This window comes from Shewanella phaeophyticola (genome assembly GCF_025398315.1).
Taxonomy (GTDB): Bacteria; Pseudomonadota; Gammaproteobacteria; order Enterobacterales; family Shewanellaceae; genus Shewanella; species Shewanella phaeophyticola.
In genome coordinates, this window is record NZ_JAODOQ010000001.1 from 3,517,954 (window position 1) to 3,575,624 (window position 57,671).

The 57,671-nt window shown below is 41.9% G+C and carries 47 protein-coding genes and 13 pseudogenes (1 of these 60 running past the window's edge); 26 read left to right on the plus strand and 34 right to left on the minus strand.

Annotated features, from left to right (window positions below; translation table 11 throughout):
* The 3 genes in view from cpdA to nudF are tightly spaced (at most 37 nt apart) and all read right to left on the minus strand, a layout consistent with a single transcriptional unit that may run on beyond the window.
* Positions 1 to 694, minus strand: partial view of a 3',5'-cyclic-AMP phosphodiesterase gene (cpdA, locus tag N4T56_RS16270; RefSeq protein ID WP_261733959.1) — the 5' portion only. The gene continues 146 nt to the left of window position 1, outside the view; only the first 694 of its 840 coding nucleotides appear in the window; its start codon is at positions 692 to 694; the stop codon falls past the left edge of the window.
* A 33-nt stretch (positions 695 to 727) separates the two neighbouring features.
* Positions 728 to 1,165, minus strand: a complete 438-nt coding sequence (locus N4T56_RS16275; RefSeq protein ID WP_261733960.1) for a DUF1249 domain-containing protein — start codon at positions 1,163 to 1,165, stop codon at positions 728 to 730.
* Between the two features lie 37 nt (positions 1,166 to 1,202).
* Positions 1,203 to 1,829 carry an ADP-ribose diphosphatase gene (gene nudF / locus N4T56_RS16280; RefSeq protein ID WP_261733961.1) on the minus strand — a complete coding sequence of 209 codons (627 nt, stop codon included), beginning with the start codon at positions 1,827 to 1,829 and terminating at the stop codon, positions 1,203 to 1,205.
* Between the two features lie 440 nt (positions 1,830 to 2,269).
* Here nudF and tolC point away from each other — a divergent pair, with 440 nt between their 5' ends.
* Positions 2,270 to 3,571, plus strand: coding sequence for an outer membrane channel protein TolC (gene tolC, locus N4T56_RS16285; protein WP_261733962.1), 1,302 nt, complete (start codon positions 2,270 to 2,272; stop codon positions 3,569 to 3,571).
* Between the two features lie 74 nt (positions 3,572 to 3,645).
* On the opposite strand, the pseudogene N4T56_RS16290 reads toward tolC, so the two are convergent.
* The 3 genes and pseudogenes from N4T56_RS16290 to N4T56_RS16300 form a co-directional block, all read right to left on the minus strand.
* Positions 3,646 to 4,381, minus strand: a pseudogene (locus N4T56_RS16290) (TIGR04219 family outer membrane beta-barrel protein).
* A gap of 2 nt (positions 4,382 to 4,383) precedes the next feature.
* Complete coding sequence (locus N4T56_RS16295) at positions 4,384 to 5,355, minus strand: DUF2333 family protein (RefSeq protein ID WP_261733963.1); 972 nt, start codon at positions 5,353 to 5,355, stop codon at positions 4,384 to 4,386.
* A gap of 12 nt (positions 5,356 to 5,367) precedes the next feature.
* A pseudogene (locus N4T56_RS16300) lies at positions 5,368 to 5,857 on the minus strand (copper chaperone PCu(A)C).
* A 34-nt stretch (positions 5,858 to 5,891) separates the two neighbouring features.
* Between N4T56_RS16300 and N4T56_RS16305 the strand changes: the two are divergent.
* Positions 5,892 to 6,629: an enoyl-CoA hydratase-related protein gene (locus N4T56_RS16305; protein ID WP_261733964.1), complete on the plus strand. Its 738-nt coding sequence runs from the start codon at positions 5,892 to 5,894 to the stop codon at positions 6,627 to 6,629.
* Positions 6,630 to 6,701: 72 nt separating this feature from the next.
* Here the strand turns inward: N4T56_RS16305 and N4T56_RS16310 are convergent, their stop codons facing one another.
* From N4T56_RS16310 to dusA, 3 genes are all read right to left on the minus strand, one after another.
* Positions 6,702 to 6,902 carry a PspC domain-containing protein gene (locus N4T56_RS16310; RefSeq protein WP_261733965.1) on the minus strand — a complete coding sequence of 67 codons (201 nt, stop codon included), beginning with the start codon at positions 6,900 to 6,902 and terminating at the stop codon, positions 6,702 to 6,704.
* 220 nt (positions 6,903 to 7,122) lie between these two features.
* A complete protein-coding gene (locus N4T56_RS16315) occupies positions 7,123 to 7,437 on the minus strand; it encodes a hypothetical protein (RefSeq protein ID WP_261733966.1) in 315 nt (104 codons plus the stop codon).
* 318 nt (positions 7,438 to 7,755) lie between these two features.
* A complete protein-coding gene (gene dusA / locus N4T56_RS16320; protein WP_261734855.1) occupies positions 7,756 to 8,796 on the minus strand; it encodes a tRNA dihydrouridine(20/20a) synthase DusA in 1,041 nt (346 codons plus the stop codon).
* 412 nt (positions 8,797 to 9,208) lie between these two features.
* Between dusA and N4T56_RS16325 the strand changes: the two genes are divergently transcribed.
* Entirely contained in the window at positions 9,209 to 9,679 is a 471-nt protein-coding gene (locus tag N4T56_RS16325; protein ID WP_261733967.1) for a chemotaxis protein CheX, read from the plus strand.
* A gap of 626 nt (positions 9,680 to 10,305) precedes the next feature.
* Here the strand turns inward: N4T56_RS16325 and alr are convergent.
* Together alr and dnaB are read right to left on the minus strand one after the other, a co-directional pair.
* Positions 10,306 to 11,424 carry an alanine racemase gene (gene alr / locus N4T56_RS16330; RefSeq protein WP_261733968.1) on the minus strand — a complete coding sequence of 373 codons (1,119 nt, stop codon included), beginning with the start codon at positions 11,422 to 11,424 and terminating at the stop codon, positions 10,306 to 10,308.
* 122 nt (positions 11,425 to 11,546) lie between these two features.
* Positions 11,547 to 12,953, minus strand: a complete 1,407-nt coding sequence (dnaB, locus tag N4T56_RS16335) for a replicative DNA helicase (RefSeq protein ID WP_261733969.1) — start codon at positions 12,951 to 12,953, stop codon at positions 11,547 to 11,549.
* A 130-nt stretch (positions 12,954 to 13,083) separates the two neighbouring features.
* Here dnaB and N4T56_RS16340 point away from each other — a divergent pair, with 130 nt between their 5' ends.
* Entirely contained in the window at positions 13,084 to 15,309 is a 2,226-nt protein-coding gene (locus N4T56_RS16340) for a S46 family peptidase (protein ID WP_261733970.1), read from the plus strand.
* Between the two features lie 139 nt (positions 15,310 to 15,448).
* Here N4T56_RS16340 and rplI read toward each other — a convergent pair whose 3' ends face one another.
* The 4 genes and pseudogenes from rplI to rpsF form a co-directional block, all read right to left on the minus strand.
* On the minus strand, positions 15,449 to 15,901 hold the full coding sequence (gene rplI / locus N4T56_RS16345) for a 50S ribosomal protein L9 (protein WP_188922425.1): 453 nt from the start codon (positions 15,899 to 15,901) through the stop codon (positions 15,449 to 15,451).
* 42 nt (positions 15,902 to 15,943) lie between these two features.
* Entirely contained in the window at positions 15,944 to 16,171 is a 228-nt protein-coding gene (gene rpsR / locus N4T56_RS16350; protein WP_006083042.1) for a 30S ribosomal protein S18, read from the minus strand.
* A 12-nt stretch (positions 16,172 to 16,183) separates the two neighbouring features.
* Positions 16,184 to 16,485 (minus strand): annotated as a pseudogene (priB, locus tag N4T56_RS16355) (primosomal replication protein N).
* A gap of 8 nt (positions 16,486 to 16,493) precedes the next feature.
* Positions 16,494 to 16,886, minus strand: a complete 393-nt coding sequence (gene rpsF / locus N4T56_RS16360) for a 30S ribosomal protein S6 (protein WP_261733971.1) — start codon at positions 16,884 to 16,886, stop codon at positions 16,494 to 16,496.
* Positions 16,887 to 17,101: 215 nt separating this feature from the next.
* Between rpsF and N4T56_RS16365 the strand changes: the two genes are divergently transcribed.
* The gene (locus N4T56_RS16365) at positions 17,102 to 17,854 is read left to right on the plus strand and encodes a DUF481 domain-containing protein (protein ID WP_261733972.1); all 753 of its coding nucleotides are present in this window, start codon (positions 17,102 to 17,104) and stop codon (positions 17,852 to 17,854) included.
* Positions 17,855 to 17,929: 75 nt separating this feature from the next.
* A pseudogene (locus N4T56_RS16370) lies at positions 17,930 to 19,360 on the plus strand (MFS transporter).
* Between the two features lie 98 nt (positions 19,361 to 19,458).
* On the opposite strand, the gene rlmB reads toward N4T56_RS16370, so the two are convergent.
* The 8 genes and pseudogenes from rlmB to zapE form a co-directional block, all read right to left on the minus strand.
* Positions 19,459 to 20,202, minus strand: a complete 744-nt coding sequence (rlmB, locus tag N4T56_RS16375; protein ID WP_188923537.1) for a 23S rRNA (guanosine(2251)-2'-O)-methyltransferase RlmB — start codon at positions 20,200 to 20,202, stop codon at positions 19,459 to 19,461.
* Positions 20,203 to 20,206: 4 nt separating this feature from the next.
* Positions 20,207 to 22,659, minus strand: a pseudogene (gene rnr, locus N4T56_RS16380) (ribonuclease R).
* Positions 22,660 to 23,313 (minus strand): tetratricopeptide repeat protein, encoded by a 654-nt coding sequence (locus N4T56_RS16385; RefSeq protein WP_261733973.1) that lies wholly within the window; start codon positions 23,311 to 23,313, stop codon positions 22,660 to 22,662. It lies immediately after the preceding pseudogene.
* A gap of 142 nt (positions 23,314 to 23,455) precedes the next feature.
* Positions 23,456 to 24,751 (minus strand): adenylosuccinate synthase, encoded by a 1,296-nt coding sequence (locus N4T56_RS16390; RefSeq protein ID WP_261733974.1) that lies wholly within the window; start codon positions 24,749 to 24,751, stop codon positions 23,456 to 23,458.
* 69 nt (positions 24,752 to 24,820) lie between these two features.
* Positions 24,821 to 24,943 carry a DUF2065 family protein gene (locus N4T56_RS16395; RefSeq protein WP_390904129.1) on the minus strand — a complete coding sequence of 41 codons (123 nt, stop codon included), beginning with the start codon at positions 24,941 to 24,943 and terminating at the stop codon, positions 24,821 to 24,823.
* A gap of 512 nt (positions 24,944 to 25,455) precedes the next feature.
* On the minus strand, positions 25,456 to 25,848 hold the full coding sequence (gene rpsI, locus N4T56_RS16400) for a 30S ribosomal protein S9 (protein WP_160052681.1): 393 nt from the start codon (positions 25,846 to 25,848) through the stop codon (positions 25,456 to 25,458).
* A gap of 14 nt (positions 25,849 to 25,862) precedes the next feature.
* Positions 25,863 to 26,296, minus strand: a pseudogene (gene rplM / locus N4T56_RS16405) (50S ribosomal protein L13).
* Between the two features lie 300 nt (positions 26,297 to 26,596).
* A pseudogene (zapE, locus tag N4T56_RS16410) lies at positions 26,597 to 27,711 on the minus strand (cell division protein ZapE).
* Between the two features lie 290 nt (positions 27,712 to 28,001).
* On the opposite strand from zapE, the gene degQ reads away from it, so the two are divergent.
* Together degQ and degS are read left to right on the plus strand one after the other, a co-directional pair.
* Positions 28,002 to 29,351: a Do family serine endopeptidase DegQ gene (degQ, locus tag N4T56_RS16415; protein WP_261733975.1), complete on the plus strand. Its 1,350-nt coding sequence runs from the start codon at positions 28,002 to 28,004 to the stop codon at positions 29,349 to 29,351.
* 165 nt (positions 29,352 to 29,516) lie between these two features.
* Positions 29,517 to 30,597: pseudogene (gene degS, locus N4T56_RS16420) on the plus strand (outer membrane-stress sensor serine endopeptidase DegS).
* Positions 30,598 to 30,695: 98 nt separating this feature from the next.
* Here degS and murA read toward each other — a convergent pair.
* From murA to N4T56_RS16455, 7 genes and pseudogenes are all read right to left on the minus strand, one after another.
* Positions 30,696 to 31,956, minus strand: a pseudogene (gene murA / locus N4T56_RS16425) (UDP-N-acetylglucosamine 1-carboxyvinyltransferase).
* Positions 31,957 to 31,971: 15 nt separating this feature from the next.
* A complete protein-coding gene (locus N4T56_RS16430) occupies positions 31,972 to 32,223 on the minus strand; it encodes a BolA family protein (protein WP_188922399.1) in 252 nt (83 codons plus the stop codon).
* Between the two features lie 91 nt (positions 32,224 to 32,314).
* On the minus strand, positions 32,315 to 32,614 hold the full coding sequence (locus tag N4T56_RS16435; protein WP_261733976.1) for an STAS domain-containing protein: 300 nt from the start codon (positions 32,612 to 32,614) through the stop codon (positions 32,315 to 32,317).
* A complete protein-coding gene (locus N4T56_RS16440; RefSeq protein WP_390904130.1) occupies positions 32,611 to 33,210 on the minus strand; it encodes an MlaC/ttg2D family ABC transporter substrate-binding protein in 600 nt (199 codons plus the stop codon). The genes N4T56_RS16435 and N4T56_RS16440 overlap by 4 nt, the downstream gene beginning before the upstream one ends.
* A gap of 79 nt (positions 33,211 to 33,289) precedes the next feature.
* Entirely contained in the window at positions 33,290 to 33,763 is a 474-nt protein-coding gene (gene mlaD, locus N4T56_RS16445; RefSeq protein WP_188922393.1) for an outer membrane lipid asymmetry maintenance protein MlaD, read from the minus strand.
* Between the two features lie 41 nt (positions 33,764 to 33,804).
* Positions 33,805 to 34,563 (minus strand): lipid asymmetry maintenance ABC transporter permease subunit MlaE, encoded by a 759-nt coding sequence (mlaE, locus tag N4T56_RS16450; protein ID WP_390904131.1) that lies wholly within the window; start codon positions 34,561 to 34,563, stop codon positions 33,805 to 33,807.
* 13 nt (positions 34,564 to 34,576) lie between these two features.
* A complete protein-coding gene (locus N4T56_RS16455) occupies positions 34,577 to 35,401 on the minus strand; it encodes an ATP-binding cassette domain-containing protein (protein ID WP_390904132.1) in 825 nt (274 codons plus the stop codon).
* Between the two features lie 188 nt (positions 35,402 to 35,589).
* On the opposite strand from N4T56_RS16455, the gene N4T56_RS16460 reads away from it, so the two are divergent.
* The 12 genes and pseudogenes from N4T56_RS16460 (at position 35,590) to N4T56_RS16515 (ending at position 44,329) form a co-directional block, all read left to right on the plus strand.
* On the plus strand, positions 35,590 to 36,552 hold the full coding sequence (locus tag N4T56_RS16460; protein WP_261733979.1) for a calcium/sodium antiporter: 963 nt from the start codon (positions 35,590 to 35,592) through the stop codon (positions 36,550 to 36,552).
* 44 nt (positions 36,553 to 36,596) lie between these two features.
* Positions 36,597 to 37,574 carry a KpsF/GutQ family sugar-phosphate isomerase gene (locus tag N4T56_RS16465; protein WP_261733980.1) on the plus strand — a complete coding sequence of 326 codons (978 nt, stop codon included), beginning with the start codon at positions 36,597 to 36,599 and terminating at the stop codon, positions 37,572 to 37,574.
* 2 nt (positions 37,575 to 37,576) lie between these two features.
* Positions 37,577 to 38,134, plus strand: coding sequence for a 3-deoxy-manno-octulosonate-8-phosphatase KdsC (gene kdsC / locus N4T56_RS16470; protein ID WP_261733981.1), 558 nt, complete (start codon positions 37,577 to 37,579; stop codon positions 38,132 to 38,134).
* A complete protein-coding gene (gene lptC / locus N4T56_RS16475) occupies positions 38,131 to 38,691 on the plus strand; it encodes an LPS export ABC transporter periplasmic protein LptC (protein ID WP_261733982.1) in 561 nt (186 codons plus the stop codon). The genes kdsC and lptC overlap by 4 nt, the downstream gene beginning before the upstream one ends.
* The gene (lptA, locus tag N4T56_RS16480; RefSeq protein ID WP_261733983.1) at positions 38,678 to 39,250 is read left to right on the plus strand and encodes a lipopolysaccharide transport periplasmic protein LptA; all 573 of its coding nucleotides are present in this window, start codon (positions 38,678 to 38,680) and stop codon (positions 39,248 to 39,250) included. The genes lptC and lptA overlap by 14 nt, the downstream gene beginning before the upstream one ends.
* Positions 39,247 to 39,977 (plus strand): annotated as a pseudogene (lptB, locus tag N4T56_RS16485) (LPS export ABC transporter ATP-binding protein). Before lptA ends, lptB begins: the two are co-directional and overlap by 4 nt.
* 127 nt (positions 39,978 to 40,104) lie before the next feature.
* On the plus strand, positions 40,105 to 41,589 hold the full coding sequence (locus N4T56_RS16490) for an RNA polymerase factor sigma-54 (protein ID WP_261733984.1): 1,485 nt from the start codon (positions 40,105 to 40,107) through the stop codon (positions 41,587 to 41,589).
* Between the two features lie 27 nt (positions 41,590 to 41,616).
* Entirely contained in the window at positions 41,617 to 41,904 is a 288-nt protein-coding gene (gene hpf, locus N4T56_RS16495; RefSeq protein ID WP_188922375.1) for a ribosome hibernation promoting factor, read from the plus strand.
* Between the two features lie 2 nt (positions 41,905 to 41,906).
* Positions 41,907 to 42,350: a PTS IIA-like nitrogen regulatory protein PtsN gene (gene ptsN / locus N4T56_RS16500; RefSeq protein ID WP_188922373.1), complete on the plus strand. Its 444-nt coding sequence runs from the start codon at positions 41,907 to 41,909 to the stop codon at positions 42,348 to 42,350.
* A complete protein-coding gene (rapZ, locus tag N4T56_RS16505; RefSeq protein WP_261733985.1) occupies positions 42,347 to 43,210 on the plus strand; it encodes an RNase adapter RapZ in 864 nt (287 codons plus the stop codon). Before ptsN ends, rapZ begins: the two co-directional genes overlap by 4 nt.
* A gap of 19 nt (positions 43,211 to 43,229) precedes the next feature.
* Positions 43,230 to 43,499, plus strand: a complete 270-nt coding sequence (locus N4T56_RS16510) for an HPr family phosphocarrier protein (RefSeq protein WP_261733986.1) — start codon at positions 43,230 to 43,232, stop codon at positions 43,497 to 43,499.
* A 578-nt stretch (positions 43,500 to 44,077) separates the two neighbouring features.
* Complete coding sequence (locus N4T56_RS16515) at positions 44,078 to 44,329, plus strand: transposase (RefSeq protein WP_188922367.1); 252 nt, start codon at positions 44,078 to 44,080, stop codon at positions 44,327 to 44,329.
* Between the two features lie 1,083 nt (positions 44,330 to 45,412).
* Here the strand turns inward: N4T56_RS16515 and N4T56_RS16520 are convergent.
* The 3 genes and pseudogenes from N4T56_RS16520 to N4T56_RS16530 form a co-directional block, all read right to left on the minus strand.
* On the minus strand, positions 45,413 to 45,733 hold the full coding sequence (locus N4T56_RS16520) for a hypothetical protein (protein WP_261733987.1): 321 nt from the start codon (positions 45,731 to 45,733) through the stop codon (positions 45,413 to 45,415).
* Positions 45,702 to 46,568 (minus strand): putative bifunctional diguanylate cyclase/phosphodiesterase, encoded by an 867-nt coding sequence (locus N4T56_RS16525; RefSeq protein ID WP_390904133.1) that lies wholly within the window; start codon positions 46,566 to 46,568, stop codon positions 45,702 to 45,704. The genes N4T56_RS16520 and N4T56_RS16525 overlap by 32 nt, the downstream gene beginning before the upstream one ends.
* Positions 46,569 to 48,163 (minus strand): annotated as a pseudogene (locus tag N4T56_RS16530) (diguanylate cyclase domain-containing protein); the annotation flags it as partial.
* Between the two features lie 386 nt (positions 48,164 to 48,549).
* Here N4T56_RS16530 and N4T56_RS16535 point away from each other — a divergent pair.
* The 3 genes from N4T56_RS16535 (at position 48,550) to N4T56_RS16545 (ending at position 53,969) form a co-directional block, all read left to right on the plus strand.
* A complete protein-coding gene (locus tag N4T56_RS16535; protein WP_261733989.1) occupies positions 48,550 to 51,450 on the plus strand; it encodes a CHASE domain-containing protein in 2,901 nt (966 codons plus the stop codon).
* Positions 51,451 to 51,633: 183 nt separating this feature from the next.
* Positions 51,634 to 52,638 carry an ABC transporter substrate-binding protein gene (locus tag N4T56_RS16540; protein WP_261733990.1) on the plus strand — a complete coding sequence of 335 codons (1,005 nt, stop codon included), beginning with the start codon at positions 51,634 to 51,636 and terminating at the stop codon, positions 52,636 to 52,638.
* Between the two features lie 2 nt (positions 52,639 to 52,640).
* Positions 52,641 to 53,969 (plus strand): diguanylate cyclase domain-containing protein, encoded by a 1,329-nt coding sequence (locus N4T56_RS16545; RefSeq protein WP_261733991.1) that lies wholly within the window; start codon positions 52,641 to 52,643, stop codon positions 53,967 to 53,969.
* Here the strand turns inward: N4T56_RS16545 and N4T56_RS16550 are convergent.
* Positions 53,939 to 54,493, minus strand: a complete 555-nt coding sequence (locus N4T56_RS16550) for a hypothetical protein (protein WP_261733992.1) — start codon at positions 54,491 to 54,493, stop codon at positions 53,939 to 53,941. The genes N4T56_RS16545 and N4T56_RS16550 overlap by 31 nt on opposite strands.
* A 141-nt stretch (positions 54,494 to 54,634) precedes the next feature.
* Between N4T56_RS16550 and ubiD the strand changes: the two are divergent.
* The 3 genes and pseudogenes from ubiD (at position 54,635) to N4T56_RS16565 (ending at position 57,585) form a co-directional block, all read left to right on the plus strand.
* Positions 54,635 to 56,117 (plus strand): annotated as a pseudogene (gene ubiD, locus N4T56_RS16555) (4-hydroxy-3-polyprenylbenzoate decarboxylase).
* Between the two features lie 79 nt (positions 56,118 to 56,196).
* Positions 56,197 to 56,894: pseudogene (gene fre / locus N4T56_RS16560) on the plus strand (NAD(P)H-flavin reductase).
* Positions 56,895 to 57,006: 112 nt separating this feature from the next.
* Positions 57,007 to 57,585 carry a nucleoside triphosphate pyrophosphohydrolase family protein gene (locus tag N4T56_RS16565; protein ID WP_261733993.1) on the plus strand — a complete coding sequence of 193 codons (579 nt, stop codon included), beginning with the start codon at positions 57,007 to 57,009 and terminating at the stop codon, positions 57,583 to 57,585.
* Positions 57,586 to 57,671 lie beyond the last annotated feature (86 nt).

Sequence of the window (57,671 nt, forward strand, 5' to 3'; positions counted from 1 at the left end):
TAAATTGAATACAGGTAGATGGAGTTGCCATTAATGGAATATCACCATGTGGCATCAGGATGCAATTTATCAACTTGCTGATGCACATGGCCCATAAAACCCCTTTCACTTGAGGATAGCGACTAGTACGGGCTAAAAAGTCTTCGCCATTGGCCATGCAATGCTGATCAAGCCAAGCGCATTGCATTAAAATAGGATTATGATGCATCACTAATAATACGTATTTATCAGGATACGCTTTTATCGCTGCATCAATTAAGTCAAATTGTTTTTCGCCTAAATATCCACCCGGCTTACCGCGTACCGTGGAGTCAAGCATCAAGATTAACCAAGATCCAATATCAATAATCTGTTGACCAAAGACATGATCGCCTTGCATGCGCACGGCCATTAGGCGAGGGTCGTCATGATTACCTGGTAAGTAATGGCACGGTAAATCAAGCACCTTAATCTTATCAACAAAATGCTGATAAGACTCAGGCGAATAATCTTGGCTGATGTCGCCAGTGGCCAATAAAATGTCGGCTGGGTATTGAGTTGCGCTGAACGTGTTAAGAACGGCTTGGAAGCTTTGTGTGGTATTCACACCGAGCAACTGACCTTCAGGATCGGCAAAAAGATGCGGATCAGTCACTTGGACTAATCGCACAGGTTCATTTTCAGCAACAGAATAATGCACTGTGTCTTTAAGCACTAATGATTCCTAACAGTATAAACAATAAATAGATTAAGATTGGCAAGGCACTTTCCTTGCACCAATTTTCAACAATTCTTCAAGAAATGCATTCACTTGGAATTTTTCATCGCTTTGATGCATATGTATATTAGGATAATCATACACTGGCTTTAATCGGTAAATCTGTTGGCTAGTTAACACTTCTGCCAATTGAGCGTCGTGATAAATGCGCACCACGGCTTTTGGAGATTTAAAAAAATGTCCACTTGCTATAGGGCGAGAAATTTCAATCAACTGAGTGTATTTGGTGTTTTCGATAAGATTAACCAGCAAGGTGCCAAACTCGCCTTTAACATGCCAAGGTTCATTAACAGTGAATTGGTCGGGCAACCATTTTAAAATATGTGCGTAATTTCGACCGCAAACAGCCAAAAAAGCACTGACATTCGGTTGATATTTTTGCTTTTTATTGTGGTTAAACTCTGTCACCCAAACTTTCCTATCTGAAACCTATATGCTTAATCTTTTAAAGTGTGTCGCGGATGGTTTGGTAGTTCAGCATTAACCACTGAATACCTAACACAGTTGAAGCATTGTCTATGCGCCCGCTATTAACCCAGTCGTAGGCTTGTTGACGGCTAACCACATGGACACGTATGTCTTCATTTTCATGGTCCAACCCATGAATACCGGACGCTTGTGTTGCGTCGACTTGCCCCCAAAACAGAAAAAAGCGCTCGGTAGTACCACCAGGGCTAACTAAATAACTGTTTATAGGCGTTAAACTTTGCAAGCTTAATCCGGCTTCTTCGGCTAATTCGCGCGTAGCAACTTGCTCTGGCGATTCGCCGGGCTCAATCATACCTGCCACTAGCTCAAGAAGCCAGATTGATTTAGTACTCGCTAATGCAGGAACACGTATTTGTTCGATTAATACGACTTCGTCACGAATAGGATCATAGGGTAATACCACAACGGCACTGCCACGCTCAAACACTTCACGGGTTACCTCACCGCTCCAGCCACCTTTGAACAATTTATGTTTGAAGGTGTATTCGTCTAATCGAAAAAAACCTTGGTACAACACTTTTTTAGATAACAGCTTAAAATCAGAATCGGCATCAAAAAACGATAAATTTGCAGAGTCAGACATATTTTTCCTTGTCGATAAAATCACGTACTGAAAGGGCATTTTATCAGGTTAATTAGGGATTATTGAACTTTGTTGGTTAAATTGTCTTCGAGATAAAAATCCCCATATAAGAACAATAACCCCGAGCCTAATTAATAACTCAACGACAGATGGCAAACGTCCACAAAATGCTTTAAAAAAATAAAATCTGTTACACTTCAAATTTGACTTGAAAATGTATAAATCAATACTATTTAATGTGCACGGTAGATATAAAAATAGTGCACAATGCTTATAAAGTATTGTGAAGTATTTTTAATATACAGCGCTATGGGCGCCAGCAGATTGCAACGTTAAGAGGATTTCACTTATCTACCCTGATCTTAACGATATTGCATGACCAAATTAATCAAATTTATAACACCTCTATACATATGAGGCATTGTCTATAAGGGCAGCAAATGAAATTCAAAATTGGTTCATTATACGCAGCATTAGCATTTGCTATAGCGGCACCAGCGGCACAAGCTGACAATTTATTAGAAATTTATCAGCAGGCGCTGACTAGCGACCCTATCGTTTTACAAGCTAAAGCTCAAAGAGATGCATTATTTGAAAGTATTGAAGAAAATCGCGCACCATTATTGCCTACTATCAGTGCTAGCGTTGGTTATGCTAAATATTGGTATGATCCAAGCAGTTCAAGTAACAGCGAAACAGTGACCAGTGGCATTAGCCTAAGCCAAGTAATATACGATCATAGTGCATGGGTGGGTTTATCATTGGCTGAAATGGCTGCATCGCAAGCTGATTCAATTTATGCATCAACATTACAATCGTTAATTACCCGCGTAACTACCGCCTATTTTGATGTGTTAGCAGCTAAAGATAACTACGAGTTCCAGGGTGCTGAAAAAGCAGCGATTGAACGTCAACTTGAGCAAACTAAGCAGCGCTTTGCCGTAGGCTTAACCGCGATTACCGACGTACATGAAGCTCAGGCACAGTATGACTTAGCTTCAGCGCTTGAAATTTTAGCCTTAAACACCCTAGACAACAGCTACGAAGCATTACGTGAAATTACCGGTGTTGATCACCAGTCAATTGACGTATTAGATACTAATCGCTTTTCTGCTGGCACTCCCACCCCAGCATCATCAACTGATTGGTTGAAAATGGCAGAAAATAGCAGCATTGACTTAATGACTCAGCGTATTGCAAAAGATATTGCCAACGAGACAATTAGCTTATACAAAGCAGGTCACATGCCATCATTAAGCTTAAGTGCTGGTTACGACAACACTGCGGTTCTTAATCCTGGCACTGATTACGACACCACCTCTGTTGGGGTAACACTAAGTGTGCCAATTTTTGAAGGTTTTGCAGTGACTTCACAAGTTAAGCAAGCACAATTTGCTTATGTTGAAGCCAGTGAAAAACTAGAACAAACACACCGTAGTGTAACTAAAAATGTCCGTAACAACTTCAACAACGTGACCGCATCGATTAGCTCTATCAGAGCATATGAGCAATCTGTTGTTTCATCAGAGAGCGCGCTAAAAGCCACTCAAGCGGGATTTGAAGTGGGTACTCGTACCATCGTTGATGTACTCGATAGCACAAGTACCTTATACGATTCAAAGCGTCAGTTGTCTGAAGCGCGTTATGGCTACATTAACTCAATCCTAGCGCTTAAACAGGCCGCTGGAACATTGAGCGAAGACGACATTATTTCGATTAATAATGGACTGATTACAGAGTAATCCTCGTGTAACGTCATAAATGCAACACATAAAAAAACCGCCAGCTGGCGGTTTTTTATTGTGGTCATTTCAACCTAAAAACGTAATTCAATACCAGCAAAAGCACCTTTAAACTGAGTGTTTTGCGACACACCTGAAAAGTGACTCACATCAAAATTAAAATCACGATAGCCGACACGAACTAGGGTATCAACAGCTAAGCTTTCAAACTGCCAACCTAAACCAACACTGTAGTCATACACGTTTGATTCATCAACACCTAACAGTACGTCAGCAAAGCCAAATAAACCTAAACCAACCATGCCGACTTGCGCGTTGGCATAACCCATGATGATCCCACTGTCGATATCAACTTCTTCAGGGTGACTTCGCATCAGACACGCGAATTGAGCCATCCATTTGCTTGTATGCCGCACCTAAATCAACTGACACCAGATCATTGTCTAAAATTTCATAATACAACACAAAGTCAGTATTATTGAGATTGTTTGTCACTGAGACATCGCCACTGAATGCATTATCATTGAAGGTAAAATCAACATTAGACAACCCAGCGCTCGATTCTAAACGGTTTTCACGAATTTTTAGATTAGGTAAAAACGGCAGCGGATGCTCAACCGCAATCCAAACACTGCCTTGTGAACTATCATCATCAAAATTGTGGCTCACACCTGAGTCATCATTAAATGAATTAGTTGTATCGGCTTGCCAATAATCAGCGCCTACTTTAAAACCCACAACAGTTGCCGCATGAGCTGATGACATGCTTAATAAACCCACTACAGCGGTGGCAAGAAGAGTCTTTTTCATCATTATCCTTGAGAAAGTAAGTTAGTTAAATCAATTACCGCAGCATTAGCACGCGATATATAATTAGCCATCACCAACGAGTGATTAGCCACTAAACCAAAACCGTTGCCGTTAAGCACGATGGGGCTCCAAACTGTTTGTTGAGTGGCCTCAAGCTCACGAATAATTTGACGCAAGCTCACTTCTGCATTTTTCTTTTCTAAAACATCAGCAAAATCAACTTCAATGGCATGCATAAAGTTCAATAATGCCCAAGCAGAACCGCGGCTTTCATAAAACACGTCATCAATTTTCCACCAGCTGGTTTTAATTTCACTACTTGATAAACCAGGTGTTGACTGACGCGCAGCAATGTCACCGGCTAAATCGGTGTTTAAACGCTCTTGGCCAACACTAGCAGATAAACGTTGTGACATACTACCTAAACGTTTTTGAACTTCTTTAAGCCACTCATTTAAGTTATCTGCACGGGCATAGAATTGCGCATTATTGTTGTTAGCGTCGCTAATTTTAGCACGATAAAGTTTCAATAATTTGACCGCTTCGCGATATTCGCCTTCTGCACTTGGCACTAACCAACTGGTGTTTTCAATATTTAACTTAGAATGCGCAGCAAGTAAGTCATTATCAGCAGTAGATTGCGACTGTGAGCGACTAAACTCTTTACGCATAATTAAGGCTAAATCGCGCACTTGCTCTAACGCGCCAAACTCAAAGGCAGGCATGTTATCCATCATTAATGAAGGTGGCATAACATCATTTGATAACCATCCACCGGGTTTATCGAGCAGGGTTTCCATGGTCAAAATTAATGAACTGGTGGTGCTGTAACCAATAACTTTTTGGGCATTATCAGTCTGCGCAGAAACAGGCTTTATTGGGTCTGGCTCAATACTCCACCACACACTAATAATATAAAGCACTAAAAAAAGTACCCCAACCACGCCTAAAATTTTATTCCTAGTAACTTGCATCAATATCACTCCTTAATGATGGTGATGATGGTCTGCTTGTTCGCCGTCTTGAGGGGCTGTCTGTTTTAAGACAGGCAACTCAATCATAAGTTGCTGACCATCTTCAAAAATTAACTCTAAAGGTACTTTATCATCAACCACTAATGGCGCGGTTAAAGACAATAACATGACATGGTCACCTGTCGGTTGTAGGGTCAATTTTCCGTGCGACGGAATTGAAAACCCTGCAACTTGACGCATTTTAACCATGCCGTTTTCTTCAATTATCGTGTGTAGCTGCGCTTCTTTCGCTACGGTAGTGTTAACCTCAACGAGTGTAACTGCATGAGCAGTATGGTTTTCTAACGTAAAATAAGCCGCAGTATTAGGCACACTCGCTGGCATAGCTCTAACATAACCGTCAACTAAAATAACGTTTGCCGTTGCCGCGAGACGATAACGATGATAACATTAAAAAGTTAAACAGGTGTTTGAATATTGCTTTCAATGTCTTAAACTCCATGTAAACCACTCGCATTCACTATAGGAAGTTACGAATGAGTCATATTCAGGTAAGAGATGATCAAGGCGTACGTATCATCAGTTTTAATCGTCCAGAAAAGCGCAATGCTTTTAATCTAGAAATGTATCAACAACTCACAGAATACCTGATCCAAGGTGAAGCCGACAATGACATTCGTGCCTTTATGTTTCATGGCTCTGACGACTGCTTTACCTCTGGCAATGATATCGTAGACTTTTTACAAAGTGGTGCACTAGATGATAATCACCCAACGGTTAAATTCTTGTTTTGTTTATTAGATCTAAAAAAACCTGTTGTTGCAGCCGTAACGGGAGCTGCGGTAGGGATTGGCACAACTTTATTGCTCCATTGCGACTTGGTTTATGCCGACAACAAAGCCAAATTCCAAATGCCTTTTGTCAATTTAGCCTTAGTACCTGAAGCGGCTTCCAGTATATTGTTGCCATCTATTATTGGCCAACATAAAGCTGCCGAGTTGATTTTATTAGGTGATGCTTTTGATGCTGAGACTGCTGCGCAGTTAAATTTGATTAATCGTGTAGTTGCCCCAGATGAACTTATTAGCTTCAGTCTAGCGCAAGCAAAAAAATTGGCGGCTCAGCCACCTTTATCTATGCAAGCATCAAAACAACTATTACGTCATAATCAGGCTCAAGTTAAAACCCAAATGAAATTAGAACTGGTTCAATTTGCCAAGCGTTTACAAAGTGATGAAGCTAAACAACGTTTTAAGGCTTTTTTAAACAAATAGTCATCAGCATTATATATTAGTCGCGGGGGCTTAATACCCCGCTCACCCCAAGAGTTGACGACAGGATGAGCATTAAAAGCGTGAAGTTTTTTGGCTCATCACAACCGCAACAATAAAATACGCCGCTAAACTGATACTCGGGTTAGTCACCACTAAGCCAATGGTAACAATACGCGTCCACAACAACGACCAACCGTATTGCCTAGCTAAGTTAGCCGATACACCACATACAATCCGAGCTTCATCTTGTAAGCGATTGACTAAACGATTCATATTTTGTTCTCCTGTAATGTGTAACCATCTGAATAAATCATAATTGGCAGACACTAAATAAGTGATTTCTCGCCGCCGATCTAATCAATTAAGCTCGGTCATTAATGCTGTAGCTATAACAGCCAACTCGCTAACGCTGCACACAGTGCAAAGCTGATCACTGGCAATAACAACAACGACATTAACGGCAACACCAAGCCTATATTCAACGCCCAATCCATTACTTGTTCTCGGTAGCTTGGGCTGCAATTGCTGTTTTTGGCGCTTCTGGTTCAGTTAATACCACTTGCGCTAAACTTGAATTGACATCATAAACTTGCTCAGCAATTTGAGTCTGTAACGACAACATAAATTCTTGCTTAGCAGTTGAAATCATTTCTTGGCTAGCTTGAGCCATATTTTGCTCAATTGAACTTAGCGTGCTGCTTAACGAAATCTCATCGGCTTGTGCTGAAACACTCGCAGTAACCAGTACCGCAGCAGCAACAGATAATTGAACAGTACGACGAACGATATTTGAAGTTAATGTAAACATGGTGGCATCCTTTCTTGTGTTGGTTGATGGCAACTAAACACCCGTCTAGTTGATTACACTATGGGTATTACAAGCTGCGTGCCAACTTTTCAATAACAACAAAGGATGTTGATTAATAAAGATTTAATTTTACCAGCCATCGTTACAAGCCAGTACATTCTACGTACAAAAAACCAACAGGTAGTAAAAATAACCACCGATTTGGTTAAAATGACTAGTAGCAACGTGAAGGAAAAAATAATGTCTGTCGGGGGATAAAAATCAAAAAAGCGCCTAGATAGGCGCTTGGGAAAACGAATACTTCTTTAATTATTCGTACTAAGCCTGTGACTCTGCTAGAGCCTGAGTATCAACAAACTCTGCCGCTTTTAGTACCACATTAATATCGGCATCGGGCTTGTGGGCATTTTCACTTAAATGACGACGCCAGCCGCGTGAACCCGGTAAGCCTTGGAACAAACCAATAATATGACGAGTAATGTGGTTCAAACGACCGCCTTGAGCTAAATGCGCTTCGATATAAGGCAGCATTTGCTCAATCACTTGCTCACGAGTAATGATAGGGCTATCAATACCGCACAATTGCTGATCGACTTGCGCCAAAATATAAGGGTTTTGATACGCCTCACGCCCTACCATCACCCCATCGAGTTGCGCCAAATGCAACTTGGCTTCTTCTAGGGTCTTAATGCCGCCATTAATACTGATATTCAGCTGTGGGTAATCACGCTTTAATTGATATACGCGTTCATAATCTAATGGCGGAATTTCACGGTTTTCTTTTGGGCTTAACCCTTGCAGCCAGGCTTTACGCGCATGGATAGTCAATGCTGTACACCCTTTAGTATTGACGGTCTCAATAAAGTCGGTTAAAAATTGATAACTGTCTTGTTCATCAATGCCAATGCGGGTTTTAACCGTAATAGGAATATCAGTGACTTGCTTCATCGCATCGACACACTGGGCAACAAGCTCAGGTTCGGCCATCAAACAGGCGCCAAAACGACCATTTTGAACCCGGTCTGACGGACATCCCACATTGAGGTTAACCTCATCATAACCACGCTCAGAGGCTAACTTAGCACACGCAGCCAAATCAACAGGATTAGAGCCACCAAGTTGCAAAGCCAATGGATGTTCTTCAGTGTTGTAAGCTAAATAATCGCCCTTGCCGTGCAATATTGCCCCTGTTGTCACCATTTCAGTATAAAGCAATGCCTTAGCCGACATTAAACGCGCAAAGTAGCGATAATGACGATCTGTCCAATCCAGCATCGGCGCTATTGAAAAGGTACGATCAAGGGTATCTATTGAAGTGTCTGTCTTAGGCGTTGTATTCACTGAATTATTTATACTCATAAGCTGGGGATTATTTTTACACAATTGAATTGCGCGGGAAATCACTAAGGAACCAAAAGCATTGGACAATGGCCATACGTAACCAGTATAGGATCCCATGAATTATCCAATTATGAATTATACACATGACTGCGATTCTTTACCAAAGGATCAAGCACTATGCTGTCAATCCAGGGAGTGATATGGCAAATCAGCTATCAACACCACAACTTAAAGCGAATGATATATCGCTATTGAACTTACTTTTTTACAAACAAAATCACTTTCAATTTCATTTTTGTGTTCTAAGCTTAAAACTGTATTGCAATTTGCTGATATAGTATGCGCTCTTATTAGTAAACATCGACAATGAACGGTTTTGCGCTGATAAAGTGCACACAGCCAATTTAAATGTAGAAGGGTCGCTTTTCCTATGAACGCTGAATTCATCAACCCGTTTCTTGTATCTTTAATCAATGTAATCTCAACGATGGCGACAATGGATCTTAAGCCTGGTAAACCTCAATTAAAAAACCACGATCTTGCTAAAGGAGATGTATCTGGCTTGATTGGTATGGTTGAGCCAAAAACACGTGGTTCGCTTTCGATTACCTTTGAACAAACCTTAATTCTTGAAATTATGAATAAAATGCTTGGCGAAAAATATGAATCCATTAATGATGAAGTTACTGATTTGGTAGGTGAAATTACCAACATGGTGACCGGTGGAGCCAAGAACTTACTCAGCGATAAAGGCTATGATTTTGATATGGCAACACCAGCCGTGGTGTCAGGTAAAAACCATACGATTTCTCATAAAGCACGTGGTAAAAAAATCATGATGCCTTTTACCCATGAACACGGAAATGCCTATATTGAAATCTGTTTTGAAGATGCTCAATAACCCGAAAAGTTATACCAATCCTTATTAGAATATGATCTATTTTAGGCAGCGTCACTAGGGTCTGTTGATCTTTCAAGATTGTTTTTGCAGCGAATTGTTGGTCTTTACTCACATATATAACTGCGCGGCAGAGACTTTGAGGTGTAGTTATTCTACATAAAAAGTCGATAACGCAGTAAAAATAGCTAACAAACGCTGCCTGAAAGGTTCGGCTAAAAACGTTTTTAACTCGAACAAAATTCAAACAGCAAAGATCAACAGACCTTAGGCTCAGTACAATGAAAATGACTGTAGGTGTCGTCCTCTACATCAAAGTCATTTGAAGCACTAATGGGGGGTTGTGACTCAGCCCCGAAGGGCGAATGTATCAGAGTGGTCTTCTTTGTTAGCTTTTCTTAACGTACGACTGCATGGATGCAGGAGGTAGAGCAACGCAGGAGCAGTTGCCGAGAACGACGATGTCTTCAAAAGGCTGCTTCGAATACCTCACTGAACATTTTCGCTAAAAGAGCACATTCTAATGCAGATTGGTATTAATCGTAAATTTAATCAAATTATCTTCAGCACTAAACAAAAATGCCCAGGACGTTTCAGCATCCTGGGCATTTTTATTTATTACCTGCTATTTAGTCGAGTAATTCAACCACCACTCTTGGGGTTAATTTAGTCACTAATTCGTATGCGATAGTGCCAATATGTTCAGCCACTTCTTCAACCGCTAATGCTTTACCCCAAAGTTGAACACTGTCACCCACTTTATCTTGTGCGTTGGCGCCAAGGTCGACCGTTAGCATATCCATCGACACTCGGCCAACAATTGGCACGCGGCGACCATTTATCCAAACGGGCGTGCCTTCTGGTGCATTACGCGGGTAACCGTCACCATAACCAATGGCCACCACGCCTAAACGGGTATCTTGCTTGGCGGTCCAAAATGCACCGTAACCAACGCTATCACCGGCTTTATGCTCGCGCACGGCAATGAGATTTGACACCAGTTCCATCGCCGGAATTAATCTGTGATTCATGCCTCTATCGCCAACGACTGGCGAAATACCATAAAGCGCAATTCCTGGTCTTATCCAATCAGCCTGGCTTGTTGGCCAAAATAACGTACCAGCAGAATTAGCCAGAGTGCGATCCCCATCTAAGCCATCAATGACTTGTTTAAACGCATTGATTTGAGCTTGAGTCATTGAATTATCAGGTTCGTCAGCACAGGCAAAATGAGTCATTAAATGGATAGGTTTAGCCACTTGAGGGCAATGCATTAAGCGCTGATAAACCTGCTCAAACTGCTCTAAGCTAAAGCCGATTCGGTGCATACCTGTATCGATTTTTATCCATACTGTGACTGGTTTTTCGAGCTTTATGGTCTCTAGCATCTGTAATTGAGATTCGTGATGAACCACAGTATCGATATGATGAGTAACCAGTAAAGGCAAGTCAGATTGACGGAAAAAGCCCTCAAGTAATAGCAGTTTTCCTTCAACACCACCGGCGCGCAGCTGCAATGCTTCTTCGAGTCTGGCTAAACCAAAACCATCTGCACCACCGTCGTATTTACCTACGCTTTTAATAAAGTTTAATATGCCAACACTTTCTGCGACATTTAATAAGCCATGGCCATAACCATTGGCTTTTACTACCGCCATAATTTTGCTTTTAGGCGCAATAAGACGCAGCTGTGCTAAGTTACTTTGCAATGCATGACGACTGATTTCAGCGCGAGGAAACGGTTTCAATAGACTGCCTTAATTAAACAATAAAAACATAACGCATTTTACCGATAAAAAACTAACTTATCTCTCACCGGCTAAAGATCATAAACAACCTAAAAGTATAAATAAATATATGTAATCAATGATTAATCTTCTTCAAACTGCGGCTCAGCATAGTTATCGAAACGTGAAAATTGCCCCTGGAACACCAGACGCACACGACCAATTGGATCGTTACGTTGTTTACCAATGATGATTTCAGCAGTACCTTTATCTTCAGAATTGTCGTTATACACTTCGTCACGATAAATAAACATAATTAAATCAGCGTCTTGCTCAATAGCCCCTGATTCACGCAAGTCTGAGTTAACTGGGCGTTTATCAGCACGTTGCTCTAGCGAGCGGTTAAGCTGTGATAAAGCAATAACCGGAATTTCGAGCTCTTTTGCTAAGGCTTTTAATGAGCGCGAGATCTCTGAAATCTCCAAGGTACGATTATCTTTTAACGAAGGTACCTGCATTAGCTGCAAGTAATCGATCATAATCATCGACAAGCCACCATGTTCACGTGCAATACGTCTGGCACGGCTGCGGACTTCGGTTGGTGTTAAGCCTGAACCATCATCAATGTACATCTTGCCTTGCTCAAGCATAATACCCATGGTTGATGAAACACGTGCCCAATCCTCATCATCTAGCTGACCGGTACGGATTTTGGTTTGATCGACGCGGCCAAGCGAGGCCAACATCCGCATCATAATCTGTTCTGATGGCATCTCGAGGCTGAAAATAAGCACAGGCTTGTCTTCATTCATCGCCGCTTGTTCGCACAAGTTCATCGCAAAGGTGGTTTTACCCATAGATGGACGAGCTGCCACAATGATTAAATCACCCGACTGAAAACCGGCAGTCATTTTATCAAGATCGCCAAATCCACTTGATACGCCTGTGACACCATTGTGGGGATTATTGTAAAGTTGCTCGATTTTATCGACGGTTTTTTCAAGAATGCTTTTGATGTTTTCCGGGCCTTCATTGGCATTGGCACGCATCTCGGCAATTTTAAATACTTTGGTTTCAGCTAAATCGAGTAAGGCGCTCGAATCTCGGCCTTCAGGATTATAACCAGCATCAGCGATTTCGTGGGCAACGCCAATCATGTCACGTACAACAGCACGCTCACGCACAATATCAGCATAAGATAAAATATTACCGGCGCTTGGGGTATTTTTTGCAATTTCACCTAGGTACGCAAAGCCGCCAGCATCTTCTAGTTGATCTTCAATTTCAAGTTGCTCAGAGACGGTAATTAAATCAAGCGGCTGGCCTGACTCCATCAACTTTTGCATTGCGGCATAAATCATTCGATGTGAACGAGAATAAAAATCTTCTGGCACAACCGCTTCAGAAACACGGTCCCACGCTTCTGCATCGAGCATTAAGCCACCCAAAACGGATTGCTCAGCTTCAATAGAGTGGGGTGGCAATTTTAATGCATTAACTTCTGCATCCTTTTGCCTATTTCTGGCTTTAAAAGCACCTTGTTGTGACATTAACACTCCCAATTTACAACGACTTTACAAAATATGGTATAACACCGAGACTAAGCATAATTCGAAGTCATTTAGAATCAAAATGACGCCTCAGTCAACGGTTATAAATTAATAATTTTAAGGAAAATACATGCGTATTGCACTTGTTGCAGCATTAGTGCTGACATCTCATTTCGCTCATGCTGATGAAGGCCAATGGCAGCCATACCAAATGCTATCTATTGCCGACAAATTACAACAACGAGGCATTGATATTCCCGCATCACAACTTGCCGACTTAGGTCAGTACCCAATGAATGCCGTTGTCAGTCTAGGGTATTGTACCGCCAGTTTTGTATCGCCCCAAGGCTTAGTTGTCACAAACCATCATTGTGCCTACCGAGGTATCCAATATAACAGCAAAAAAGAGCACAATTATTTAGCCGATGGCTTCCTCGCAAACACTCAAACACAAGAGCCTTCAGCAAATTCCAATGAACGCTTATACATTACCGAAAAGGTGACTGATGTTACCGACAAGGTACTGACAAACCTAACAGACGAACCTCTTGCACGCTTCGAGGCAATTCAAGCGAATAGCAAAGCGCTAATTAAAGAGTGTGAAACCGACAGTAACTACCGCTGTCATGTAGACAGCTTTCACCATGGCCTTGAATATTACCTCACTAAACAATTAATTATCCGCGACGTACGTCTAGTTTACGCGCCACCAGAAACCGTCGGTGGATTTGGCGGTGATATCGATAATTATGAATATCCTCGTCATTCAGGTGACTTTACCTTTTTGCGTGCTTATGTGGGTAAGGATGGTAAGCCTGCCACCTTTAACGAAGATAATGTGCCATATCAACCTAAAAGCTATTTAACAATTAACCCTAATGGCGTCAAAGCGGGTGACGGTATTTTTGTTGCCGGTTACCCAGGCGCCACAAGCCGCTATAACTTAACCAGCGAATTACAATTTGCCAGTGATTGGTTATACCCCACGTTTGCAGAGCGCTACCAGTTACAAATTGACACCATCACCTTAATGGGCGATGTCGATAAGGATATAGCCATAAAATATGCCGGTACTATGGCATCAATGGCAAACCGCATGAAAAAGCTTAATGGTCTGTTAGATGGCTTTAATGCCACTGATATTGTCGGCATTAAGCAGCAACGTGAAAATGATTTTTTAGCTTGGTTAAAGCAAGACCCTAATGCCAATCAAAAGCTGATCAGTGAGCTTGAAGCTTTGCTAACCGAACAACATCAGCAAATGCAAACCCACTATTTGTATAAGAATGCTCTCTCAAGTGAAATGCTCACCGCCGCAAGCAAGCTGTACCGATTAGCAAAAGAAAAACAAAAGCCAAATGATGAACGTGAGTCGGGTTATCAACTGCGTGATATGAAACTGTTTAAAGCAGACTTAAAACGTATTGATAGCCGTTTTGCCCCGGCAGTAGACAAAACTTTATGGCTGCAAGATCTTCAAGCATATGTCAGACAACCCATTAGAAATGAGGTTTTTGACAACGCATTGAGTATTTCTGAAAACTTTGAAGAATTAGAATCAAAAGTTGAAGGTTTATATGCTCTTACAGAACTAACAGACCAGACAAAACGTCTCGCATGGATGGACAAAGAAGCCGTTGACTTTGAAACTAGCGAAGATCCATTTATTCGCTTAGCAGTGGCTATCCATGACACCAATATGGCATTAGAAAAGAGTGAGAAATTACTCGAAGGTAAATTGTCGTCTGTACGGCCTGAATATATGAAGGCAATTATTGATTATTACAAATCGAATAATTGGCCAGTATACCCTGATGCCAATCGCACATTGCGTATCACGTACGGAATGGTAGATGGATATAAATCTAAAGATGCCATGTATAAACAACCTTTTACTCGCCTAGAAGGCCTTCTGGCTAAGCACACAGGCAAAGAGCCTTTTAATGTACCGGCAAAATTATTGGCAGCGATTAAATCTGGCGATCTTGGAAAACACCGTGTCACATCGGTTTATCAGCAGCAAAGCAACTGTCAGTTTATGTCTTGTTTAGATAAACCAGCTAACTTTAACTCGGTTCCAGTTAACTTTTTATCAAGCGCTGATACTACCGGCGGTAACTCTGGCTCGCCAGTATTTAATGGTCAAGGCGAGTTAGTCGGCTTAAACTTTGACTCAACTTACGAAGCTATCACTAAAGACTGGTTCTTTAATCCGACCATTACCCGTGCTATCCACGTTGATATACGTTACATACTGTGGATGATGGACAAAGTGGATCACGCTGATAATTTGATAAAAGAATTGAAATTAGACCAAGCCTTGCAACAAAAAGCGTCACAGGCCAGTAATCACTAATCAGCTACAAACTAAAAGGTATAACGCCCTGTCACTATGCCTTTTGCTCTAAATAAGACATTGATAAAAAGCGGCGCTGAATAAGTCACCCATAAAAAAACACCGCCCTGAGGCGGTGTTTTTTTGACGCTAAAGGTAATTAAGCTTCTGCAACAACAGAAACTTTAACTACAGCTTTAACTTCAGTGTGTACTTGTACTTCAACTTCGAAGTCACCAGTAGTGCGTAAAGCACCTAAAGGTAGACGTACTTCAGCTTTAGCAAGTTCAACGCCTGCTGCAGTAACTGCATCAGCGATGTCACGGTTGCCAACTGAACCGAATAATTTACCTTCATCACCTGCTTTAGAAGCAATAACAACTGATTCTAATGCAGCTAATTTTTCAGCACGAGCTGTCGCAGTTGCTAATTCAGCAGCTAATTTAGCTTCTAATTCAGCACGACGAGCTTCAAATACTTCAGTGTTTGCTGCGTTTGCTACAACTGCTTTACCGTATGGTAAAAGGAAGTTACGAGCATAACCAGCTTTAACAGAAACTTGATCGCCTAAGCCACCTAAGTTTGCAACTTTATCTAGCAGAATAACGTTCATTATCAAATCCTCTTTATTCGATTAGGAATTAATACTGCAATATTACTGATGTAAATCAGTATATGGCAGTAGAGAAAGATAACGAGCACGCTTGATAGCGCGAGCTAGTTGGCGTTGGTATTTAGCACTAGTACCAGTGATACGGCTAGGAACAATCTTGCCGCTTTCAGTGATGTAGTTCTTTAAAGTAACGATATCTTTGTAATCAATCTCTGCAACACCTTCAGCGGTGAAACGGCAGAACTTGCGACGACGGAAATAACGTGCCATTTTGACAGTCTCCTAAGTTTTCAATTCGACATTTTCAGCATGCAACACTAAACGGTTTTGACCATTTCGTCCTTGTTGTAGTGAAAGAAACCCTTCTACTTCAACTTGCACACCTGCTTGTAATTTATCTGTAACGCTATTAAAGCGTAGCCACTTAATATCACTTGAATAATGCAGTATACGTTTCGTAATAACTCTGCTTCATAACGCTGTGATTTATGCTCTACCGTAATAACCGTATGGTTTATCCCGCTAGGGCTATTTAATCGTTTAGTACGGGTGACCGTGCCAAACAAAGTTAAGTGGTTATTCACAGAGTAAATTATTCAGCGTTTTCTTCAGCGCTTTCTTCAGTGCTACGGTCATCAGTAGAAGTACGACGTGAATCACGTTCGTCTCTTGCTTTAGCCATAGGTGAAGCTTCAGTAACGGCAACTTTAGTGCGCATTACCATGTTACGCAGAACAGCGTCGTTGAAACGGAAAGCTGTTTCTAACTCTTCGATAGACTCTGCAGAACCTTCTACGTTCATAAGAACATAGTGAGCTTTATGTAGGTCTTGGATTGGGTAAGCCAATTGACGACGGCCCCAATCTTCTAAGCGGTGTACTGTACCGTTAGCAGCGGTAACAATACCGGTGTAACGTTCAATCATACCTGGGACTTGTTCACTTTGATCTGGGTGAACCATAAATACGATTTCGTAATGACGCATTTATTGCTCCTTACGGTTAAGTAGCCTCTTTTCTGGCTCAGTCAGACCAATGTGGAGGCAAGGAACGAATTAAAGTGACTGATTTGAGCGCGCGATAATACATAAACCTAGACCGAAACTCAAGCAATAACTCTCTTTTCAGCAAACTTGATTGCAGGTATGATGTCGGCAGTTAAAAACCCTGCGTATACGCCATCACAGAATAAAGCCATTTAATGATGACAATAAATAAAACTGCTTTCACCTGCTGCCTCTTCTTATTATCCACTCCAGCATGGGCATTGGTTCCGCCTGAGTACCAAGAACCAGACACCAGTTTTAATGCTGAAGTCGAGGCAGGCCTGCAATTAAATAGCGGTAATAACGAAACAAAAAACTTTAACGGCCGCACTTACCTGACCTATGACTCATTAAAAACAAAACAAGAAGCCACTTTAAAAGCCTATTACGCGGCAGATGGCAGCGAGTCAACTTCAGAGAAATATGAGCTATATATACAGTCAAACTATAAATTAGACAGTGGTTATGTATTTGGCCGTGGCGAATTTACTTGGGACGAATACGGTTCATACACCCGTATTAGTACTATTTCTACCGGTTATGGTTTTGACTTAATTAAAAACTATACCACCAAGCTGAGCCTTGAAGCTGGCCCGGGTTATCGTTATGACCAACCTCAGGCAAGCACTACCGAACCTAACCCTGACGATAACCGTGATGTTATTTTGCGTACCGCGGCTAAATACAGCGTTAAATTGCAGGAATACACCAGTTTTAATGCTGACGTAACCGCCGAAACAGGTTTAGAAAATAATACTTTAACCCTTGATATGAGCTATAAGAATACCTTTATTCAAGACTGGGCATTTAAAATAGGCATGAACGTCAAGTACACTGAAGTCGTGCCAGAAGACAGTAAAAAAACTGACACAGTCACTACGTTTAACTTGTTGTATACCTTTCAATAATTTAACAGGAATGATGCGAAACACGTCATTCTTTCAATAAATAATAAGCTTTACTGAACTTTTAGAGGCTCAGTTATGGATAGCCCGCTACGTAGTTTTGCATCCTTATATGGCACCACCTTTTTGATGGTGCTTGCTGCCGGTTTACTCACCACCTATTTAGGCTTAAGCCTAACTAATATGGAAGTGCCACAAATATGGATTGGCGGCATGATGTCGGCTTACTATATTGGCCTTGTTTGCGGCTCAAAAGTGGCTATAAACTGATTGCACAAGTCGGTCATATTCGTGCTTTTGTTGCTTGTGCAGGCATTGTTACCGCCTCGGCATTAGGCCACGCACTGATTGATAATTTAACCATCTGGTTAATACTGCGACTTGCTGTGGGTATGGGAATGATGTGCCAATATATGGTGCTCGAAAGCTGGCTAAACGAGCAAGCAGAAACCAATCAACGTGGCACCGTATTCGCCAGTTACATGATTGTATCTTATCTTGGGTTAATGGCGGGTCAAGGCGCAATTAGTTTATATCCTGATCTGGGTATTGAGCCGCTACTGTTAATTGCCATTTGTTTTGCATTGTGTATCGTGCCCATTGCCATCACACGCCGAATTCACCCTGAGCCACTGACTCCTGCGCCATTAAAGATGGGACACTTTTGGCAACGTGCACCGCAGGCGTTATCCACTATTGCTTTTGGCAGCATGATCGTCGGTTGTTTTTATGGTTTAGCCCCTTCATATGCCACCGCTAAAGGCATTGACCCTGAACATGTCGCGCTATACATGACCTGTACCATTTGTGCAGGATTACTGGCGCAATGGCCAATGGGTAAATTGTCTGACATTATTTCGCGCAGTGTACTGATCAGAATAAACTCTGCCTTATTAGGTGTGTTGGTATTATTCATCACCATCATCCCTTTTCACCCTGTTTATTCGTTAATACTCACCAGCTTATTTGGTATTTTAGCGTTTACCTTATACCCCCTGGCTACCGCTCTGGCTAACTCTCGTGTTGAGCAACATGAACGTGTCGGGTTATCAGCAACCATCCTAGTCACCTTTGGGGTTGGCGCGAGTATTGGTCGCTCTTATTGGCTCTGCTTTAATGCAAGCAATGGGCGATCAAATGCTTTACGGCTTTATGGCCATTTGCTCATTTACGTTACTCGCCAGACTCGTCTGGGTTAATCGACGTCAAAAAGCAGAACAATTCTCTACTGGCGATTATGTGATGGCAGGGGGTGACTTAGTTAGCTCACCATTAGCAGCATCACTTGACCCTCGTGTCGATATTGAGATGGTAAATGAGCAAATGATTTACCCTGCTGATGATGCCTTTGATCGTCTCGATGATGAAATTGAACAAGAAACTGACGATACAGAGGGCGTTGAAGGACAAGCTGATTACAACGCACCTTATCCCAATATTACTGAAGATGACTCTGAAGATGATGATATTGACGATGAAGACGTCGATAATGAAATGAGTCGGCGCTAACAGTTAAAACAAAAACGGCAATAATCACATTATCGCCGTTTTTTAACATCTTACTATCGCTAATAACTCAACTCGTTAACCGTTAAGAGAATTAGGTACTAAGCGCCTAAACGCTGTCTAACCGCTTCAAATAAACAAATACCGGTTGCCACTGACACATTTAAGCTCGACACACTACCCGCCATCGGAATAGAGATTAACGAGTCACAACTTTCACGAGATAAACGACGCAAGCCTTTGTCTTCTGCGCCCATAGCAATCGCTAATGGACCTGTTAAGTCAGCTTGATACACATTGCCATCGGCTTCACCTGCAGTACCGACAATCCACACACCTTTATCTTGTAAATGGCGCATAGTACGGGCTAGGTTTGTCACTTGAAACAGCGGAATGGTTTCAGCTGCGCCACAAGCCACTTTGCTCACCGTTGAGGTTAATCCAACTGAGTTATCTTTTGGCACTATGATAGCGTGCACACCCGCTGCGTCGGCGTTACGTAGACAAGCACCTAAATTATGTGGGTCGGTCACGCCATCTAAAATAAGCAAAAATGGTACCGCAGTTTTGTCTAATAGCGCGTCTAAATCATGTTCAGTTAGTGGTTTAGCGGCCTTGACGCGGGCAACAATACCTTGATGCTGTGAGCTTCCGGCTTTTTCATCTAAGACTTTACGCGCTGCACGCTGCAAGGTAGTACCAAACTCTGAAGCGGTTTTAATTAATGGCGTTAAACGTTCATCATCACGGCCTTGCAACAACCACAACTCAATAACACGCTCTGGGCTATTTGCTAATAAGGCTTGAACGGCATGAATGCCAAAAATAGTATCTTGTTTTTTCATTTAATTACTTTCTCTTGCTGCGCTTGGCAGGGGTTTTCTTTACTGTAGATTTGGTTTTGCCAGCATCAGATGCATTGTCTTTTGCTGATGATTTTTTAGCGCCAGCAGGCTTTTTCGTACCTGTAGGTTTTGCACCTGAACGACTTTTGCGTGATTTAGGCTTATCCGATTTAACATCAGACTTACCACGAGCCGGTTTTGCCCCTTCAAGGTTAGCGCGCTCCCGTGCAGTCATGACTTTAGCAGTACGTGGCTTTTTACCACTGCCTTTACTGTTGTCACCGACCATCAACAGATCAATTTGACGATCATCTAGATTTACCGCAGCAACCTTCACCGTCACTTGATCACCGACCTGATACACTTGGCGAGTATTTTCACCAATCAAACGCTGACGCATTTGATCAAATTGATAGTAATCACTTGCTAAACTTGATATGTGAACTAATCCATCAATAAACAGCTCATTTAAGCGTACAAACAAACCAAAGCTGGTGACTGAGGCAATGACAGCATCAAAGGTGTCACCTACGTGGTCTTGCATATATTCACATTTAAGCCAATCACTCACATCACGTGTGGCTTCATCAGCGCGGCGTTCGGTGGTTGAACATTCTTCACCGAGTAAATCGAGCTCTTCAATCTGGTAAAGATAACCACCGTCTTGAGTCCACTTGTCAGTCACTTCGCCTTGTTCTTTTGCAAGTAAGTACTTAATCACTCGATGCAAAATTAAATCAGGATAACGACGAATTGGCGAAGTAAAGTGCGAGTAAGCCTCTAATGCCAAGCCGAAGTGACCTTCGTTGTCTGGCGTGTAAATGGCTTGGCGCATTGAACGTAACAGCATGACTTGAATTAACTCAAAATCAGGTCTGTCGGCAATTTTTAACATCAAGTTTTGATAATCGGTGGGTGTCGGTTCTAAACCGCCATCCATGCTTAGGCCGCGCTCAGCTAAAAACTCTTTAAAGTTTGCCAGTTTCTGCTCTGACGGTGCTTCATGGACACGATATAGCACTTCGCCTTTATGCTTTTTAACAAACTTAGCAGAGGCAACGTTAGCTAAAATCATGCACTCTTCGATGATCTTATGCGCCTGATTACGGCCTCTTGGCACAATTTTGTCAATTTTACGATCTTCATTGAAAATGAACTGCGTTTCTAATGTTTCAAATGCAATAGCACCACGTTCAGCTCGGCGCTGATCTAAGGTGAGATACAAAGATTGTAAGCACAGTAAGTGCGGGAACAAGGCTTCGTGTTCAGGTGCAATCAGGCCGCCTTCAAGCATGTCGGCAACTTGCGTATAAGTAAAACGTGCATGCGAGTGCATTACCGCTGGATAAAATTTGGTGCCAGAGAGCTTACCCGCAGCCGAAATAGTCATCTCGGCAACCATACACAGGCGGTCGACATGTGGTTTTAATGAACATAGACCATTTGAGATTTTTTCCGGAAGCATTGGGATCACTTGCGACGGGAAATACACCGAGTTACCACGTGATCGAGCTTCTACATCAAGTGCCGAGTCGGTTCTAACATAATGACTGACATCTGCAATCGCCACCCATAAACGCCAGCCACCACTTGGTTTCGCTTCTGCGTATACCGCATCATCAAAGTCGCGCGCATCTTCTCCGTCGATAGTCACAAGCGGTAAATGGCGTAAATCAACACGCCCCTGTTTATCTTCTTCAGGGACTTCATCAGGAATACGCTTGAGTTTTTTCTCGATAATTGCTGACCAAGTATGGGGTAAATCGTAATTACGTAATGCAATTTCAATTTCCATCCCCGGAGCCATGGTCTTACCCAATACTTCGGTCACTTTAGCTGCGGCTTTAACAAAACGGCCAGGGCGGCGGGTGAGTTCAACCACAACCACATCGCCAGCTCTTGCGCCATTACGATCGTTGTTATCGATTAAAATTTCTTGGGTGATGCGGCGATCATCAGCAATCACAAAGCCCATGCCACCATCAACATGGTAACGGCCGACTAAAGCGGCTGTGCGCTCTTGCACCAAACGGACAATACGTGCTTCACGACGACCACGGCGATCAGTACCGGCTTTTTGGTCAAGACTTTGTCGCCATGAAAATACATCAGCATATCGCGGTTATTAATAAATAGGTCGTCACCGCCCTCGTCTGGCTTAAAAAAGCCAAAACCATCACGATGACCAATAACGCTACCAGACAATAAATCCATACGCTCAGGTAGACCATAGCTTTGACCACGAGTAAACACTAACTGACCGTCACGCTCCATAGCACGCAAGCGTCGGCGCAGCGCCTCTAATGGCTCTTCTTCAGTAATGTTTAATGCTTGTGCTATTTTGTCGCGGCTAACGGGAGACTTTTGTGCACGCAAGTATTCTAAAATGTACTCGCGGCTAGGAATAGGATTGTCGTACTTGTCTTGCTCTCTCTCAAAATGAGGATCGTTGATCATTCAATTTCCAAATAATTCGCTCCATAACGTGGAGCTTCTAACGTGTGTACAGCTGTGACTGCTGGCACCGGCCACTCTACTGGCGGGCATTTTTGCAGCTAACATCTGCAATAAAGACGAGGCCTTTTTCTGCTGGGCATCGTTATCAAATATACTGTTATATAACCAATGATAACCCATTTCGTAATCGGTTGGGCTACCATAACCTTCGCTAAATAAACGTACTAGTAGCATCCTGGCAGAAACATCACCATTGGCGGCTGCGGGTAATACGTACTGTACTGCGCGATTAGGATTTTTAACCACTAGTTTACCGCGATAATAATAATCCGCCAATTTTACCATGGCTTCTGAGCTACCTTGCTCTGCTGATGTTTGCAGTAACATCATACCGCGCGATGGATGTGCAGTAACACACACGCCATTATTTAACATTTCACCCCATAAAAACTGGTACAAGGGTTGTTGTAACACTTCTGCTCTGGCCTCGATGTCTTGCACTAATTGGCAGTCGTCGGCCTTAACACGTTGTAAATACTGTTCGGAGTGGATCAACGAGATCAACTGTTTGTCGCTATAAATATCGACCGCTTCAGTTAAGGCAAATACGTTAACAGAAATAAGGCTTAATAAGGCTAGAGATACACGCAACATATGGATTCTCGATGACACTATGATGACTTATTCATCGGCAGTATAGTGTATTTCTTGAGTTCTACAATCCGACAAAATGCTTTGTAGTCGTTAATAAATTTACGTTGTTCATAAAAAAGGCCGCTTTCGCGGCCTATTTCTTTTACTTGAACGGACTAAGCAAAATCATCGTTTGATTTCTGTCCGGACCCGTAGAGATAATATCAACCGGCGTTTCTAATAATTCTTCGAGACGCTTAATATATTTGATAGCTGCCGCAGGTAACTGCTCGATTGAAGTTGCACCAAAGGTGTTTTCACTCCAACCTGGCATGGTTTCATAAACCGGTGTCACTAGCTCGTAACCTTCAGCTGCTAAAGGAGTCACCTTTTCAACTGTGCCATCTGGATACTCATAGCCTACACAGATTTTAACTTCTTCTAGACCATCTAATACGTCTAGTTTAGTTAAACAGAATCCGCTAACACTGTTGATTTGTACTGCACGGCGCATTGCCACTGCATCTAACCAACCTGGACGACGTTTACGGCCAGTTGTCGCACCAAACTCTTGGCCTTTTTCACCGATGTAATCACCGATTTCATTAGCCAGTTCAGTCGGGAAAGGACCAGCACCAACACGAGTGGTGTACGCTTTCATGATACCAAGCACATAATCTAAATGGCGAGGACCAAAGCCTGAACCTGTCGCAACACCACCAGCGGTCGTGTTTGATGAGGTCACAAATGGATAAGTACCGTGGTCAATATCCAATAATGTACCTTGAGCACCTTCAAATAGAATTGGCTCACCCGCTTTGCGTGCGGTATCAAGCATTTCAGTTACGTCAACACACATGCTCTTTAAGTAGTCAGCAATTGCTAACGCATCGTCAAGAGTCTGTTGATAGTCAACGGCTTCAGCTTGATAGTACTCAGTTAACATGAAGTTATGGTATTTCATGACTTCTTGTAACTTAGTAGCAAACAGTTCTGCATTAAACAAATCGCCGATGCGTAAACCGCGACGCGACACTTTGTCTTCATATGCAGGACCAATACCGCGTCCAGTAGTACCAATGGCATTATTACCACGCGCTTTTTCGCGAGCGATATCAAGTGCACAATGGAATGGAAGAATAAGCGGACATGCTTCAGAGATAAGTAAACGCTCTTCAACAGGGATACCGCGGCCTTTAAGCATGTTGATTTCTTTCATCAACGCGTCAGGCGCTACGACAACACCATTACCGATGATACATTTTACATTGTCACGTAAAATGCCAGACGGAATTAAATGAAGAACGGTTTTTTCACCATCAATTACCAAAGTATGACCAGCATTATGGCCGCCTTGGTAACGAACTACGTATTTTGCCTGTTCTGTTAAAAGGTCGACAATCTTACCTTTGCCTTCGTCACCCCATTGAGTGCCGAGTACGACTACATTTTTGCCCATTATTAGCTGCAACGTCTTGTGGTATAAAATAGAATTTTAACAGATTTTAGTATGTTATAGCCAAGTATTTTATTGAAAAATGATCAATAAAACGACGCCTGCCGTGACTAGACTGCCACCTAAGCGTCTGAGAACATTTTGCTTTTGTGTTGAAAGCTCTAATAAATATTTTTGCCATTGAGTCGGGAAAATAAGCGGATCAAGGCCTCAATAATCAAAACTAAGCCCAACGCTGTCATCAATAACTGTAAACTCATGTATAAAACCTCAACGTTCACTTGCAAAAATACAATCTACTGTTATTGATTATGCGCTAAATAGCACAATGATCTATACCAGCCCGCATTATAATGTGCTCTTTTAGCGAAAATGTTCAGTGCGGTATTCGAGACAGACTTTTCAGGGCATAGTGCGCTCGACAACGGCTCCTGCGTTGTTCTATCTCCAGTATCCATGCAGTCGTACCTTGAAAAGGGCTAAAAAAGAAGACCACGTTGCGCCCTTTGGGGTTGTGCAATCTAAGCAAAATCCATTTAACAAAGAGTAAAACGTTTTTAACTCGAACAAAATTCAACCAGCAAAGTTCAACAGACCCTAGTGACACAGCCTAAAATAGATCACATTCTAATAAGAATTGGTATTACATTTATTTCAGACAATAAAAAACCCAGCATAAGCTGGGTTTTTTGAATCCAAAAAACGAATTAACGCTTAGAGAACTGTGGCTTACGACGTGCTTTACGTAGACCCACTTTCTTACGTTCAACTTTACGAGCATCACGGGTAACAAAACCAGCGGTACGTAGAGTAGGACGTAAAGCTTCATCTAGTTGCATAAGTGCACGGGTAATACCGTGACGAATTGCACCAGCTTGGCCAGTAGTACCACCGCCCTTAACAGTTACATAGATGTCTAACTTTTCAGTCATTTCAACTAACTCTAATGGTTGACGAACAACCATACGAGCAGTTTCACGACCAAAATATACATCTAAAGGACGTTGGTTTACGATGATATTGCCACTACCTGCTTTAGCGAAAACGCGAGCTGTAGATGTTTTGCGACGGCCAGTGCCGTAGTACTGAGTTGCAGACATTTGCTTACTCCCGTTTAGATATCAAGAACTTGTGGTTGTTGTGCAGCATGGTTATGTTCAGTGCCAGCGTAAACTTTAAGCTTACGGAACATAGCACGGCTACCAAAGGACCTTTTGGTAACATACCCTTAACTGCTTTCTCGATAATCATTTCTGGTTTTTGAGCCTGTAGCTTTTCGAAGCTGATTTGCTTGATGCCACCAGGGAAACCTGAATGCGAGTAGTAAATTTTACCAGCTGCTTTGTTACCAGTTACAGTCACTTTTTCAGCATTGATAACGATGATGTAATCACCAGTGTCAACGTGAGGAGTGTATTCTGGCTTATGCTTGCCGCGTAAGCGAGTTGCGATTTCAGTTGCAATACGACCTAAAGTTTTGCCTTCAGCGTCAACAACGAACCAGTCACGAGTAACCGTCTCTGGTGTAGCAGTATATGTAGTCTTCATTATACAAAAACCCAATGTTTAAAATTCTGTCTCACATGCTGAATGCAAATGCAATCAACACAAAATTACCGATTCTTGCCCCTTCGAGCACGAATATTGGCTTACAACTTCCGCCCAATTGGCGGAGTAACGTGGGCAGGGTGCGGATTATACGCAAAGCAGATGCAAAAATCACCTGCTTTTTTGCGAAAAAGATAAAAAATTCGATCGGTTAGCTTCACCTGCCATTCAATCGCTTAATCATCAAGGATACAGTCATTTTGCCGGCAACCTTCAGCCTACCACGATGTCACTAATGGCTTAAGGTAAGTGCTCTAGGGCAAGATAGTCACGCGATTGCATTTCAATTAACCGCGAGACGACAACGTTTAAACTCAAAACTTAATTGGCCATCTGTATAAATGTGTTCTAGTTCTATTTGCGCTGACACAATTAATTTAACGTTACGTTCGTAAAACTCATCAACCATTGCCAAAAATCGTCTGGCGATATCATCACCCGTTTGCTGCGCGCCCATTTGCTCTATTCCACTTAACAATACGGTGTGATAAAGGCAGGCGATTTCCATGTAATCTCGCTGCGAACGCGGATACGTCGCACATGTCTCTAAAATTAATCAACAGTACCCCTTGAGATTGCTGGCGGATATTAATCGCCCGACCGTCAATTTCAATGGCTTCTGTTTGCACTTCAGATTCAGGCGCAAGTTGCGCAAAGTAGTGGAGTAAATTGATATCCGCTTGTTCATCTAATGGATAATGATAGATTTCAGCTTGTTCGAGCGTACGCAGGCGATAATCAATACCAGAGTCAACATTGAGGATCTCACAATGTTGATTAATTAATGCGATTGCCGGTAAAAAACGTGCACGCTGCAAGCCGTTTTTATACAATTCGTCAGGTATGATATTAGATGTAGCAACCAATGCGACCCCTTGCTTAAACAGTTCTTGGAATAATGTTCCTAATAACATGGCGTCGGTAATATCTGATACAAAAAACTCATCAAAACAGATAACCTGATATTGATTAGCCATTTTCTTCGCAATGGTAATCAATGGATCTTGTACCCCTTTTAAACCGTCGAGTTCATGATGTACTTGATGCATAAAACGATGAAAGTGCGCTCGTAATTTACGTTCCCCTGGTAATGCATCATAAAATGTATCCATTAAATACGTTTTGCCGCGCCCAACTCCGCCCCATAAATATAATCCTTTGACAGGTGCTGGCTTGGCTTTTACTCCAACGGCAGAAAACAATTTAGATAAACCAGAACTGGGTTTATTTGCGGCGATGATTTCATCATAAACACGTTGCAATGACTTAACAGCCTGCTCTTGTGCGGCATCATGTGAAAAATCTGCTCGGGTAAGGTCTTGCTGATAATGCTGCCAAGGGGTTAACTGCGCCACGATTACGACTCTCTTACATCAATAAATTACTACGGATAATAACATTAAAAATTCAATACGAGTAACCGCTTAACCGGATCAAATTAAGGTTTGTTAATCAAATTTGAACTAACAAATAACTCGTCACTCTCAATAATTAACTCAGATTAACCCATATTATTGACAGCTTTTATCGCGACGACATGCAGTGTTGTCTACTCTCATTATTAACGATATTTAACTTTGAATTCTTGTAATCAAGCCACATATTTTATTTACAAGCTTGAATGCAATCAGGAGCTACCTAACCTATGAAAACCAAATTAAGCCTACTTTCTGCAGCACTATTAACAGCTTCATTGTCGTTATACCCTGCTGTATCGCAAGCCGCCATTCCGCAAGCGGTTGAAGGTCAAGCCGTACCGAGCTTAGCCCCAATGTTAGAACGCACGACCCCAGCGGTGGTGTCGGTAGCCGTATCGGGCACTCAAGTGTCAAAACAGCGAGTGCCAGATGTGTTTCGTTACTTCTTTGGTCCTAATGCGCCACAAGAACAAGTACAAGAGCGTCCTTTTAGAGGCTTAGGCTCAGGGGTTATTATTGATGCAGCTAAAGGCTACATTGTAACCAACAACCATGTCATCAATGGTGCAGATGATATTCAAATAGGCTTGCATGATGGCCGGGAAATCAAAGCTAAACTCATTGGTGCTGATAAAGAATCGGATATTGCCTTGTTGCAAATTGACGCCAAAAACTTAACCGAAATTAACCAAACCGATTCAGACAATATTCGCGTAGGTGACTTTGCTGTGGCAATTGGTAATCCATTTGGTTTAGGACAAACCGTCACCTCAGGTATTGTTAGTGCGCTAGGCCGCAGTGGTTTAGGCATCGAAATGCTTGAAAACTTTATTCAAACCGACGCGGCCATTAATAGTGGTAACTCAGGTGGAGCTTTAGTTAACTTAAACGGTGAGCTTATCGGTATTAACACCGCAATTGTGGCGCCCAATGGCGGCAACGTAGGCATCGGTTTTGCTATTCCAGCCAACATGGTTCATAACTTGGTAGATCAAATTATTGAACATGGTGAAGTACGCCGAGGTGTATTAGGGGTTTCTGGCCGTGACTTAGACAACGAGCTGGCAAAAGCTTTTGGCCTAGACACACAACACGGTGGTTTTGTTAACGAAGTCATGCCGAAAAGTGCCGCCGATAAAGCGGGGTTAAAAGCCGGCGACATTATTGTCAGCATTAATGGACGTAGTATTAAGAGCTTCCAAGAGTTACGCGCTAAAGTCGCCACCATGGGTGCAGGCGCCGAAGTTGAATTTGGCATTATTCGCGATGGTGACAAGAAAACCATTAACGCCACCTTAGGTGAAGCAGACAAAGTTGAAGCAGAAGCTGGCAACGTGCATCCTATGTTGCAAGGTGCGACATTAGAAGACAGTAAAAAAGGTATTGAGATCACCGAAATTGCTCAAGGTTCACCCGCTGCCATGAGTGGCTTGCAAGAAGGAGATGTAATTGTCGGATTAAACCGCACTAAAATTTCCAGCCTAAAAGCATTAAAAGAAGCACTGGAAGACCAGCAAAGTTCAGTGGCGTTAAAGATTTTAAGAGACAACAATTTACTGTATTTAGTTTTACGTTAAGTCGTTAAAAGTAAATTATTCGTTTCGATTTACAGCCCGTCATTACCACGCTGTTAATGAGTGTGAACTGACTTGAAGATTTGAGCATCGGTGCAAGCTTGGCCGATGCTTAATTTTTTGAGCTATGTTAAGATAAAGTTCATATTTTTCAACAAATGTCAGGCTATGAATTTAAAAGACACGTGCATCTATATTGTAAAAGCTATGACATTTGGCCTGATCATGGCAGCTGTTTTTTTAGTGATCACATCGATTCTACCTAACCATTCCCTTAATACAGGATTGTCTTCCGTACACAGTGGTGGCGCTGAGCTGTCTTTTGCCAAAGCCGTTCGCCGTGCAGCACCTGCTGTGGCCAATATTTACAGCCTAAGCATTGACCAACGTAACCCTTTAAACGCAAGTTCACTTCAAGGCTTGGGCTCTGGGGTAATTATGAGCAAAGATGGATACGTGCTGACCAATTACCATGTGATTAAAAAAGCTGATGAAATTGTCATAGCACTTCAAGATGGGCGTAAATTTACCGCTGAAGTCGTTGGCTCCGATCCCGTAACAGATTTAGCCGTACTCAAAATTGAAGGCGATAACCTACCTATTGTACCGTTTAATCTCAACAATCCAGCGCAAGTAGGCGATGTAGTATTAGCTATTGGTAATCCGTACAACATCGGCCAAACCATTACCCAAGGTATTATCAGTGCCACTGGACGAAATGGGTTAAGTTCTGGTTATTTAGACTTTTTACAAACCGACGCAGCCATTAATGCAGGCAACTCAGGTGGCGCATTAATCGACACTAATGGCGAATTAATCGGCATTAACACGGCCGCCTTCCAGGTAGGCGGCGATAATGGCGGTAATGGCATTAGCTTTGCTATTCCCATAAAATTGTACTCATAGCATTATGGACAAATTAATAAAACATGGCCGCGTGATCCGTGGTGCGCTGGGCATTTCTGGTGAGCCAATTAACCAGGTCGTTGCACAAATTCTAAACCTACCCGATATGAAAGGGGTATTGGTCACAGGTGTTGACCCAGAGTGCTCAGCCGCTCGCGCAGGTTTAGCCCCTCGAGATGTGATAACCCAATATAATGGTGAAGACGTTCCCGGTGTTGAAATGCTGTTAGACAGAATTGCAGAAACGCCACCAGGCACCAGAATAGACATGGTCATCATTCGTGAAGGTAAAACTCAAACCTTCCCGGTTATTATTGCAGAAAAAATTAATGAGCCTGAATGATCACCTTTATTCAATATTCATATTAAACAAATAAAATTAGCACATAAAAAAAGCCATTCAACTCATCATTGAATGGCTTTTTTGTACAGCCATGAACGCTATTTAACGCGTACCACTTCTGCACCTAAACCTTGAAACTTAGCTTCGATATGTTCATAACCACGGTCTAAATGGTAAATACGATCGACGGTCGTGATACCGTCTGCCATTAGTGCCCGCAATCACTAAGCTTGCTGATGCACGTAAATCGGTTGCCATTACTTGAGCACCATTTAAACGTTCAATACCGTGGATAATACACGTATTACCTTCGAGTTCGATGTCAGCGCCCATGCGGCTCATTTCTGGTACATGCATAAAGCGGTTTTCAAAAATGGTCTCAGTCACACGACCGGTGCCTTCAGCAAGGGCATTTAATACACAAAACTGCGCTTGCATGTCGGTAGGAAATGCAGGGTATGGCGCGGTTTTAATGTTAACAGCCTTAGGTCGTTGCCCTTGCATATCAAGCTCAATCCAATCTTCACCCGTTGCGATGGTCGCGCCAGCATCTTCAAGCTTGATTAATACAGCTTCGAGTGCACTAGGGTCGGCAGACAAACAACGAATTTTGCCACGCGTGACAGCCGCGGCAACTAAGAACGAACCTGTTTCAATGCGGTCAGGCATAACACGGTATTCGCAACCCGATAAACGCTCAACGCCTTCAATCGTTAATGTTGCAGTACCGATGCCTGAGATTTTAGCGCCCATAGCTACTAAGCAATTCGCTAAATCGGTGACTTCTGGCTCACGAGCAGCGTTTTCAATAACCGTTGTACCGTCGGCAAGTGATGCAGCCATTAATAGGTTTTCTGTTGCGCCAACACTCACCATATCCATAAAGATATGTGCACCTTTAAGACGACCATCTACACGAGCTTTAATGTAGCCTTCTTTCACTTCGATCTTAGCGCCCATCAGCTCTAAACCGTGTAAGTGTAAATTTACAGGGCGCGCACCAATCGCACAACCACCAGGTAAAGACACATCTGCAGTTCCATAGCGCGCAAGTAATGGATCAAGGATCAAGATTGAAGCACGCATGGTTTTAACTAAATCATACGGGGCACAATATTCATTTAAATTGGTGGTCGAAATACGCACGCAGCTATTTTCAAGCTGATCAACTTCGGCACCTAAGCAACGTAGTAACTCACAACTGGTGTTGACGTCTCGTAAATTAGGCACGTTTGAGACAATAAAATCTGTTTCGGCTAATACGCCTGCCATTAAAATAGGCAATGCCGCATTTTTAGCACCCGAGATCACGACTTCACCAGCAAGCGGTTTGCTGGCTTTAATAGTTAATTTATCCACTGTGAATCTCAGTACTTACATATTGAAAAGTTTTTCACGCTTCCACTGGGTAGGCGTAAATGTTTTGATGGTTAGCGCGTGTAGTTCGCCACTGGCAATTTGTTCTGAAAGTGGAGCATAAATAGCTTGTTGCTGTTTTACGCGGCTCATGCCATCGAAGCACTCACCAACAGCAACCACTTTGTAATGACTACCATCTGAAGTCACATGGGCTTCTGTTAATGACAGTGCATCTGTCAACATTTGTTCAATAACCTTGCAATCCATGAAATCTATTACCTTTACTTGTCAATCTGATGCTTATAAAACTGGCACTTATAAACTCGTATTTATACAACGAAAACGGCTACAACTATAACTATGTCTGGCTAAAAAAAGCGTCTAAATCGTATAGCTCAATCATTTTTTTGAGCTGCTCGCTGGGGTTAACCAACTGTCGCGATGCGCAGTCTTTTTTACTGCCAGAATGAGTTAATCGAACCAATGCCAGTAATAACGCTACACCAGCACTGTCTACATATTCTAGGGCAGACAAGTCTATCACTTGGGTTGTATCAGTAAACAACTGTTGGCGTTTTGGCCATAATTGTTTTACTTCAACCTGCGTTAAGCGTCCGCTAACGAAGCACTGCTGCTCTTGTTGATTAAAGTTAATCACGCTGCTGCAGCTTCTTTAATTGGTTGACGATCGATTTTTTGCTTGGTTTTATCATTCAACATTGAAATCACAGCTTCAATACCTTGCTGACGGATCAAGTTAGAAATTTCAGACTGTTTAGAAGCTAATAAGCTTACGCCTTCTGCAACAAGATCAAATGCTTTCCAAGTATCGTCTTTTAAACGACGGGCTTTAAATTGAATTTTGATCGGTGGGCGACCTTTTTCAATAATTTGCACGTTAATTTCAACAATTTTTTCATCGCTAAAATCACTCGCAGGATCAAACTCAACAGTCTGGTTTGTGTATTCGGTTAACGCTTGGGCATACGTTGCCACTAAGTAGCCTTCAAATGCTTCAACAAAACGATCACGTTGATCAGGTGTAGTGTCACGTAAATACTGCCCCATTACTTTGTATGCTGCATATTTATAATCCACGTATGGCATTAATTCTTCATTTACTATCACTTTTAAATGACTTAAATCGCTATCGATTAATGCCCTATCTTGCTTAAAACGATCAAATGTCTTGTTGGCAACTTGTTTGATCATTTCATATGGGTCATTGAGGTTAATCTCGTCATTAGCCGCCATCACACTAGAGCTAATTGCCGCACTAGCAATTAAACATACAGCCATTACACGATGAAAAAGTGCCTTCATTATAGAGCTCCTAATTGTCTTTAGACGACATACTGTATAAAAGTTGACCAATTAAATCTTCGAGAATCAATGCGCCGCGTGTATCATGAACCTTATCGCCATCTACCAGCATAGCAATATCATCATCCATAAAGCCTGGAGTTAAACCAATAAACTGCTCACCTAATAAACCTGAAGTCAAAATAGCTAAACTGCTGGTTTCAGGGAACTCATCATAGCGCTTGTCCATCGTTAACGTCACCACAGGGATCAGCTTACGAGTATCTAAGGTAATGTCTGTCACACGACCAACAACCACCCCACCTACTTTGACTGGTGAGCGTACTTTTAATCCACCGATATTATTGAACTCGGCAACTAATGTATAAGTTTGGTCACTTGACTTGACTTCTACATTAGCAACATTAAATACCAATGCACAAAAGGCCAACAAACCTGACAATAAAAACACGCCTACTAGTAACTCAATTTTCCGTGTCAACATACTCTTAAACCACTTCAATTAAACTAAACAATGAAAAAACCTTAATTTCCGAACATGATTGCAGTAAGCAAAAAGTCCAGCGCTAAAACAGCTAAACTGGCCTGCACAACCGTTGAAGTTGTCGCCCGGCTAATACCTTCTGGGTTGGGTTGTACTTCGTATCCTCTGTACAAGGCTATCCAAGTCACCACGACACCAAAAATAACACTCTTAATCAAGCTGTTAACAATATCCTGTTCCCACTCTACAGATGCTTGAAGAATTGACCAAAATGCACCGCTATCAATGCCTTTCCATTCAACACCCACCAGATGGCCGCCCATAATGCCCACTAAACTGAACATCAAAGCAAGCAGAGGCATACTGATCACCCCAGCCCAAAAACGAGGGGCAATGATCTGTCGTAAAGGATCAATTGCCATCATCTCTAAGCTAGATAACTGTTCAGTCGATTTCATTAAACCAATCTCTGCCGTTAGCGCAGATCCTGCTCGGCCAGCAAACAGTAATGCGGCAACCACTGGACCAAGTTCACGTAACAAACTGAGCGCCACCATTGTGCCCAAACTTTCTTCCGTACCAAAGCCAACAAGAATATTGTAGCCCTGCAACGCTAACACCATGCCGATAAACAAACCCGATACCAGGATAATCACCATGGAGCGCACACCCAGCACATATATTTGCTTAGTAAGTAGTGGCAAACCTTTTTTAACATTAGGCACACGTACCACTGCACCCCACAGCATTAAACCAGCTCGGCCTAATCCGGATATTATCTTTAACGCATATTTGCCCATGTCGGCAATATTATCAATTACGCCCACGCAATAACTCCTCTTGATAATCCTCGGCAGGATAATGAAATGGTACCGGACCATCTGGCGCGCCTTGGATAAACTGAATTAATTGCGGGTTATCAGACAAGCGCAATTGCTCTGGCGTTCCATGTGCAATCACTTTTTTTTCTGCAATCACATACACATAATCTGCAATACCCAGTACTTCATCTACGTCGTGAGACACCACAACAGAAGTGAGTTTAAGCGTATCTGAGAGCTCACGAATTAATTTTACGAGCATCCCCATTGAAATAGGATCCTGACCCGCAAAAGGCTCGTCGTACAAAATCATTTCAGGCTCAAGCGCAATTGCCCGAGCAAGTGCAGCACGACGCTGCATACCACCAGAAAGCTCGTTAGGCATTAAATAAGCGACTCCGCGAAGTCCCACTGCTTGTAATTTCATCAGCACAATTGAACGAATAATTTCTTCAGGTAACCCCGAATGCTCTCTTAATGCAAACGCGACATTATCGAATACATTTAAATCGGTAAACATCGCACCGCTTTGAAAAAGCATGCTCATGCGTTTACGTAACTCAAATAACTCTTCACGCTTTAATTTATGTACATCTTGGCCATCAAATAAAATATGACCACTATTGGGTGTAAGTTGCCCACCAATCAATTTTAATAACGTCGTTTTACCTATACCGCTAGAGTCCATAATAGCGGTCACTTTACCTTTAGGTATCGTTAACGAAATATCTTTATAAATCACTCGAGAACCATGACTAAAAGCCAAATGGTTAATCTCGACCAAAGGGGAATTATTTGATTTACTCATATCAGGCATCGGAGTTGAGGAGATCACAACCTTCCTTAAAAAAAGATGAAGCGCAAATTGTACTGTAATTGTCCATTGAGCGACAACTATATCCACATAACCAAAGCTCATTGTTAATACAATTAGTGCACAATGCTTTCAATTTAGTGAAAATCCAGCGAAAATGCCCGCTAATTATTTACCATCATGGGAATCACATGCTAGTTAATATCCTAATGCTAATTGTAGGGCTTGCTGTTTTAGTGTGGAGTGCGGATAGATTTGTATACGGTGCAGCTGCATTTGCGCGTAATTTAGGCTTACCGCCAATGCTAATTGGACTCACCATCGTAGCGATGGGCAGCTCAGCCCCAGAGATGTTTGTTGCCGCGAGCGCATCAATGAATGATATGCGTAACACCGCAGTCGGCAACGTTTTAGGCTCAAACATTGCCAACATTACCTTAATTTTAGGATTAACCGCATTACTCGGTGCGATTAGTGTAGGGTCAAAAACCTTAAAGCGTGAAATTCCCTTAATGTTAGCGGCTACGGTATTCGCGGGCTACGCATTACATGACGGCCTGTTAACCCGTGCTGAAGGCATTATGTTAACCATCTTATTTTTTGGCTTAATGGGCTTTTTCATTTGGCAAGCCACTAGCAATAAAGCGGTAGATACCTTAGATGAAGACCTTGAGTCTGAGATCCCTAAAAACGTCCCTACCTTTCGTGCTATCATTTGGCTGCTAGTTGGGATTATATTACTTCCTCTATCAGCGGGTTGGATGGTTGACGGCGCGGTAGGAATTGCAAAATTTTATGGATTATCTGATTTAGTCATTGGACTGACTATTATTGCGGTTGGTACAAGCTTACCCGAGTTGGCAGCTTGCATTGCTGGCGTATTAAAAAAGGAAGATGATTTAGCGATTGGTAATATCGTTGGTTCAAACTTATTTAATATTCTAGCGGTACTTGCTATACCTGCATTGATTGCCCCAGGCGAAATCGATGCACAAGCCAGCGGTAGAGATTTCTACATGGTATTGGGAACCAGTGCTGCACTGGCCGTTTTAGTGTTATCTAGTGGTGCTAAAAAACAACTGACCCGTTGGCATGGCGCCCTGTTATTAATCACCTTTATTGCGTACCAAATTATTGTATTTCAATCTCATTAGATTGGAGCAAAAAGGTATAGTCTAAAGCTAAAAGAGAGACACTCATGGTAGATCAAACTCAATTTCGCCAATGGGGCCGTAAAGTTATCGATATCGAAAAAGCGGCATTAGATCATTTATATCAATACGTCGACTCCGTTGAATTTGGCCAAGCCTGCGAGCTGATCATGCAATGTAAAGGCAAAGTCATTGTGATGGGTATGGGTAAATCAGGCCATATTGGTAATAAAATATCAGCCACCTTTGCGAGTACCGGCACTCCAGCCTTTTTTGTACATCCCGGTGAAGCTAGTCACGGCGACTTAGGCGCTTTAGACAAAAATGATATCGTACTGGCGATTTCTAACTCTGGCGAATCAAGTGAAATTTTAACCTTACTACCTGTGATTCAACGCATGGGTGTACCGGTCATTTCAGTTACCGGCAAACCTGAGTCAAACATGGCTCGACTCGCTAAAATTCATCTGTGCATTCAAGTACAAGAAGAGGCCTGCCCGCTTGGGTTAGCTCCGACATCAAGCACTACCGCGACTCTTGCGATGGGTGATGCTTTAGCTATCGCATTACTGCAAGCAAAAGGCTTTACCCGAGACGATTTTGCCTTATCACACCCCGGCGGTGCTTTAGGGCGTAAACTGTTGCTAAAAGTAGAAGATGTGATGCATCAAGGTGACAGCTTACCGAGTGTAAGTGATGACATCTGCATTACCGATGCGCTGTATGAAATATCGAAAAAAGGCTTGGGTATGACTGCCGTTGTCGACAAAGCCAATACCTTAGTGGGTATTTTTACCGACGGTGATTTACGGCGTATTATTGATGCTGAAGTGAACTTACGCACCACATCAATTGCCCAAGTGATGACGCAAAATTGCGTGACCAGTCCAAGCGGTATCTTGGCAGCAAAAGCATTACAAATTATGGAAGAAAAAAACATTAACGGATTGATTGTCGTTAACCAACAGCATCAACCGATCGGCGCATTAAATATGCTCGATATGGTTAAAGCAGGAGTGATTTAACCATGTCAGATACACATCACGGCTTTTATGGCTCGGTCAGCGACGATATTTGGCAACGAGCTAAAAAAATTAAACTGCTCATTTGCGATGTTGACGGCGTCTTTTCTGACGGACGTATTTATTTAAGCAATGCAGGCGAAGAGCTAAAAGCATTCCACACTCGTGATGGTTATGGTGTACGTTCAGTATTAACCAGTGGCATACATGTTGCCGTGATTACAGGGCGTAAATCAAAAATTGTTGAAACCCGCATGACAGCGCTTGGGGTTAAACATATTTATCAAGGCATCGACAATAAATTTGAACCATTTGAACAATTACTTTCTCTCTACAATGTGACTGCCGATGAAGTCGCCTACATTGGAGACGACATGGTCGATTTACCCGTAATGAAAGTAGTGGGTTTAGCAGTGTGTGTTGCTGATGGTCATCCATTTGTAAAACAACATTGCCATATGATCACCACTATCAATGGCGGCCATGGTGCCCTGCGTGAACTCACGGATCTTTTATTACTAAGCCAGGATAAATTTACTCGCGCCCACGGTATGAGTATATGAACAGAGTCACTCTAGGGATTGCTGCTTTTTTTGGCCTTGCCTTTGTGTTGTATTGGCAAGCCCAAGTAAAGCGTAGCGAAATGGATGCGATTAAAGTAGTAGGAATAGAACGGCCTGACTTTATTGCCGACAATTTACGTACTACTGAATTTAACAAACAAGGGTTAATTGCCAGTAAAGTATCGGCAAAACACATGGAACATTATGATTCAAGTGATACCACTCACTTTACTGAGCCTGTGTATTTAATTTACCCGGAAAATGGCAAAGCCCAATGGCAACTTAGTGCCGACCGAGGTCAATTAAATAAACAGACCAATAAAGTCATCTTAGAAAATAATGTTATTATTGATGCCATTGATATTGAAGAGCCTTTACAGTCACTGACCACACAAACAGTCACATTAGATCTGTCCACCATGATAGGCAACTCACAAGAGATGGTGTATATCAAAGGCAAAGGATTTATGATTCAAGGTTTAGGCTTGCATGCTGACTTGAATACCCAAAAATTATCGCTACTAAGTAAAGTAGAAGGAACATATGAGCCACAATAATCGTTACTCTCGCGCCCTATTACTAAGCGGCTTAGTTTGCATGCTGAGCATTCCAGCAATGGCAAAGCAAGGTGATCTCAAACAAGAATTAAAAATCTCCTCTGTAAGCCAGTCTGCTGACATTAAAAACAATCAAATTATTTTTAATGGTCCGGTAACCATTGTGCAAGGCACCATCAATATTAATGCCGACGAACTACGCGCCTTCACGCCAGAAAACAGCACATCAAAAAGACTCATCGCTACAGGTAAACCTGCGACCTTCTCTCAAGAGTTAGACGATGGCAATATTGGTACTGCAAGTGCCAATGAAATCACTTACGACCTAGCAACGACCACATTAACCTTGTCAGGTAATGCTAAGCTTAATCAAGCAGGTAGCCAAGTGACGGGGAATCGTATTAAGTACAATATTACCGCTCAAGAATTAGTTGCCGAAAGCACCGGCACAGGTCAAGACAGGGTTATTACTATTATCCAACCTGATAATTTCCAAAACGAGTCAGCACCAAAACAAAAGCTGCCTGAGATCCCAGTCAACAAGCAGATCAAACCATGACCCAAATTACCTTAACCGCAGAAAACCTAGCCAAAAGCTACAAAGCCCGTCAAGTTGTTAAGGATGTAAGCTTAACGGTTAAAACAGGGCAAATTGTTGGTTTGCTTGGCCTAACGGCGCAGGTAAAACCACCACATTTTATATGGTCGTTGGCCTAGTAAAAAGCGACAAAGGGCGTATTTTAATTGATAAAGACGACCTAACATCTGATCCCATGCACCTTAGAGCTCGCAAAGGCATAGGCTACTTACCTCAAGAAGCCAGTATTTTCCGCAAGCTAACAGTGCATGACAATATCATGGCGGTATTACAAACTCGCAAAGAGCTAAACACAGATCAACGCATTGAACAGCTTGAGCACTTGCTAGAAGAGTTTCATATTACTCATATTCGCGACAGTCAGGGTATGTCTTTGTCTGGTGGTGAGCGCCGTCGGGTTGAAATTGCACGCGCATTGGCGGCAAACCCAAAATTTATTTTGCTCGACGAACCCTTTGCTGGTGTTGACCCTATTTCGGTTATCGACATCAAAAAAATCATACAACAACTGAAAAGTCGGGGTTTAGGTGTATTAATTACCGACCATAACGTACGAGAAACACTCGACGTTTGTGAGCGCGCTTACATTGTAAGCCAGGGTAATTTAATTGCCGAAGGTACGCCAGACGAGATCTTGAGCAATCAACAAGTTCGGGAAGTGTACTTAGGTGAACAATTCAAGCTATAGTTAGCCTATCTACTTCATCTCATTGAACGATACCTAAACAGAACTAAACATCATTGACTTACGTGGCAATCTATTACAGTTTTCAAGATTGTCATCTTTATGAAAATCATCTGGGGATAAGCGGTAAATGAAAGCGTCACTCCAACTTAAAATGGGTCAGCATCTCACTATGACCCCACAATTGCAGCAAGCCATTCGCTTACTGCAATTATCTTCATTGGAGCTACAGCAAGAAATCCAACAAGCATTGGACTCAAACCCATTGCTTGAAATAGAAGATGAGTTTTCTCAAGCCAAAGATCCTATAAAAGAAAATCACGATCAATCAGACACCGATTTCAGCGATAACAGCACCGTTAATGTTGAGAAAGACACATCATCTGTCGACACCACTGAATCAATGAGCAAAGAAACCATGGACGATTTGCCCATGGATACCACGTGGGACGAAGTCTATACCGCCTCACCTATGTCTGGATCAGGCAGTGCGAGCATGCGCGATGACGACATGCCGTTTCAAGGCGAAACCACTGAAGGATTATATGAACATTTAGAATGGCAAAAGAACCTTACGCCGTTTTCTGACACTGACTTAGCCATTGCAACCGCCATTATCGACGCCATTGATGAACGTGGTTACTTAACGCAAAGTACCGAAGAAATTTTGGAAGCGATGGGTGATGAAAACGTTGAGCTAGACGAAGTAGAAGCCGTACTTAAACGTGTTCAACACTTTGACCCTGTGGGCGTTGCTGCACGCGATTTAAGCGAATGCCTATTAATCCAATTAGCACAATACGCCAGCGACACACCATATATCGAAAACGCACGTATTTTGATCAAAGACTACTTAGATTTGATCGCTGGCCGTGATTTTAGATTACTAATGCGTAAAACCCGTCTTAAAGAAGATGATTTACGCGACGCCATCGGCTTGATCCAGTCACTCAATCCACGCCCAGGCTTATTAATCACCGCCACGGATGACGAATACGTAATCCCTGATGTGACCGTGCTGAAAAAAAATGGCCGCTGGGTGGTTGAATTAAACCCAGACAATATGCCCAAAATTGGGGTTAATCAACAATACGCAGCCATGGCGCGTAGCAGCAAAAACCCGTCGGACACCCAATTTATACGTGGGCATTTACAAGAAGCAAAGTGGTTTATAAAAAGCCTTGAAAGCCGTAACGACACCCTATTAAAAGTGGCAAATTGCATCGTGCAATTCCAGCAAGGCTTTTTTGAATACGGTGAAGAAGCCATGAAACCCATGGTATTAAACGACATTGCTGAAGCCGTCGAAATGCACGAATCAACCATTTCACGGGTAACAACACAAAAATACATGCACACCCCACGAGGGTTATTTGAGCTAAAATACTTTTTCTCAAGCCATGTCAGCACTGACGATGGCGGAGAATGCTCATCAACAGCAATCCGTGCTTTTATTAAAAAGCTGGTTGCTGCTGAAAACCAGAAAAAGCCACTTAGCGACAGCAAAATGGCGCAACTTCTGGCAGAACAGGGGATCAATGTTGCTCGTCGTACGATTGCAAAATACCGTGAGGCAATGATGATACCGCCCTCGAACCAACGTAAGAGTTTATAAATTTACTCAACAATGGAGAAAAGTGTAATGCACATCAATCTATCTGGGCACCATGTTGAAATTACAGAATCTTTGCGTGAATACGTTCGCGAGAAATTTTCTAAGCTTGAACGACACTTCGATCAGATCAATAATGTCCACGTTGTACTCAATGTTGAAAAATTACAGCAAAAAGCAGAAGCCAAAATTATCCTCAATGGTAGAGAAATTTTCGCCATGTCTGAAAACACAGACATGTATGCAGCAATAGACGCCCTGATAGATAAACTAGACCGTCAGGTAATTAAACACAAAGAGAAGTATACAAAACACTAACGATGGAACTTTGTACCATCCTGCAGCCGGAATGCACCACCTGTGCCACACCGGGCAGTAAGAAAAAGGTACTGGAACTCATCAGCGACTTAGTTGCTGCCCAGTACCCCACCCTATCTTCACAAGAGGTGTTTGAAAGCCTGCTTGCACGAGAAAAAATGGGGAGCACAGGTATAGGAAATGGTATTGCGATACCTCATGGCCGATTGACCACAATCGATCACCCTATCGCTATTTTTGTAAAATGCGAAGAGGCCATTCCTTTTGATGCCATCGATAAACAACCCGTCGATATCTTATTTGCGTTGTTAGTTCCAGCCGATCAATGCCAACAACATCTCAGCACCCTGTCATCAATGGCGCAAAAGCTCAGCGATAAACAAGTGCTAAAGCAATTACGTAAAATTCACGATTCTACAGAACTCTATCAGGTAATTACGCAATGAAGCTTGTCATCGTATCAGGACGCTCAGGATCAGGTAAATCAGTCGCCCTTAGAGTGCTAGAAGATTTAGGCTACTATTGTGTAGACAACCTCCCCCTAGCACTTATCGATACGTTATTAGCGCAATTAAAAGGCAGTAATGACCTGGTTGCCATTAGTGTTGATGTGCGCAATATTGCCGAGCAAGGAAAAGTACTGCAAGAGCAATTAAAAATCCTTGAACCTGACACCGAAATAACCAGCTTCTTTTTAAATTCTAGCGACAAAGTACTGCTTAAACGCTACAGCGAAACCCGCCGCTTACACCCGTTATCTAAAAATCACATCTCACTGCAAGAAGCGATTAAACTAGAAGGTCGCTTATTAGAGCCTATTGCTAAAATAGTCGATCATTATATCGACACATCAGCCTTGAATATTTACGAACTCAGTGACCAAGTTAGGCAGATATTACTTGGCAGTGTTGATAAAGAGCTTGTGATTAACTTTGAATCGTTTGGGTTTAAACATGGTATGCCTACCGAAGCCGACTTTATGTTTGACGTGCGCTTTTTACCAAACCCTCACTGGGAAGTTGAATTAAGACCTTACACCGGACTAGATGAACCCGTACAAGCGTTTTTAGGCCGTCAGCCTTTGGTAAACAAATTTATTTGGCAAATTGAGAATTTATTCGAAACCTGGATGCCACACCTAGAACGCAATAACCGCAGTTACCTGACGATTGCGATAGGGTGTACCGGTGGACAACATCGCTCAGTGTACATTACCGATCAACTCGCTAAACGCTTTAGACAAGGCAGCAAACACACTGTAAATGCTCGGCATAGAGAGCTTAACATCGAAGAAAGTAACCAATGATCAGTGTGGAGCGTTAATCATGTTTAAACGCCAAGTAACGATATCGAATAAGCTAGGATTACACGCGCGTGCCGCAACTAAACTGGCCATTTTGGCGGCTGATTTTGATGCCGAAATCACCCTTGTACAAGGTGAAAAACAAGCCAATGCTGCCAGTGTCCTCGGTTTACTGATGCTTGAAAGCGGAATTGGTAAAATGATGACAGTAACCGCTAAAGATCCCGATGCAGAAGCAGCCTTAGAAGCCGTGTGTCATCTCATTAACGCCAAATTTGATGAGTGCTGCTGATTAATCAGTAAGCACTACCAATCCCATTCCCCTTTGTTACCCGCTTTTTAGAGTTTGCATCAATCCGCACGCGTAAGCATTAATATCATATTTGTATGGATTAATTATTCCACGTAAAACGCTGTCCTCGTTTTGTCATTAAGCTGACTTCCAGCTGCCATAAACCTCACTCATACTGCACTCAATCATTACACTAAAGCCAAGCCGTGATTCACCATTTTAGTGCAATTGCACCAATCTAATAAAAATCAAAATTTATTAAAAATATCGATAAAAACACAAGTTATTGATAATTAATGACTTAAAAAATATTTAAAAGTTGGCACGCGCTTTTCATATAGAGATATATACCTACTAAGTAGTAGTTTATTTTGTAAGCAGTCCATTGTCAGTTGTAGGAGATAGTGATGAGTAAAATGAACCTAGGTCATAACATCAAATCAGTCAATGTCATGGTGAATAAACTGGTTGAACAATACCGCCAGAACATTTTTTCTTAGCGCATCTTGGTTGCAGCCAGTGGGATGAAGTTGAATCTCGCTCAAGCAAATACAAATAAAGTATAAGGAATTAATCACATGACTACCGCAACTGCCAGGCACTATTCTATCGATTTTCAACATCAAGTGATCAGTGAAGTGAAACAGCATAATCGCTTGTTATCAGATGTCGCTAAACAATATGGCATTTCAGCAAAGACGGTTTACAAATGGGTAAAACATAGCGATACCCGTAAAAATGAAACCCGAGGCGAAATCGTGTCAGAAATAGCACATTTACAACAAAAAATTACTCAGTTAAGCCAACAACTACAAGCAATGGCAAGCTAGTTAGGTTTTTGGCAAGGATGTATGACCGTGTTTTTAGTGAGTTCCCCAGCAAACTGATTACACAAGCAAATAGCAAAAAAATCATACTAATAATAAGCGCATCAAATCTTGCATCCTTGCCGCTTTATACACCGTTAACCATGGATAGGTTAACGCAACAGTTCAGGCGTTATTGGGTCCCCAGACTCTATATCCAATAACGTCACTTTTATTCGGTGGATAAGCGCAGACAGTGCCAACCACCCAAGTTTCGGCAAGGATGTTTGACCGTGTTTCAGCTAGCCCCCAGCACGCTAAACACAGTAACAAACGAATAAAAACAATAAGCGCACCGCATCTTGCATCCTTGCCGCTTTATACACCGTTAACCATGGATAGGTTAACGCAACAGTTCAGGCGTTATTGGGTCTCAGACTCTATATCCAATAACGTCACTTTTATTCGGTGGATAAGCGCAGACAGTGCCAACCACCCAAGTTTCGGCAAGGATGTTTGACCGTGTTTCAGCTAGCCCCCAGCACGCTAAACACAGTAACAAACGAATAAAAACAATAAGCGCACCGCATCTTGCATCCTTGCCGCTTTATACACCGTTAACCATGGACAGGTTGACGCAACAGTTCAGGCGTTATTGGGTTCCCAGACTCTATATCCAATAACGTCACTTTTATTCGGTGGATAAGCGCAGACAGTGCCAACCACCCAAGTTTCGGCAAGGATGTTTGACCGTGTTTTAGCTAGCCCCCAGCACGCTAAACACAGTAACAAACGAATAAAAACAATAAGCGCAACGCATCTTGCATCCTTGCCGCTTTATATACCGTTAACCATGGACAGGTTAACGCAACAGTTCAGGCGTTATTGGAATTTCTCAGACTCTATATCCAATAACGTCACTTTTATTCGGTGGATAAGCGCAGACAGTGCCAACCACCCAAGTTTCGGCAAGGATGTTTGACCGTGTTTCAGCTAGCCCCCAGCACGCTAAACACAGTAACAAACGAATAAAAACAATAAGCGCACCGCATCTTGCATCCTTGCCGCTTTATACACCGTTAACCATGGACAGGTTGACGCAACAGTTCAGGCGTTATTGGATTCCCAGACTCTATATTGTTGAATTTCACCGCCTAACGGTAAAGATGCTTGATTTGTTTGTGATTGCCATGTTGAGTTAGGAATATTTAAATCAAAGCCAAAACTGATGATTGGATTAGGTGCGGTAATAAAATAACCACTCAAATTTACAATGGCTAATTCAAATAACGAATGCTTAAAATCTCGTTGTAATTGATCTAATAAAAAGCTGGCATCAATATTAATAATCACAAAACCGAAATATTCACCTTGTTGATCATATTTACCCTTAAACTCAATTAACCTTATGCTGTAAAATAAAGGCATTAAAATCGTTAGCACTGAGCGGTCGGCTAAACAAATACCCTTGTCCCATTAAACAATCGAGCTCAAGCAATGCTTGACGCTGTTCTTCAGTTTCAACACCTTCGGCAATCAGCGATAAGCCCATAGATTGGCCAAGGGAAATAATAGTTTTGACGATTTCATAATCATGCTTGTTATTTAGCATATCCTTAATAAAGGACATATCGATTTTCATCACATCGACATTAAACTTTTTCAAATAAGCCAAACTAGAATAGCCAGTACCAAAATCATCTATCGCAATTTTTATTCCTAACGACTTTAGCTGATACAGCCTAGTTTGCATTTCAGCCGCATCGATCATCAACGCTGTTTCAGTGATTTCTAATTCAAGTAACTCTGCAGGCAATTGGTAATCATGAAGCGCTTTCTCAATAATGTTAGCAAAATGAGGGTCTGCAAATTGTGCCACAGCAACATTGACCGAAATAGGAATATTACATCCCTTATCCAGCCAAGACTTTGCTTCTGCACATGCTTTGTATAACACCTGATTACCCAGTCTGATAATTAAACCGGATTCTTCTGCTAAAGGAATAAACTCATTCGGTGAGATAAAGACGCCTTCACTATCAACGAGCCTGACAAGTGCCTCAGCACCTACAATTTCATTGGTGGCTAAATTTATTTTGGGCTGGTAATGCACAAATAACTCATCATGACTAATGGCATTGCGCAAACACGTTTCCAGTTGATGGCGCTCACGTATTGAACTTTCCAAGTCATGAGAAAAAAAGCTAAAGCGATTACGCCCTTCTTGCTTAGCACGATACATCGCCACATCGGCATGACGCATCAATTCTTCAGCATCTTTAGCATCGTTAGGAAAAACACTAATCCCGACACTGATCGATACACTAAATTTTTGGCCGCTAAAATAAATGGCTCATGCATTGCTTCAACCAATTTCGCCGCAAGTACCGATGATGCTTCAACAGAATGTGCGTCACTCATTAAAATAACAAACTCATCGCCCCCCAACCTAGCTAAGGTGTAAGACGGTGGAATTAATGAACGAAGCCGCTGGGTCATTAAACAAATCATTTCATCGCCAAGTTGATGCCCAAGTGAATCATTTAAATATTTAAAATGGTCAATATCCACCAATAGCGCCGCAGCCTTATTGCCAAATGACTCAGCCGCTGAACAGGCAACACTTAATCGGTCTTGTAATAAAATACGGTTAGGCAAATCCGTCAATTGGTCATGATTTGCAAGGTGGCTCATTTTCATCGCCATAGCCATCGCTTCACTGACATCATGAAACACCATAATGGCACCAATGACTTCGCCATTTTCATTACGAATAGGTGCAGCCGAATCTTCAACAGCAAAAACTTGTCCGCCTCGAGCCGTTAATTGGCTATTTAACGCCATTGCAACAATACGCTGCTCCCTTAATGCAATATACAAAGGATTGAGAAGCGTATGACGCGTATTAGAGTCACGTAATTGCATAACACTTTCAATTTTTTGATGCAAAGCATCTTTAATCCGCCAGCCCGTCATGCGCTCAGCAATGGGGTTCATAAAGGTGATTAACCCTCTGGTATCCGTTGCAATTACCGCATCGCCAATTGAGTTAAGCGTGACTCTTAGGCGTTCTTTTTCAGAATACAAAGCCTGTTTAGCATGCTTAACCTCAGACACATCCACAACCGTGACTAAGTAACCATCAACACCTGCCGATGATTTCATTTTTGACTGAAAGACTTCGTAAAAGCTCATACCAAGCTGATTTTTGACCGTGACGATATATTTCAACGGTTCAGAAGTGGTTTGTTTTTGATGTCTAAGTACGGCTGCACTTAACTCTGCAGGAAAAATAGCCGAAATATGCTGTCCATCAATATGACCGACCAATGTTTCAAACCAAGCACCGGAGTAATCATTGCTGAACAAGTTGTTACCAGAAGAATCCCAATACGTAATCAACATAGGAACTTGATTCACTAATTGCTGTAGTTCTTCTTTCGCTTTAACAATAAGATGATTTTGCTGCCTAAATTGAAGTTGCGTATGCACACGCAAACAACAAATAGAAGCATTAAATGGTTTGGTAATAAAATCCACACCGCCACTTTCGAGTGCCAAACGTTCAAACTCAGGTTCGGTATGACCTGTAATAAAAATAATGGGGATATCACTATAGCGAGGATCCGCTTTAAGGGCTCGGCAGACTTGCCAGCCATCCATATCGGGCATTTCGATATCAAGTAGAATGACGTCGGGTTTGATTTTATCGATTAACGCGAATGCATTACTGCCCGATTCTGAAAAATATATATTGCCAAGAGGAGATAAAATATCTTCTAAAACAAATATATTTTGAATATCATCGTCAATAATCAATATACGATAAACGGTATTAGTTAAACCCGATAACAACATGATACGCTAACTCCATTTTCTTAAAAAACATCCATTTACACTGAATATTTGTCGCGGACTTTTTCACTTTACTGATTTTTACATTGTATGAATCAGTAAAAAACAGTTAGGTTAACTCAGTTTAGCTGTGTAAACACTTTTATACAGCGAAAGTTCATTATAGGTAGCAGAATGCTTAATCGTTTAACAAAAAAACGCAAATCAAAAGCTATAAATGGGCAAACTTTACGTCAATAATACTCTTATTAACAGGATTATTCATTGCAGTCATTCTTAAAAACAACATTGAAATACAGAACGACGCACAAATTAAATTAAATTTAACCCAACAAAGCAAACAACTAAGCCAAGAGGTTAAAGAGCGTATACAAAAATTTGAATACGGTTTGCAAGGATTGAGAGGCGCCATCAATACGACAGGCTTTGAGCATTTTAATTATCAAAAAAATTTAGCTTACTTTCACAGCCGAGATTATCCAAGAGAGTTTCCAGGTGCACGTGGGTTTGGAGTGATAAGTGTTACGCCAAAAACGCAATTAAATGCATTCTTGCAGCAGGCGAGTCAAGATCGTCAGCAAGCCTTTACCTTAAAACAGCTTAGTACCTCTCAAGACCCACTTTTTATTGTTAAATACATTGAACCAGAACAACCTAACATTGAATCCTTAGGGCTAGATATCGGTTCTGAGCCTAATCGCCGCAGAGCGGCACTGTCTTCAGCTGTGGCTAATGCAGCAGTACTGACAGCGCCAATAACCCTAGTGCAAGCAGACAGTAAAATAAATCATGGATTTCTGTTATTACTGCCCATATACGATACCCGAAACATGGCTAATGTTACGCCAGCAGAATTACTCGGCTGGGTTTATGCACCGCTGCTCATTAATGACATTTTAAAAACAATAACCGAACAGCAAAGCAATCTAAAACTAACCATTAGAGATATCAGCCCGACAGCAAATATCCCATTTTTCACCTCAGCCAGCCACAATAGTCGTAATGAACAGGTCATATTTGAAAAAAGCCATACCATTGAAAACATCATTGAAGTGTATGGTCGCCAATGGGCGGTTCAGCTGACACCATCAAAACAATGGTTTTCGACGTTGCATTTACCTAACCCACAGCAAGTCTTTTTTATCACCCTCAGCGTCACGGTATTACTAATTATTGTTTTACACATGTTTTTACGCTACATCACACGAAGTATGGATAGTGTAAGGCAAAAAATATCCTTGTCTTCGTTTATAGAAAACTCATCAGAATGTTTAATCGGTGTAGACAGTGCTTTTACTGTCCTTAATTGGAATCAATCTGCAGCCATTATTTTTAACCTGCAAAAATCAGTTTCAGAAAAGCAGCCTATCATTAATTACTTAAGTGATAGCATTAGCACCGATGTGTTGATTGCCTATTTTAAAAAAGTCGCTCGAGGCGAACGAGTCAATAATATTCAGTTTTCTCATCTAGCTCATGGCGACACTGAAGCGCGTTCATTGGTACTAACGATTACGCCATTACTCAAAGACAATCTGTTTTTAGGTGCCAGCTTCACCATCAACGACGTGTCTGAACTCAAAGCTTTACAAACCCAATTACAACAACACAATACTGAGCTTAAAACCAATGTTGATGAAAATACCATTGAAATCGAACAGGCAAACTTATTTCAACAAAATATTCTCAATAGCAGCAAAGTCGTTGTGATTGCGACCGACCCGACAGGGGTCATTACCTTTTTCAGCAAGGGTGCGGAGCAACAACTGCGTTATAATGCAGAAGAAATACTAGGAAAAAACTTAACCAGACTCATGACTGGGGTAGCCCAAACAAATAACGACTTACCATTAGATACAAAAAAAACCGACCCTACGCTACCAATTGATGATAAAAGTAACAATCTAATCAAATATATAGAGCAACAATTACAGCTGCAGCAACACCCTTCTTTTACGTGCCGATTAAAGCAAAAATACGGCGACTATAAACAGGTAAGCTTGCACGTTTCTGCGATGAAAGATCGTAACTTAGGCACGACAAGGTATGTTTTTGTGGTAGAAGATTTAACCGAAAAAAATGCTTTACAAAAACAACTCAACTTAACCACGGCAGCAGTTGAATATTCTCACAACATTTTGCTTTGGTTAACCTCGGATGGAGTCATTGTCCGCAGTAATCCATATGCCAATAACGCATTAGGATATTGCGACAACGATATTATTAATAAACATATCAACAACTTACTAGCTTCTTATACAGAGCAATCATGGATAGACACTAAACTTAAACTGTTACACAGTCAGCCCCATGGTTTCAAATGTCAGCTCGTTACTGCGCAAAAAGAGATTCTACCCGTTAACATATCTGCGGGATTAATAAACAGTGATAATACCGAATACATTTTTATTGAAGCTCAACAACTGACAAGCCGTGAGCAAATAAACCGTTCACTAGGGTTGCTCGGTAGCCCAAAATTAAGCACGAAGCCAAGAATATCAGCAACAACAGATACACAGTCAAACTTAACAATAATGGCTGCTTCTCAGTTAAGACACAAAAAAAACGTTGTAACAAAAAAGCCTAGCGCTTCCAAAGCCACTCTGACATCTCAAACCGAAGCTGCACCAAAGAATAAAACAGCAGCACAGGCTAATACGCTTGAGACATTTTGCGACAAACACCATATCGACTTTGCTAAAGCCCTAACTCGTCTTAGCGATAACAAAATAATCTATATTAAAGCGTTGGAACTATTGATTAATGACCTGAGTGAATACGCAGCAATAGACACATTAAAAACGAAAGATGTTGCTGGGCTAAAATTGATGTTTCATACGTTAAAAAGCGCTGCGGCCACCTTAGGCTTTAATACGCTTGCCCAGTTTGCTAATCAACAAGAAAACATAATCAAAGCAGACACAATATTGAATAAAAACGTGATGATTGAGCAGTTGACTCAACAAACAAGTTCAGTGCTTCCTATTGCCCATAATTTATTGCAACTATTACAAAACAAATTGCCGCCAAAAGAACCCATATTACAGACAGGTTCCGCCCCCAAAGTGACCGACGAATGCTTAGCGACATTTCAAATACTAAGTGAGGAAGTCCATACCTTTAACATGAATGCATCAAACACCTTAGCCAAGGTTTCACCAACATTAAATGCCATCGCACCTGAACAATATTTGGCGCTAGAGTCTGAGATGAAAATATTAAATTTTCATCAAGCTGAAATCATTCTCAAGGCACTTCACCCTCTATTACTTGAACACATGAATCGCTGAGTAAAATCATTACAACAAGCTTGCCAAAAAACATTGACGAAAAACTCTCGACATTTTAATTAATACTTTTGATTTACATTTGGAGTATAAAGTACTGATAAAATAAAAATATTGACAATATTTATCTCAAAATTATATACACTCACTACACTTAACCTACCGTCCACCGACAAACAGTATTTAATGACAACACCGCTTGCTAAGTTTATATACATAGTGTTTATGCTGAACATGACAGCTTGCTTAACTAGTTGCGAGCCTTCAAACAATGCATTCACATCAAAAGCATTGCAAAAGCCGATCAAAATAGCCGTATCAAACACCCCTTTATCGGCGCCATTATTTATTGCACAACAGCAAGGTTATTTTGAACAGAATAATGTAAATGTTGAATTAATCAGGTTTGACGGTGGAGTAAAATGTTTTAACGCCATGGTTAATCGTGAGGCCGACTTTGCCACCTCGTCAGAAACCGTTGTGATGTTTAATAGCTTTAAACGCACCGACTTTTCTGTAATCGCAAGCTTTGTTGAATCAGATAATGACGTCAAGTTACTCAGTCTTAATCCGCAAAAATACAAGCACCTCAATAATCTAGCTAATGCTCGTATTGGGATAATTAAAGGCAGTTCGAGTGAGTTTTTTTTAGACAGTTTATTAATTATGTACAATAAAACTCAACAGCCAATCCAACGTGTCTATTTAAAGTCAGACCAACTTTTACCCGCATTATTAAATGACAAAGTGGATATTATTTCGGCCTGGGAGCCACTGAGTTATATACTCTCTACACAAATGTCGCGCTCACCCGAAATCATTAACAGTCGTGGTTTGTACCATTTATCATTTAATCTTATTGGCCTAAAAGATTCTCATATTGAAAAAGAGCAAAAATTGGCATTACTCAAAGCCCTTAATCAAGCCATTGAGTTTCTCAATAAATCTCCCAAACAAGCGCAACAGAATATTAGCCAAATTCTCCAAGTAGAAGCCCAACAATTACAATACTCGTGGAGCGACTATACTTTTAGATTGTCACTGAGTAATGCGCTGTTTTCCAATATTCAAACTCAAAGCCAGTGGGCAATAGACAATCAATTAGTTCCGCGTGAAAACCGTGTCGATTTTAGACTCATATTTGATAGAAAACTTCTTGAAACCTATACAAACCAAGAGGCTGGCTGGTAGTTATGATGTTATCTAAGCGCCTTAAACTCACCGCGACGCTCTGCTCAATACTGACCTTTGTTGTTGGACTGTCGCTAGTGCAGATTCATAATTATCAACAACAAATTTATCGTCAGTTAAACTACTCAATGAAACTGCAACTCAGTATTGACAGTTTGCGCAGTCAACTTTGGCTGTATCAAGAATACACAGATGAACAAGGATTGACTGAGTTAAACAATCGACAAGCTGAATTAGCCGCTGAGTTGTCGCAAAACATTGATTGGGATCCACAACAAAAGCTCATTATTCAAAATATTAATCGGCTTAATACCAATGTGAGAACCTTAATTAATACCCAAAATAATTACCATAATCCGCAAGCAATTCAGCCAATCACACTGGCCGCAGAACGTTTATTTAAAGCCAAATACAGTATGGTCATTGAAGAAATGACCGAAGAAATGTTCCGTTTACACCAATTATCAGTCACTCAAGCCAAAACTAAACAACAAACCCTGTTATGGTTAGTCGGAGCCATATTACTCATACTCGCAATATTAGTCACAGCATGGTCATTTATGACCTTAACCCGTTTCAAAAAAGGTCTCGCTTCGTTAAATAGTGGTATGGAAGCGCTCGCTTCAGGTGATTTAACCAGTCGAATTGTGCTTAGCGATGCAGATGAGCTGTCTGCGCTGGCCTATAACTTTAACTTAATGAAACAATCACTCACTCAAATTACCGTTAAAAAAGATAGCCTTAAACAAGAGGTTGACAGGCAAACCCATAAGCTCATTGAGCAACAAGAGCGGCTTATTTTCTTGGCGGAGCATGATGAATTAACCGGTATATATAATCGCCGCGCCTTTATTAAAAAAATCGACAGTGCCATTGCCAGAGACTTACGCTCAGATGATCAAGCCGCTTTATTGTTTATCGATCTCAATAAATTTAAGCAAATTAATGACTCACTAGGCCACAGCATTGGTGATGAAGTAATCGTCACTATCGCGCAGCGCTTAATAAAAAACCTCAGGTCAACGGATATAGCCGGCAGGCTTGGAGGAGATGAATTTGTAGTATGGCTCGATTTAATCACTGAGCCGACTAATATCGATCAAAAAATTGAGCAGCTATTAAAGACGATTCAAAAACCAATCAAGATTGCAGATCATACACTAGCAGTAGGAGCGAGCATTGGTGTTAGCATATTACCCAAAAATGGACTCAGCAGCAGTGAGCTTATTAGCGCCGCAGACACCGCAATGTATCAAGCAAAAGCAAATCATAACCTCCACTATTGCTACTACACAGGCGATCACGGTGTCACGATTTTAGCAACCTCGTAAGTTTGCGTATTCCAATCAAAATAATATTCCACCCCTTGCCATTCGTAAACCGTGCCATTGTCGGTTTGAATCACTTTGGCGTTTTCTGGCAAATGACTTAAGCCACTTGCCACCTCTGTGTATATTGTCGTTTGTTGCGGCGCAGCGTTAACCGTAACAGGCTGCTCAACCGTGCGATATTGAGTACTTGGTATCAGGCTTATTGCACTGTATGGGTAAACACCACGATAATGATTGATACCCCAGCCGTAATTAAAGTGGTTATTAATACCATTGTGCCAACTAATACCAATACTTGAGTCCCAACCATAATTGTTCCAACCCAATCCCCAACGCCAAGGATTGTATCGAGTGTGAGATTGATGTTTAGGGCGATGATGCTGCCCTCCCATGGAGTGAGACTCACGGTTAAGTCGTTCATTATTCAGTGGTGCGTTAGCCTGTACAGGTAAAATGGCACAGACACACAAACAAGCACAGGCAATGGCAGTGCTCAGTAATACTCGGGAATTGTTTATGTCCATAACCCACCTCTCACAATCTCATCAATATAAGTTATTTTACGCTAAGTCTAGATAAAGTCGATATCCACCATTTTGCTTAACCCTATATTAGAAAAATGCTATAGTGCGCGCCATATTGGATTTGATATTCAGGCGGTAACCATGAGTTTTAAGGATTTACGCAGCTTCATCGAGCATTTAGAAGCCAGTGGTGAACTCAAACGTATTAGTCACCCTGTTGACCCTTATTTAGAAATGACTGAAATTGCTGATCGTGTTTTACGATCGGGCGGTCCCGCGCTGTTATTCGAAAATCCAACTAATCACACCATGCCGGTATTAGCTAACCTATTTGGCACCCCAAAACGTGTTGCGATGGCGTTAGGTAAAGACGATCCTATTGCACTGCGTGAAGTGGGTGAATTATTAGCGTTTTTAAAAGAGCCTGAACCACCAAGCGGGTTTAAAGACGCGATTGCTAAAATCCCTATGTTTAAGCAGGCATTAAATATGCCGCCAAAAACGGTACGCAATCCGCCTTGTCAGCAAGTGGTTAAAACCGGAGATGAAGTTGATCTCACCGCTTTGCCAATCCAACATTGTTGGCCTGGAGATGTTGCGCCATTGGTCACCTGGGGCTTAACCATTACCAAAGATTCACGCCAAAAACGTCAAAACTTAGGCATTTATCGTCAGCAATTATTGGGTAAAAACAAACTCATTATGCGCTGGTTAGATCATCGTGGCGGCGCGTTAGACTTTAAGGATTTTAAACAACAAAACCCCGGCGAGCGTTACCCTGTGGTAGTGGCTTTAGGCAGTGACCCTGTCACAATTTTAGGCGCTGTGACTCCTGTCCCTGACTCCATGAGCGAATACGCTTTTGCAGGTTTACTACGCGGCGAGCGCACCGAAGTATGTAAAGCCATCAGCTGCGATTTAGAAGTCCCTGCCACCAGCGAAATCATTTTAGAAGGCTATATCGACCCGGATGAAACCGCGGAAGAAGGCTACTATGGCGATCACACAGGTTATTATAACGAAACCGACTCATTTCCAGTATTTACGGTAACCCATATAACTCACCGTAAAGATGCGATTTATCATAGTACCTATACCGGCCGTCCACCCGATGAACCCGCCATGTTAGGTGTCGCATTAAACGAAGTGTTTGTGCCGATTTTACGTAAGCAATATCCAGAAATTATTGATTTTTATTTACCGCCAGAAGGCTGCTCATATCGCATGGCCATCATCTCAATCCGCAAGCAATATCCGGGGCATGCAAAACGGGTCATGATGGGCGCGTGGTCTTTCTTACGCCAATTTATGTACACTAAGTTTATTGTCATTGTTGATGAAGACGTAAACTGCCGTGACTGGCAAGATGTCATCTGGTAGCATTACGACCCGTATGGATCCAACCCGCGATACCATGTTGGTTGACAATACCCCAATTGATTATCTCGACTTTGCCTCGCCAGTGGCAGGCTTAGGGTCAAAAATGGGTTTAGATGCTACAAACAAATGGCCAGGTGAAACCACTCGAGAATGGGGAACACCCATAGTCATGAATCCAGAAGTGAAACAAAAAGTGGATCAAATTTGGGATGACCTCGGTATAGACGACATACCTACATTATAGTCAAATTGATCCCTCTCAGAGGCGTTCAGCTATAATGAAGTGATTGAAAATATTTAAAAAAGGGCTTAAAGGACGTTAGATGAAAACCATTCGTTGTCAGATTGAAAAAATCACCCCGTTTAATGACGCGGTTTACCAAGTGTTGCTAAAACCAGAAACCGCCTTTGACTTTAAGGCTGGCCAATACTTGAGTGTGGTCATGGGTGAAAAAGACAAGCGTCCTTTTTCTATCGCTTCTGCACCTAATGCTGCATTAATAGAATTACATATTGGTGCGGCAGTAAGCGAAAGCTACCCAATGCAAGTGGTAGAGCGCCTACAAACCTCGACTCATATCGACATCGAAGCCCCTGCTGGTGATGCATTTTTACGTAGCGACAGCCACAGACCACGCATTTTAATTGCCGGAGGCACAGGTTTCTCGTACATCAAAAGCATTGTCGAGCAGCAAATTGCGACAGGCGAAACCATTAACACTAAGTTGTATTGGGGCTGCCGCAATGAAGAAGCTATGTATTATCAAGATATTGCCCATAAATGGCATACCGAAAACGAATGGTTAGAGTTTATCCCAACAATTGAGCAAGCAAGCGACACCTGGCAGGGTAAACAAGCTAACCTGCTAGAACAAATTAAACATGACTTTATCAGCCTAAATGGTTACGACATATACATCGCGGTCGTTTTGACATGGTTGGCGCTGCACGAGAGCTGTTCCGCGAACTTGGGGTTGAAGAAGCTCACTTATATGGTGATGCATTCGCATTTATTAAGTAAGTATTGAGAGTCTGTTACTGCTCACTACGCCCATAAAAAACCGGCAAACTTGTCGGTTTTTTTATCGCATTCAATTGATTATTTTTAGACATTTTACAATTAAGGTAGCCCGATGAAACTCAGCCAATTAACCCAACCTATTTTTGACCACCTATACCGCGATATCTTTGAGTTTCGCAGCACCTTTGATTTACCGGTGAACGATTCAACAAGCCTAGATGACCAGGCCGACACCCTGCACACTTCATTAATTATTGAAGAAATGACTGAGTTAGCAGAAGCAGATTCGCGTATTGAACAAGCAGATGCCATCGTAGACTCAGTGTATGTCTTAATGAGTCGTTTAGTGCACCTAGGTGCCGATCAGGTGAGCGATCGCATCGAGATAAGCTATCTTATCGATTTACTATTAAATGTGGCTAAAAACCGCAACATCGACTTCATTAAATGTTGGGATGAAGTCCACTCTAGCAACATGAGTAAAGTGTGCCGCAATGAGCAAGAGCTTGATGAAACCATAGCCCATTACGCCCAACAAGGTGTTGAGATTGTTGGCAGCAAGAAAGGTGAGTTTATCATCGCTAAGTGTGCTAAAGATGTCGACATGGGGGGTAAAGTGGTTCGCCAGGGCAAAGTGCTAAAGTCGGTTTATTACCGCCCAGCAGACTTAACGAGCCTAGTGCAAAATTAATAAAACGCATTCCCCCATAAAAAATGCGCTTAGTATGCGCATTTTTTATGAGTTTTATGCCGCTTTCAATAATACCAATTCCACTA

Excerpts from the sequence above, each read along its gene's own strand:
- N4T56_RS16315 (WP_261733966.1), bottom strand. The coding sequence starts at position 7,437 with ATGTTTACATTAACTTCAAATATCGTTCGTCGTACTGTTCAATTATCT.
- lptA (WP_261733983.1), top strand. The coding sequence starts at position 38,678 with ATGAGCCACAATAATCGTTACTCTCGCGCCCTATTACTAAGCGGCTTA.
- N4T56_RS16540 (WP_261733990.1), top strand. The coding sequence starts at position 51,634 with ATGACAACACCGCTTGCTAAGTTTATATACATAGTGTTTATGCTGAAC.
- rlmB (WP_188923537.1), bottom strand. The coding sequence starts at position 20,202 with ATGAAAAAACAAGATACTATTTTTGGCATTCATGCCGTTCAAGCCTTA.
- N4T56_RS16430 (WP_188922399.1), bottom strand. The coding sequence starts at position 32,223 with ATGGATTGCAAGGTTATTGAACAAATGTTGACAGATGCACTGTCATTA.
- N4T56_RS16390 (WP_261733974.1), bottom strand. The coding sequence starts at position 24,751 with ATGGGCAAAAATGTAGTCGTACTCGGCACTCAATGGGGTGACGAAGGC.
- N4T56_RS16510 (WP_261733986.1), top strand. The coding sequence starts at position 43,230 with ATGTTTAAACGCCAAGTAACGATATCGAATAAGCTAGGATTACACGCG.
- dusA (WP_261734855.1), bottom strand. The coding sequence starts at position 8,796 with ATGAGTATAAATAATTCAGTGAATACAACGCCTAAGACAGACACTTCA.
- N4T56_RS16295 (WP_261733963.1), bottom strand. The coding sequence starts at position 5,355 with ATGCAAGTTACTAGGAATAAAATTTTAGGCGTGGTTGGGGTACTTTTT.
- N4T56_RS16385 (WP_261733973.1), bottom strand. The coding sequence starts at position 23,313 with ATGTTGCGTGTATCTCTAGCCTTATTAAGCCTTATTTCTGTTAACGTA.
- N4T56_RS16490 (WP_261733984.1), top strand. The coding sequence starts at position 40,105 with ATGAAAGCGTCACTCCAACTTAAAATGGGTCAGCATCTCACTATGACC.
- rplI (WP_188922425.1), bottom strand. The coding sequence starts at position 15,901 with ATGAACGTTATTCTGCTAGATAAAGTTGCAAACTTAGGTGGCTTAGGC.
- nudF (WP_261733961.1), bottom strand. The coding sequence starts at position 1,829 with ATGTCTGACTCTGCAAATTTATCGTTTTTTGATGCCGATTCTGATTTT.
- N4T56_RS16515 (WP_188922367.1), top strand. The coding sequence starts at position 44,078 with ATGACTACCGCAACTGCCAGGCACTATTCTATCGATTTTCAACATCAA.
- N4T56_RS16310 (WP_261733965.1), bottom strand. The coding sequence starts at position 6,902 with ATGAATCGTTTAGTCAATCGCTTACAAGATGAAGCTCGGATTGTATGT.
- rpsI (WP_160052681.1), bottom strand. The coding sequence starts at position 25,848 with ATGTCTGCAACTCAGTACTACGGCACTGGCCGTCGCAAAACATCTACA.
- N4T56_RS16325 (WP_261733967.1), top strand. The coding sequence starts at position 9,209 with ATGAACGCTGAATTCATCAACCCGTTTCTTGTATCTTTAATCAATGTA.
- N4T56_RS16465 (WP_261733980.1), top strand. The coding sequence starts at position 36,597 with ATGGTAGATCAAACTCAATTTCGCCAATGGGGCCGTAAAGTTATCGAT.
- rpsR (WP_006083042.1), bottom strand. The coding sequence starts at position 16,171 with ATGGCACGTTATTTCCGTCGTCGCAAGTTCTGCCGTTTCACCGCTGAA.
- degQ (WP_261733975.1), top strand. The coding sequence starts at position 28,002 with ATGAAAACCAAATTAAGCCTACTTTCTGCAGCACTATTAACAGCTTCA.
- hpf (WP_188922375.1), top strand. The coding sequence starts at position 41,617 with ATGCACATCAATCTATCTGGGCACCATGTTGAAATTACAGAATCTTTG.
- N4T56_RS16340 (WP_261733970.1), top strand. The coding sequence starts at position 13,084 with ATGCGTATTGCACTTGTTGCAGCATTAGTGCTGACATCTCATTTCGCT.
- N4T56_RS16440 (WP_390904130.1), bottom strand. The coding sequence starts at position 33,210 with ATGGCGGCTAATGACGAGATTAACCTCAATGACCCATATGAAATGATC.
- N4T56_RS16455 (WP_390904132.1), bottom strand. The coding sequence starts at position 35,401 with ATGCCTGATATGAGTAAATCAAATAATTCCCCTTTGGTCGAGATTAAC.
- ptsN (WP_188922373.1), top strand. The coding sequence starts at position 41,907 with ATGGAACTTTGTACCATCCTGCAGCCGGAATGCACCACCTGTGCCACA.
- rpsF (WP_261733971.1), bottom strand. The coding sequence starts at position 16,886 with ATGCGTCATTACGAAATCGTATTTATGGTTCACCCAGATCAAAGTGAA.
- lptC (WP_261733982.1), top strand. The coding sequence starts at position 38,131 with ATGAACAGAGTCACTCTAGGGATTGCTGCTTTTTTTGGCCTTGCCTTT.
- N4T56_RS16565 (WP_261733993.1), top strand. The coding sequence starts at position 57,007 with ATGAAACTCAGCCAATTAACCCAACCTATTTTTGACCACCTATACCGC.
- N4T56_RS16520 (WP_261733987.1), bottom strand. The coding sequence starts at position 45,733 with ATGCCTTTATTTTACAGCATAAGGTTAATTGAGTTTAAGGGTAAATAT.
- dnaB (WP_261733969.1), bottom strand. The coding sequence starts at position 12,953 with ATGTCACAACAAGGTGCTTTTAAAGCCAGAAATAGGCAAAAGGATGCA.
- N4T56_RS16460 (WP_261733979.1), top strand. The coding sequence starts at position 35,590 with ATGCTAGTTAATATCCTAATGCTAATTGTAGGGCTTGCTGTTTTAGTG.
- kdsC (WP_261733981.1), top strand. The coding sequence starts at position 37,577 with ATGTCAGATACACATCACGGCTTTTATGGCTCGGTCAGCGACGATATT.
- N4T56_RS16365 (WP_261733972.1), top strand. The coding sequence starts at position 17,102 with ATGATGACAATAAATAAAACTGCTTTCACCTGCTGCCTCTTCTTATTA.
- N4T56_RS16305 (WP_261733964.1), top strand. The coding sequence starts at position 5,892 with ATGAGTCATATTCAGGTAAGAGATGATCAAGGCGTACGTATCATCAGT.
- mlaE (WP_390904131.1), bottom strand. The coding sequence starts at position 34,563 with ATGGGCAAATATGCGTTAAAGATAATATCCGGATTAGGCCGAGCTGGT.
- N4T56_RS16525 (WP_390904133.1), bottom strand. The coding sequence starts at position 46,568 with ATGCGTCATGCCGATGTGGCGATGTATCGTGCTAAGCAAGAAGGGCGT.
- mlaD (WP_188922393.1), bottom strand. The coding sequence starts at position 33,763 with ATGTTGACACGGAAAATTGAGTTACTAGTAGGCGTGTTTTTATTGTCA.
- N4T56_RS16545 (WP_261733991.1), top strand. The coding sequence starts at position 52,641 with ATGATGTTATCTAAGCGCCTTAAACTCACCGCGACGCTCTGCTCAATA.
- rapZ (WP_261733985.1), top strand. The coding sequence starts at position 42,347 with ATGAAGCTTGTCATCGTATCAGGACGCTCAGGATCAGGTAAATCAGTC.
- N4T56_RS16550 (WP_261733992.1), bottom strand. The coding sequence starts at position 54,493 with ATGGACATAAACAATTCCCGAGTATTACTGAGCACTGCCATTGCCTGT.
- tolC (WP_261733962.1), top strand. The coding sequence starts at position 2,270 with ATGAAATTCAAAATTGGTTCATTATACGCAGCATTAGCATTTGCTATA.